Source organism: Kitasatospora sp. NPDC004272, from assembly GCF_053603035.1.
Genome location: NZ_JBSGET010000060.1, coordinates 1 through 45265, shown reverse-complemented (window position 1 = coordinate 45265; position 45265 = coordinate 1). Strand labels below are relative to the sequence as shown.

Below are 45265 nucleotides of genomic sequence, written 5' to 3'. Positions count from 1 at the left end.
CCTAGTTTGATCCGGGAGTGTCGGGAGTTGAGTGGTTTGCTATAGAGATCTCCGGCGCCGGAGCGCCGGCCCCGCACCGCCGGTCACTCGGTGAGGTCGAGGGCGGCGCCGACGATGCTGTCCGTGTCGATCCCGTGGTGGCGGTAGACCTCCTCCAGCGAGCCCGACTGCCCGAAGCGGGTGACACCCAGCCTGCGGGACGGGACGCGGTGGAGGTTGGCGAGGAAGGCGAGGGTGTGCGGATGTCCGTCCAGGACGGTGACCAGCGGCGCGGCCCGCTCGGCGGGGAAGACCTGGTCCAGGATCCAGTCGGGCGCCTCGCCGTGCCCGGCCCGCGCGTCGAGGGCCCGGTAGAGGAGTCCGGGGCTGGTCACGCACACCACGTCGGCCGGGACGCCGAGTCCCTGGAGGCGGTCCGCGGCGGCCAGCGCCTCGGTCACCACGGCGCCCATGGCGGCGATGGTGACCCGGGCGCCCGGGGGCCTGCGCAGCGGGTAGGCACCGGCGACGACCTGGCGGCGGCGGCGCTCGCGGGCCGCCGGATCGGCGGGGACCTGCGCCAGGGCCTGGTCGACGGGACGGGTGGACAGCCGCAGGTAGGCGGAGCCGCCGTCGGGCCGGCCGAGGCGGGCGAGGGCGGCCAGCAGCGTCCACTCGGTGTCCAGGGCGAACGCGGGCTCCCAGGTCGTGCAGCCGGGCTGCTCGATGCCCAGCGACGGCGTGGTGATCGACTGGTGCGCCCCGCCCTCGGGGGCCAGCGTGACGCCGGACGGGGTGCCGACCAGGATCGACTGGCCGCCCGCGTAGATGCCGAACGACCAGGGCTCCAGGGCCCGTTGGACGAAGGGGTCGTAGAGCACCCCGATGGGCAGCAGCGGTTCGCCCCAGCGGCTCCAGGTCGCGCCCAGCTCGCCGAGCAGGCCGACCAGGTTGGTCTCGGCGATGCCCAGTTCGATGTGCTGGCCGGTCGGCCGCTCGCGCCAGTGCAGGACGGTCTCGGCGTCGTCGGCGAACCAGTCCACCCGTTCCGCGGGCGACCAGACGCCGACCTTGTTGACCCATCCGCCCAGGTTGGTCGACGAGCTGACGTCGGGGCTGACCGTCACGATCCGCCGCGCGGCCCCGGGCGCGCTGCGGGTCAGGTCGAGCAGGGCCCGTCCCAGCGCGGCCTGGGTGGTCGCCGTGCCCGTCGGCGTGCGTCCGATGTCGGAGGGGACGGCCGGGGGGCGCGTGGCGGGGACGGCCTCCCGGCGCAGCCGCGCCGCGGCCCGCTCGCACAGGCGGGCGGCGGCCGAGTCCGCGGCGAAGCCCCGCCAGGGGTCCGCGGGGTCGGCGCCGATCCGGTCGGCCAGCTCCCGCATCTGGTCGTCCGTCAGCAGGGAGGAGTGGTTCTGCGGGTGGCCCTGGACCGGCAGGCCGTACCCCTTGACCGTGTAGGCGAGGATCACCGTGGGCCGGTGGTCGTCCACCTGGTGCAGCGCGGCGTCGAGGGCCGGCAGGTCGTGGCCGCCCAGGTTGCGGAGCGCCGCGAGCAGGGTGGCGTCGTCCGTCTCCGCCAGCAGTCCGGTGATCGCCGGGCCCTCGGGGCCCGCTCCGGGCAGCCGGTCGCGCAGCTCTGCCGCCGGGCAGCGCAGCAGGCGCTGGTACTCGGGGTTGGACATGGCGTCGAGGCGGGCCCGCAGGGCGTGGCCGCCGGGGCGGGCGAACAGCTCCTCCAGGAGGGCGCCGTACTTGAGGGTGAGGACCTGCCACCCGGCGGCGGCGAACATGCCGCGCAGGCGGTCGGCCGCGATGTTCGGCACGACGCGGTCCAGGGACTGCCGGTTGAGGTCGACGATCCAGACCAGCTCGCCGAGGTCGGCGACCTGCGGGTCCAGGACGGCCTCCCACACCGCCCCCTCGTCCAGCTCCGCATCGCCCACCAGCGCGTACTGCCGGCCCGCGAAGCCGCTGCCGGTGCTCCCGGTCGCGTACCGGCGGGCCAGGGCCCCCCAGATCGTCGCGGTGGCGCCGATGCCCACCGAGCCGGTGGAGTAGTCGACCGGATCGGGGTCCTTGGAGCGGCTCGGGTAGCTCTGCAGGCCGCCGAAGGCCCGCAGGGTGGGCAGGTGGGAGGCGTCCAGCTCGCCGAGCAGGTGGTTGATCGCGTGCAGGACCGGCGAGGCGTGCGGCTTGACCGAGACGCGGTCCTCGGGGCGCAGGTGCCGGAACCACAGCGTCGTCATGATCGACACCATCGAGGCGCAGGACGCCTGGTGGCCGCCGACCTTGAGCCCGGACGGGTTGGGGCGCACCCGGTTGGCGTGGTGCACGATCGCGCTGGACAGCCACAGCACGCGGTCCTCGATCTCGTGCAGCACCTCGGGGGCTGTGTCGGCGGCTGCGTCCGTGGTCCGCCGGGGGGCGGCTGGTGCGGTGGTCATGACGAAACGGTCTCCTCGCGCTCGGCACCTGCGGCGCGCGCAGGTGCGGCCGACGGTGACTGGGGCGTTCCACGGCGGCGTGCGACGCGCGCCGGGCGCTCCCCGGCGTGCCTCCGGGCCGGCCCACGGCCGCGTCACGGTCGGCGGCGCGCGGCCGGGGGCGGATCCTCTGCCGGGGGCGGTTCGCTGCGGACGAGGAGACCATCCGGCCTGGTCGCCGCACAAGAAGACGCCGCGAAATGACGCAGAATGCCCAATCCCCCGTTCCCTCACCCCCGGAAGGCGTGCACCGTGCCCAGTCCACCACCCCCTCGTCCCCGGAAGGTCCGCGCCGGAGCCGGCCCCGAACGGATCGGCCCCACCGACGCGCGCCTGCTCATCGCGCTCTCCGACCACCCCCGCGCCACCACCGTGGCGCTCGCCGAGGCGAGCGGACTGAGTCGCAACACCGTCCAGGTGCGGCTGGCGGCGCTGGAGCGCACCGGCGCCGTCGACTCCTTCGAGCGGTGCGTCGACCCGGCGGCCCTGGGGTACCCGCTGTCCGCGTTCGTGACCGTCCGGGTGGCCCAGCGCCGACTGGACGAGGTGGCGCGGGCGCTGGCGGCGATCCCCGAAGTCGTCCAGGCGCACGGGCTGTCCGGCGACACCGACCTCCTGGTGCAGGTGGTGGCCGTGGACGCCGAGGACCTGTACCGGGTGGCCGGGCAGATCCTGGAGATCCCGGGGGTGGAGCGGACGAGCACCTCGCTCGTCATGCGTCCGCTGGTCCCCTACCGGCTCGCTCCGCTGCTGCGCCGGGCCGCCGACTGAGCGCGCCGTCGGCCCTCGGCCTACGTCCGGGTCGAAGAATCCGCGGCCCGAACGCTTGCTGTTATCACATATAGCGCCTTACGGTGTCACCAGCGCGGCAGCCGACGCGGGGCCGCCGGACCACCCGGCACCGCCCGGTCGGAAGACCCGCCGTCCGCCGGTCGCAGGACGAACCGCCGGCCCGGCCGACCGCCTCGGAGCCGGGCCCACCACCGGAACACAGGAGCAGCACCGTGCGCATCGCCAACCTCTCCGGCCGCCTGGTCCTCGTCGTCGACGGCAAGGCCGTCGACGTCGAGCGGGCCAGCGGCGGCGGCTTCGCCTCCGACCCGCAGGCCGTCTACGAGCGGTGGGAGGAGTTCCGCCGGTGGGCGGCGCAGGCCCGGCTGCCCGAGGGCGACGCGTTCGACCCCGCTCTGCTCGGCGCCCCCGCGCCCGCCCCGCGGCAGGTCGTCGCCGCCGGCCTGAACTACCGCGACCACGCCGCCGAGTCCGGGTTCGCCCTGCCCGAGACGATGCCGCCGGTCTTCACCAAGTTCGCCACCAGCATCACCGGGCCGGTCACCGAGGTCGTCCTGCCGCCGGACGGCCACACCGACTGGGAGATCGAACTCGTCGCCGTCATCGGCACCCGCGCCCACCGCGTCCCCGCCGAGACCGCCTGGGGGCACGTCGCCGGGCTGACCGTGGGCCAGGACATCTCCGAGCGCATCACCCAACTGGAGGGGCCTTCCCCCCAGTTCAGCCTCGGCAAGTCCTTCCCGGGCTTCGCTCCCATCGGCCCGTGGCTGGTCTCGCCGGACGAGTTCGAGAACCCCGACGACTTGGGGCTGCGCTGCACCGTGAACGGCGAGGAGGTCCAGAAGGGCCGCACCGGCGACCTGATCTTCTCGGTGCCCGAGCTGATCTCCCGGCTGTCCGCGGTGATCCCGCTGCTGCCCGGCGACGTCGTCTTCACCGGCACCCCCGCCGGCGTCGGCCTCGGCCGCGACCCGCAGCGCTGGCTCGCCCCCGGCGACGAGCTGGTCAGCACCGTCGAGGGCATCGGCGAACTGCGCCAGACCTTCGTCGCCCGGGCCTGACGCCCCCGCCCGGCCACCGGCCCGATCACCGGCCGGTGGCAGCCGCTCCGCACGGACGCCCGCAGATTCGATGATTCGATCGAGGAGGATCGGATGACCGCCACCCCGAAGTTCGCCCACGTCGTCTTCCAGACCGGCAACCCCGCCGCCATGCGGGACTGGTACTGCGCCGTTCTCGACGGACACGTCGTGTTCCAGAACGACAGCCTGTGCTTCATCACCTACGACGAGGAGCACCACCGCGTCGCCCTGCTCACCCCGCCGGTACCAACGGAGCGGCGGAAGCCGACGACGGCCGCGGCCCACCACGTCGCGTACACCTTCGGCCACCTCGACGACCTCCTCGCGCGCTACGAGCTGCTGCGCGACCAGGGCGTCACCCCGGCGGTGTGCATCGCCCACGGCGTCACCACCTCCCTGTACTACCGGGACCCGGACGGCGGCTTCGTCGAGATGCAGATCGACAACTTCGCCGAACCGGACGACGCCACCGACTACATGCGGGGGCCCGAGTACAGCGGCGACGCGGTCGGGCCCGCCTTCGATCCCGAAGCCATGCTCGCCGCGCGCCGCGCCGGGGCCGCCGTCGAGGACCTGATCGGCCGGTCCTGGGCCCTGCGCACCCCCATGCCCGATCCGATGCTGGTCCTGACCGGGGCCGTCTGACCCCCGCGGCCGAGTGGCGGCGCACCGCCGTTGCGCCGCCGCCCGACCGGACCGCACGCACAACCTCCGCAGAGGGAGCCCCTTGAACCCGTCCCACCACCAGGCCGACTGCTCCATGTGCGGCCTGGAACAGAACGAGGACCGCGCCGTCGTCTTCCGCGACCCCCTGTGGTCGGGAGAGCGGGTGCCCGGCTACGACGTCCCCGGCTGGTTCGTCCTGCGCGTCCGGCGGCACGCCGAGCGCATCACCGGGCTCGACGAGGCCGAGCTGGCCGCGTTCGGCCGGCGCGCCCGCGACCTGGTCGCGGCGGTGACCGAGGCGACCGGCGCCCCCGCGACGTACCTCATGGTCTTCGGCGAGAACCACCCGCACTTCCACGTCCTCGTCACCCCCCGCGGCGAGGACGTCCCCGCGGACCGGCGCAGCGGGAACATCCTGCGGCTCGTCGCCGAGCGCGCCGACCCGGAGTCCGCCGCCCGGCTGGTGCCGGAGGTCCGCCGCGCCTACGAACGCCTCGCCGCCGCGGCGCTCCCGCGCCCGTCCTGACCCTGCGCCCCGGAGCACCCCCCGCCGTTGCCGTGCCCGTCCCCGCCACCCGGGGGCGGGCACTGCCGTCCTCCCCGCCGCCCCTCCACGGGGGCCGCCATGACTTGAAGCCAGCAGGGCCAGGAGGTCCTGGTTTCTGCGCATTTCTCCGGCCCGACCCTTCACAGGATCACTTCATGCGCAGCCGACGCAGTATCAGCAAATGTCCTGCACAGGCCGGTTTACCAGTTGGGGAGGGGAACCTCGGAGAAAGCGTCGGGAGATCGACTCCTCCTTGTCTGCAGATCTTGAAGTCACGGGGCGATTCGGTCCGAGTCGTTGACAACGTTGCCAAGCTCCTCTTTGCTTACCGTCACCGCCCCGAGCCGCAGCCGGTTCGGTGACACCCCGTCTGTTCCCTTCTGGAGAAGCAACGATGAAACGATGGCGCCTTCCCCTGGCCGCCTGTCTCACGGTCCTCGGGCTCGCCACGCCCGCGCCCGCCCAGGCCGCGCCCGCGGCGGCGGCCACGGTGTCCGATCCCGCCTCGCTGGTCAACCCGCTGCTCGGCACGTCGCACGAGGGCAACACCTTCCCCGGCGCCGACTCGCCGTTCGGCATGGTGCAGTGGAGCCCCGACACCCCGTCCCGGCCGCCGGGGGGCGACTACGCCTACACGGACGGCAGCATCACCGGGTTCAGCCTGAACCACCTGTCGGGGCCCGGCTGCGGGGCGATGGGGGACGTGCCCGTCCTGCCGACCACCGGCGGCGTCGACGGCCGCGCCACGGTCGGCTTCTCGCACGCGAAGGAGTCCGCGAGCGCGGGCGCCTACGCCGTCACGCTGGACAACGGCGTCACCACCGAGCTGACCACGACCGCCCGTTCCGGCATGGCGCGCTTCACCTTCCCCACCACCACCCAGGCCAACCTGCTGTTCAAGCTGAGCGCGGACAAGGCCACCGACCTGCACTTCACCAAGGTCAGCAGCACCGAGGTCAGCGGCTCGGTGGACGCCGGCCTGTTCTGCGCGTCCAGCGCCCCGTACACCGCCTACTTCGACATGGTCTTCGACCGGCCGATCACCTCCACCGGCACGTTCGACGGCGGGAACTCGGTCACCTTCGACACCACGGGCAACCGGACGGTGCAGGCGAAGGTCGGCCTGTCCTACGTCTCCATCGCCGGCGCCACCGCCAACCGGGTGGCGGAGAACCCGAACTGGGACTTCAACGCCGTCCGCACCGCCAACCACGACGCCTGGAACGCCGTCCTGGGCAGGATCGCCGTCACCGGCGGCACCCCGGACCAGCAGAAGGTGTTCTACACCGCGCTCTACCACGCGCTGCTGCACCCCAACCTGCTCAGCGACAGCGACGGCAAGTACTGGGGCTTCGACCGCCGGGTGCACACCGTCAGCGGCCGGCAGAAGGCCCAGTACGGCACCTACTCCGGCTGGGACATCTACCGCACCCAGGCGCAACTGGAGGCGCTGGTCGCCCCGCAGCAGGCCAGTGACAGCGCGCAGTCGCTGGTCAACGACTTCGCGCAGAGCGGCCAGCTGCCGAAGTGGTCGCTGAACTCGGCCGAGACCAACGTCATGAACGGCGACCCCGCACCGGCCGTCATCGCCGACTACTACGCCTTCGGCGCCCGGGACTTCGACACCGCCGCCGCCAAGGACGCGATGGTGCGGCAGGGATCGGCGGCCAACGGCATCCGGCTGGGGCTCGACTACCAGTCCAACTACGGCTACCTGCCCTCCGACGGCACGTACGCGCCCGGGTTCTACGGCTCGGTGGCCACCCAACTGGATTACGCGGCCCAGGACTTCGCGATCTCCGCGTTCGCCGGAGCGCTCGGCGACACCACCGTCCGCGACCAGTTCGCCAACCGGGCCCAGGACTGGCGCAACGTGTTCAACCCCGCCTCCGGCTTCATGCAGCCCAAGCTCAAGGACGGCACCTGGCGCGGCGGCTTCGACCCCACCAGCAGCGACCAGTTCGTCGAGGGCACCTCCTGGCAGTACACCGGCGCCGTCCCGCACAACGTCCGCGGGCTCGCCGACGCGATGGGCGGCAACGCCAAGCTCGCCGCCTACCTGGACGCCGTCCTCGCCGACTTCCACGGCTCCGGCGGCTCGCACGCCGACCTCGGCAACGAGCCCTCCGTCGAGCTGCCCTGGGAGTACGACTACATCGGCCAGCCCTGGAAGACCCAGAAGACGGTGCGCGACGTCCAGAACCAGCTGTGGCTGGGCGACCCGGCGAACTGGCGCGTCGGCAACGACGACCTCGGCACGATGAGCGCCTGGTACGTCTTCTCCGCGATGGGCTTCTACCCCCAGACGCCCGGCACCGCCGACCTCGCCCTCGGCTCGCCCCTGTTCACCAACGTCACGGTCACCCTCGCGGGCGGCGGCAGGCTCGTCGTCAACGCCCCGCAGGCGGCCACCGACGCCCCCTACGTCCAGAGCGCCACCCTCAACGGCGCCAACTGGAACAACGCCTACCTCCCCGCGAGTTCCGTCATCAACGGCGCCACCCTCGACCTCGTCCTGGGCACCAACGCCAACACCAACTGGGCCACCGCCGCCTCCTCCGCACCGCCCTCCTACGGCGGCAACGGCGACGCCCGCCCGCCCCGGGTCCAGGTCGGCCCGACCGGCCCGATCGGCTCCGGCCTCGCGGGCAAGTGCCTGGACGCCGCCGGCGGCTCCACCTCCAACGGCACCCACGCACAGTCCTACGCCTGCAACAACACCGCCGCGCAGCGCTGGACGCTCCCCGGCGACGGCACCGTCACGCAGTCCGGCAAGTGCCTGGACGTCAGCGGCGGCTCCACCGCCGACGGCGCCCTCGTCCAGCTGTGGGACTGCAACCAGAGCGACGGGCAGAAGTGGATCCCGCGCGGCAGCGCCCTGGTCAACACCGGCTCGGGCAAGTGCCTGGACATCCCCAATTCCGGCACGGCGGACGGCATCCAGCTCCAGATCTTCGACTGCAACAACACCCCCGCCCAGCAGTGGACGCTGCCGCGCGTTCGCACCGGCGCCACCCCCTCGGCGCTGGCCGGCAAGTGCCTGGACGACAACGCAGCCGCCACCGCGAACGGCAACCGCGTCCAGTCGTGGAGCTGCAACGGCTCGCCCGCCCAGTCCGTCACCGTCCCCGGCGACGGCACCCTGCGGATCTTCGGGCGCTGCGTGTCCGCGTCCGGCGGCGGCACCGGCAACAACACGCCCGTCGTGCTGTGGGACTGCAACGGCTCCACCGGCCAGCAGTGGGCCTACGACGCCACCGCCAGGGCGCTGCGCAACCCGCAGTCCGGCCGCTGCCTGGACGTACCCAACTCCGGGACGACGGACGGCGTCCAGCTCCAGCTCTTCGACTGCAACGGCACCCCGGCCCAGCAGTGGACGCTGCCCGCCGCCTGAGCCCGCACCGCCGCACACCGCCCCCACCCCACCGGGGCGCTCCCACGCCCCGCCCCCACCGCTCCCCCACCCGATCCAGGAGCCCCCATGCCTGTGTCCCGATCCCTGCGCGCCGCCCTACTGGCCACCGCCCTGGCGGCGGCCCTGCCCGGCGCCGTCCTCACCGCCACCCCGGCCGCGGCCGTCGACGCCGCGATCTGCAACAAGTACTGCGACACCCGTGACCCCGCCCTCAGCCCGCAGGACCGGCAGCCGGTGTCCGCGACGCTCTCCGGCCGCACGTTCGCGCTGCACTTCGACGACGCCGACGCGATGGGCTGGGCCTCGATCGCCGGCGGCGCGGGCGGCGACGAGGTGTGGCTGGACCGCTCGATGGACGGCGGCCGGACCTGGAGCGGTGGCGGCAAGCTCGGCGACACCAAGGTCCCGGCGGGCGGCAGCGGTTGGCGCACCCTGATGTACAACGTCGACGACTGGAACAACCGCGGCGTCGGCGCCCTGCGGGCCTGCGGCCAGGTCGGCAGCGCCATCGCCTGCACCCCCTGGGCCCGCACCACCTGGAACGCCTGGGACCGGCGCACCGCCGCCGCCACCGCGCTCATGACGTCGTTCGACCGCAGCACCAAGCTCTTCGGCGGCAACGGCTGGTGGACCGGCGCCAACGCGCTCACCGCCGTCATCGACAACGCCCGCGCCACCGGCATGAACAGCTACACCTACGCCGTCGCCGAGACCTACGACAAGAACATCAACGCCCAGGGCGGCAACTTCACCAACGAGTACCTCGACGACACCGGCTGGTGGGGCCTGGCCTGGGTGGACGCCTACGACCTCACCGGCGACAGCCGCTACCTGAACACCGCCCGCGCCGATGCCGACCACATGTACGCCAACTGGAACGGCACCTGCGGCGGCGGAGTGCGCTGGAGCACCAACGGCAACTACAAGAACGCCATCACCAACGAACTGTTCCTCCAGCTCACCGCCGCCCTGCACAACCGCATCCCCGGCGACACCGCCTACCTCCAGCGGGCCCGCGACGAGTGGAACTGGTTCCGGGGCAGCGGCATGGTCAACGCCGACCACCTGGTCAACGACGGCCTGAACGACGCCTGCGCCAACAACGGCCAACCCACCTGGACGTACAACCAGGGCGTGGTCCTCGGCGGCCTCACCGAGCTCTACCGCGCCACCGGCGACACGACCCTGCTCACCACCGCCCGCACCCTCGCCGACGCCTCCACCACCCGCCTGACCAGCGGCGGCGTCCTGCGCGAACCCGGCGAGGGCGACGACTGCACCAGCGACGGCGCCTCCTTCAAGGGCGCCTACGCCCGCGGCCTGGGCCGGCTCGACGCCCAACTGCCCGAACACCCCTACGCCCCGGCCCTCGACACCTGGGCGAACTCCGCCTACGCCAAGGACCGCAACCCGCTCGACCAGTACGGCCCGCACTGGGCCGGCGGCCCCGGCAGCACCGACTACGGCTGCCAGCAGAGCGCCCTCGACCTGCTCAACGCCGCCGGCGGCGGCACCGGCGGCGGCCTGACCGTGCTGCCGCGCACGGGCTGGACGGCGTCGGCCTCCGCCACCGGCGGCAGCGACGTGCCGGCGAACATGCTGGACGGATCGGCCGCTTCGCGCTGGTCCACGGGCACGCCGATGGCCGCGGGCCAGTCGGTGACGGTCGACACGGGTGCGGTGCGGCCGCTGGCCCGGATCACGATGGACTCCGGCGGCAGCGCGAACGACTACGCCCGCGGCTACCAGGTGTTCCTCTCGGCCGACGGCACCTCCTGGGGCTCCCCGGCAGCGACCGGCACCGGCACGGGAGCACGGGTGACGGCGGACTTCCCCGCCCGCAACGCCCGCTACGTGAAGGTCGTCCAGACCGGGACGTCCACCTCCTGGTGGTCGATCACCGAGTTCAACGCCTACGGCTGAGCCGGGCCGCCCCCGTGCGCGCCTCCGCCCGTGTCCGGTGCACCGGATGCGGGCGGAGGCGCGCGGCGTTCGATCCGGCCCGGCCGTGGCCGTCGGGTCGGCGACGCACCGCCGTCACGCACCGGAGCACCGCGGCTCCGGCGGTCCGTTGCGGCCCCCGGTCGCAGCGGACTTCCCCGTGCCTCGACGGATCGTGCCGGGGGCGTCGCTCAGAACGTGCTCTCCGCACCCTCGGGCAGCGGGATCCAGGCGTGCGACCAGGTGATGATCGCGGCGAGGACCGGTTCCAGGTCGCGCCCCTTGTCGGTGAGGCGGTACTCCACCTGGACGGGCGTCTCCGGCAGGACGTGGCGCTCGATCAGGCCGCTGTCCTGCAGCTCGCGCAGGCGCTGGGCCAGCATGGTGTCACTGATCCCCGGAATGGCCGCCTTGATCTGCGCGTAGCGGTGCTGGCCGGTGAACAGCGCGCGCAGGACGGCGCCGGTCCAGCGGGTGCCGATCATCTCGATCGCCGCGTGGAAGCGGACGCAGACCGGATGGACCTCCGCGCCCCCCGGCGTTCGCTCGGCGCTCACGGCGCGACGGGCGCGCGCAGCGGGCGCAGTGCGCCGGTCAGCCGCACCAGTTCGTCGAGCATCGCCCGGGCGGAGCTGCTCATGATCTCGTTGGGCACCAGGCGCCGGTCGTCGTCGAGGAACTGCTGGACGAAGGGAATGGACACGGCCTCGAAGACGGGCGTCATCTTCAGGGTGGTGACCACCTGCTTGATCATCTGCGCCGCGCGGGTTCCCGCCGAGACGCCTCCGTAGCTGACCATGCCGACCGGCTTGTACTGCCACTCGTTGTGGAGGTAGTCGATCGCGTTCTTCAGTTCGGCGTTGTAGCCGTAGTTGTACTCCGGCATGACGAACACGAAGGCGTCCGCCTCGGCGACCTTGGCGCTCCAGTCGCGGGTGTGCTGGTGGACGTAGCGGCCCAGCCGGGGGTGGTGCGGCTCGTTCATGAAGGGCAGGCCCACCTCGGCGAGGTCCACCGTCTCGACCTCCGTGAAGCCTGCGTGCGCCACGGCTTCCGAGTCGATCCAGCGGGCGACGCTCGGGCCCACGCGCCCGGGCCGCGTGCTCGCCACGATGATCTCCAGCTTGCTCATGGGTGGACCTCTTCCTCGTACGTCTGATCGCCGGATCAACACTAAGGAAAACTTAGTGGATAAGCAAAACTGAGTTGAGCCGCGGCCCGGCGCGCCCGCCGGGTGGTGGGAGGGGCGCGGGTCCGCGCGGCACGGGCGGGCGGCGGGTCAGTGCGCTTCGGTGGGGCTCGTGTTGTGCTCGCGGATCAGCCGGAGCGCTTCGTCGCGGTCGCGGCGGTCGAGGGCGTCGACGAGGGCGCGGTGCAGTGCGTGGCGCTGGGCGATGTACTCGGCCAGCGGCTGCTCGCCGTCGGGCAGGACCGACAGCGTGTGCCCCTCGATGAGGTCGAGGAGGCTGGTGTAGAGCGAGCCGAGCAGCACGTTCGGACTGATCGCGGCGATGGCGGCGTGCAGGCGCCAGTTGGCGTGGACGAAGGCCACCGGGTCGGCGTCGTCGACGGCGCGCTCCATGGCGGCGATGTGGTCGTACAGCGAGGCGATGTCGGCCGGCGAGGCGTGCCAGAGGGCGTCCTCGATGAGCAGCGGGTCGAGGGCGTCGCGGATGCGCACGGCGTCGGCGACGTCGTTCTGCTGGGCGTCCAGAGCCAGGACGGAGTTGCCGAGGCGGACCATCGGGGACTGCTCGGCACTGAAGAGGCCGCCGCCGGGGCCGGGCTTGACGGTGACCAGGCCGCGGGACTGCAGCAGTCGCAGCGCCTCGTTGAACGTGCCGACCGAGACCTCGCACAGCGTGCGCATCTCCTCCTTGGTGCCCAGGCGGGAGCCGGGCGGCAGGCTCTCGACCAGCTCGGTGACCCGCTGCGCCGCCCGCTCGGCCCGGCCGGAGGCCGCCCCGCGCGCTCCGGCGTCCAGGCCCTGCCCCGCCCGGGAGGCACCGGTGGGCGGCAGGGCGGCACCGCTCCGCCGCCGAGCGGGCCGGGCTCCTTCGGGGGCGGCGGCTCGTGCGGGGGCGGGGCGTTCGGGCGTGGCGGTCACGACGGCTCCCCAACATTCATATTCATCATGCTCTTTTTGCTCCGACCTCTTGACGCCCCGGATCGACGGACGCAACATCAAGGTAATCATCATGCTGAATTGCCGACGGGCGGGCAAGGACCCGTTCCGCCGGCGCCGCGCCTCCGCCTCGCGCCGGTTGATCGGGCGACCCGACCCGACCCGCCGCGGCCCGGACCGCCCCGTTCCCACCACTCCCCAGGAGTCACACCATGCGCATCGCCAACCTCTCCGGCCGACTGGTCCTGATCGTCGACGGCAAGGCCGTCGACGTCGAAACGGCCAGTGGCGGCGCCTTCTCCTCCGACCCGCAGGCCGTCTACGAGCGCTGGGAGGCGTTCCGGTCCTGGGCCGCCACCGCGATCCCGCCGGAGGGCGCGGCGTTCGATCCGGTCGAGCTGGGATCGCCCGCCCCGGCGCCGCGCCAGACCCTGGCGATCGGCCTCAACTACCGCGACCACGCCGCGGAGTCCGGGTTCGCGGTGCCCGAGGGGCTGCCGCCGGTCTTCACCAAGTTCGCCACCAGCATCAGCGGCCCGGTCACCGAGGTGAAGCTGCCGGACGGCGGCCACACCGACTGGGAGGTCGAGCTGGTCGCCGTCATCGGCCTCCGCGCCGAGAACGCCTCCGAAGCGGACGCCTGGAACCACGTCGCAGGATTGGCGGTCGGCCAGGACATCTCCGAGCGGGTGTCCCAACTGGCGGGCTCCGTGCCCCAGTTCAGCCTGGGCAAGTCCTTCCCGGGGTTCGCCCCGATCGGGCCGTGGCTGGTCTCGCCGGACGAGTTCGAGAACCCCGACGACCTCGAACTGCGCTGCTCGATCAACGGCGAGGAGGTCCAGAAGGGACGCACCCGCGATCTGATCTTCTCCGTGCCGGCCCTGATCGCCAAGCTGTCCGCCGTCCTGCCGCTGCTGCCCGGGGACGTGATCTTCACCGGCACCCCCGCCGGCGTCGGCCTCGGCCGCGACCCGCAGCGCTGGCTCGCCCCCGGCGACGAACTGGTCAGCACCATCGAGGGCATCGGCGAACTGCGCCAGACCTTCGTCGCCTGACCCGGCCGGACCCCGTCGGACCGAGAAGCCAAGGAGTTCCCCGTGGCACTGCACCGCCTGACCTCCATCACCGTGGGGGTCCCCGACGTCGCCGAAACGGCCGACTACTACACCGACTTCGGTCTCCTCCCGGACGGTGACGGCTGGTTCACGACCCGGGACGCCGGGCGCCAGCTCCGCATCGTCCACGCGCCCGCCCGCCGCCTGGTGGAGGTCCGCATCGGCGTCGACACCCCCGACGACCTCGCGTCCGCCGCCGCCCGACTGAAGCGGCTCGGCACCGACAGCACCGTCGAGGGCCGCACCCTGACCGCCTACGACCGGGCCACCGCCGTCCGCGCCGTCCTGGAGGTCGCCCCCCGCCTGGTGCAGGACCCGGTGCCGGCCACGGCCTACAACGGCCCCGGCCGCGCCGAGCGCACCGGCTCGCGCGCTCCGGGCGTCCTGCGCACCGGCCGGGTGCGGCCCCGCAAGCTCGGCCACGCCGTCGTCGGCACCACCGACTTCGACGCCACCACCGCCTTTTTCCGCGACGGGCTCGGTTTCAAGGCGTCCGACTACATCAAGGATCACGGGGCGTTCCTGCGCTGCTCCACCGACCACCACAACATCCTGGTCCTGGCCGCCCCGGTCGCCTTCCTGCACCACTCCTCCTGGCAGGTCGACGACATCGACGAGGTCGGCCGCGGCGCCGCCGCCATGCTCCGGGACCACCCCGAGCGGCACGTGTGGGGCCTGGGCCGCCACCACGCCGGCTCCAACTTCTTCTGGTACCTCAAGGACCCGGCCGGCAACTTCAGCGAGTACTACTCCGACATGGACTGCGTCGTCGACGACCAGCTGTGGACCCCGGAGGTCCTCGAAGGAGCCAAGGGCCTGTTCAACTGGGGCCCGCCGCCCCCGCCGTCGTTCCTCGCCCCCGACGACCTCGCCGCTCTGATGACCGGCGCCCACAGCCCGACGGGGTAGCGCCACCATGACAGACACCTCCACGCCGGCGCCCGACGCCGCCATCGTGGGCCTCGGCCCCGTCGGGCAGATGCCGGCCCTGCTGCTGGGCCGGCGGGGGCACGACGTCGTCGCCGTCGAACGCTGGCCCAGCCCCTACGACCTGCGCGAACAACTCCAGTGCCCCGCCGCCCCGGCGGCCGGCGCGCCCCGGCCGCTGCCGGCCACCGGGCAGCAGTAGCGCGGGCGGCACTCCCGCCCGCGCACAGCGCACCCCACGACGGCGACGCACGGACCCCGCACCGTCGTCCGTCCGCCGCCGCGCCCCCGGCCCGAACCGGGGAGCGCCCCGTCGCCCAGACCCCGAGGACCCCTCTCCCATGGACAAGACCTTCCCCCGCGCGGCCGACGCCGTGGCCGACATCGCCGACGGCGCCTCGCTGGCCGTCGGCGGCTTCGGCCTGTGCGGCATCCCCGGCACCCTCATCGACGCCCTCCACGCGCAGGGAGCGAGCTCGCTGCGCGTGGTGTCCAACAACTGCGGCACCGACCACCACGGCCTCGGCATCCTCCTCGGCGCGGGCCGCATCGCCCGCGTCACCGGCTCCTACGTCGGCGAGAACAAGGAGTTCGCCCGCCGGTACCTCACCGGCGAGGTCGAAGTGGAACTCGTCCCCCAGGGCACCCTCGCCGAACGGCTGCGCGCCGGCGGCTGCGGCATCCCCGCCTTCTACACCCCCGCCGGCGTCGGCACCCCGCTCGCCGACGGCGGCATCCCCTGGCGCCACCACGCCGACGGCAGCATCGCCCTCGCCTCGCCCGCGAAGGAGACCCGCACCTTCCACGGCCGCACCTTCGTCCTCGAAGAGGCCATCACCTGCGACTTCGCCCTGGTCAGGGCCGCGCGCGGCGACCGGCACGGCAACCTCTCCTTCGACAAGAGCGCCCGCAACTTCAACCCCCTGGCCGCCATGGCCGGCCGCATCACCATCGCCGAGGTCGAGGAACTCGTCGAACCCGGGGAGCTGGCCCCCGACGACGTCCACCTGCCCGGCGTGTTCGTCCAGCGCGTCGTGGCGCTGACCGCGCGGCAGGCGGCCGACAAGCAGATCGAGAAGAAGACGGTGAGCAGCTGATGGCCTGGACCCGCGACGAGATGGCCGCCCGGGCGGCGGCCGAACTGCGCGACGGCGACTACGTCAACCTCGGCATCGGACTGCCCACCCTGATCCCCGGCCACCTCCCCGAGGGCGTGCACGTGGTGCTCCACTCGGAGAACGGCGTCCTGGGCACCGGCCCCTACCCGGCCGAGCCGGACGTCGACCCGGACCTGATCAACGCCGGCAAGGAGACGGTCACCATCCTGCCGGGCGCGGCCTTCTTCGACTCCGCACTGTCCTTCGGCATGATCCGCGGCGGCCACATCGACACCGCCGTCCTCGGCGCCATGCAGGTCTCCGCCCGCGGCGACCTCGCCAACTGGATGATCCCCGGGAAAATGGTCAAGGGCATGGGCGGGGCCATGGACCTCGTCCACGGTGCCCGGCGCGTCGTCGTCCTCATGGAGCACACCGCCAAGGACGGCAGCCCGAAGATCCTCGACGAATGCGCCCTGCCGCTCACCGGACGGGCCTGCGTCGACCGGATCATCACCGACCTCGGTGTCCTCGACGTCACCGACACCGGTCTCGTGCTGATCGAAACGGCGCCCGGCGTCAGCCCCGAACAGGTCCTGGCCGCCACCGCCGCACCGGTGCGCCTTCCCGAGGCCGCTGCACGGGCCGCGTAGCCGCCTCCGTCGGTCCGGCGGTCCCGAACAGCCGCCGGACCGGCGCGGACGCGTTCCGCGACGACCACGGACGGCGCCGTCGTGGACAGGAGAACGCGCTCAGGCTTCGGCGACCACGAGTTCGCCGACCCGGTCCGCCAGCAGGTCGCGCACCTGGGCCGGTAGTCCGTCGTCGGTGACGTAGCAGTCGACCTCGTCGAGACGGGCGAAGCCGCTCAGCCCGACGACGCCCCACTTGCTGTGGTCGGCGACCACGGCGAACCGCGAGGCAGCGGTGATCAGCGCCCGGTTGGTCTGCGCCTCGGCCATGTTCGGCGTGGTCAGCCCGGCCCGCTCGCTCGCCCCGTGCACGCCGAGGATCAGCAGGCGCGTGGTACGACGACGCGCAGGAGCGCGTCGACTTCGGCGAGATCCACCCCTTCACCGGCCGGGAATTCGCCGTGACGGTCCGACAGGTCCAGCGCCCCGACCTCGCGGTCGTCCGGCGACGGCTCGAAGCGGAACCCGGCTTCCTGGCGATGGGCCCTGAAGCCGTCCTCACCTCGATCCTCGACGAGGTCGTCGACGGCTACGCGCCGGTGGCGACCGGACTTGAAGAGGACGTCGACGAGATCGAGAACCAGCTCTTCAACGGCACCGTCGACCCACAACTCTCCAGGCGCATATACCAGTTGCTGTCACAGGTGATCGGCTTCCAGCACGCGGTCAAACCGCTGCCCGCCATGCTGCAGGCGCTGCTCCGCGGCGTGTCGAAGTACGAGACGGACAGCGAGGTGGCGAACCGGCTCCGGAACGTCCTCGACCACACGATCCGGGTGACCGAACGCGTGACCACCATGCGCACCCTGCTGGACAGTGCGCTCACCGTGCACGCCACGCTCGTCTCGCTCGAACAGAACGACGCGATGCGCCGCATGTCCAGCGCGAGCCTCGCCCAGGGCGAGGAGAGCCGCCGGCTCGCCCGCGAGACCATCGAGCAGGGCGAGGAGGTCAAGAAGATCTCCTCCTGGGCGGCGATCCTCTTCACGCCGACGCTCGTGGCGTCCGTGTACGGGATGAACTTCGACCACATGCCCGAACTGCACTGGGCATGGGGCTACCCGTTCGCCATCGCCCTCATGTTGGGCCTCGGGGTCGGCCTGTGGGCGGTGTTCAAGTACAAGCGCCGGCTGTGACGCGCGACGCGGGAAACGCGTCCGCCGCAGTCCACGGCCAACGGGCGACACCGGATCGTCCAGGAACGGGCTCGACGTCCTCCGAGCCCGCGCGGACCGCGCGCCGGCCCCGGCGGACCGGCGGCGACAGGGCGCGGGGCCGGGGTCCGTCTCACCCTTGCCGCCACGACGTCAACTGAACGGCGGTTCGCTCCTCGACGCCGGTCGACGCGGGGAGAGTGGACCTTGCGCGACGGGGAATCCGCTGGTGAAAGCCGGGCCGTACGGGAGAGGTTCCATGGACATGAGCAGGAAGACGCCCGACCACCGGGCGAGGGCGCTGCAGCGCTTCCCGCGCCACGAGCGGCGCGGCGAGGCCCGGCTACCCGCGGTGCTCGCCACGCTGGCGGCGATCCTGCTCTACCTGGTGCTGCCGGAGCAGCTGCTGTTCGTTCCGCGCTTCGTCCTGCCCGGCCTGGAACTCCTGCTGCTGGTTCCGCTGATCGCGGTCAACCCGCGCCGGATGACCCGGCAGAACCGCTTCTCCCGGATCGTGTCGCTGACCCTGGTCGCCCTCATCGGCACCAGCAACCTCGTCTCGCTCGGCCTGCTGGTCAACGCCATGGTCACCAGCAAGGCCCAGGAGGGCGGCCCGCTGCTGCTCGCCGCGCTCCAGGTGTGGGCCACCGGCATCATCGTCTTCGGCCTGGCCTTCTGGGAACTCGACCGCGGCGGCCCGGTGATGCGCACCCAGGCGGAGCGCTCCGAACTGCCGCTCGCCGACTTCCGGTTCTCCCAGGACGAGAACGACGACGCCGTCGAGGAGGTCGCCGACGGCTCGTCCCGCACCAGCGACTGGGTGCCCACCCTGATGGACTACCTGTACGTCTCGGTGACCAACTCCACCGCCTTCAGCCCCACCGACACCATGCCGCTCTCCACCCGGGCCAAGGCCCTGATGGCCGTCGAGAGCATCGCCGCACTCATCACCTCCCTGCTCGTCATCGCCCACGCCGTCGGTGTCCTCGACCAGTAGCCCGGCGTCCCGGCGCGGGTGCCGCCCGTGTCCCCCGGGCCGACGGACGATCGGCTGCGGAGGCGGTGCACCGCGTCCCGATCCAACACGACGAGCGGTACACGACGAGCGAGAGGACTCCCCGTGGACGACTCCCGGAACACCGGCGGCGGCCCCGGCCGTGACGAGAGCGCGCAGGAGCGGGCCGACCGGCAGTGGGACGAGATGCTGCAGGAGGTGCGGGTCGCGCAGACCGGGGCGCAGATCCTGTTCGGCTTCCTGCTGAGCGTGGCCTTCACCCCGCGGTTCGCCGGGCTCGGCGGCTTCGACAAGGGCCTGTACACGGTCACCGTCGTCCTGGGCGCCTGCGCGACCGCCTCGCTGATCGCGCCGGTCTCCTTCCACCGGCTGCTGGCCGGGCACGACCTGAAACCGGTGCTGGTCCGCACCGGCTCCCGGCTGATCGGCCTGGGCCTGACGCTGCTCGCACTCACCATCGGCTGCGCCCTGTTGCTGCTGCTGCGCACCGCGACCGGAAACGCCGTGCTGGCCGCGACGGTGTCCGCCTGCACCGTCGCCTACTTCGCGGCCACCTGGCTGGTGCTGCCGTTCCTGCTGCTGCGCCACGAGGAGCGCCGCCACGGCGAGCGGTAGCGGCCGCCCGGCGCGAGAACGGCCCGGCCCCCGCGGGGGGGCCGGGCCGTTCGGCGCTCACTTCGCGGCGCTGGGCACCTTCAGCGGGTCGCGGGTGGCGGTCTCCCTGGCCGCCTCCAGGCGTTCGCCGAGTTCGAGCAGGCGGTTGCGCCCCATGGCCTTGCGGACCTCGGGGAACCAGTCCCGCTCCTCCTCCTCGACGTGGTGGCGGACGTTCTCCATCAGCACCGTCATCTTGGCGTCGAACCGCTCGTCGTGCGGATCGAGGCCCGCCAGCTCGGCCAGCATCCACACCACGACGTGGTGCTCCTCGACGCTCTCCAGGACGTGGTCGGCGGTGCCGGGGGCGGCCTCGCGGGCGGCCGGGTAGAAGACCTCCTCCTCGATGACGGCGTGGACGGTCAGCTCCTCGATCACCCGGTCGGCGATCCGGCGCTTGGTCGCGTGGGCCCGGTCGCCGGCCTTCTCGAACTCCTTGAAGAGCTTCTCGACGGTCTTGTGGTCTTCCTTCAGCAGCACGATCGCGTCCATCGGGTCTCCTCGGTCCGGTACGGGGTGGGTCGGCGGTCGGCTACCCGGAACGGGCCGGGCCACGCGGGGCCGCCGTTTGCGGCGTGGTCCGCCGGGCAGCCGCCGGAGGGTCCGGGGCCCGGGGCCCGGGGCTGGAGGAGGTCGTGATGAAGACGGCAGCGGTGGTGTACAAGCCGGTCGGTCTGGCCGTGGGGGCACTGGGCGGGGTGGTGGCCGGGGCGGTGTTCAAGCGGGTGTGGCAGTGGGTCGCCCACGAGGACGACGCGCCGGACGCGACCGACGAGGACCGGGGCTGGCGGCAGGTGCTGATCGCCGCCGCGCTCCAGGGGGCGGTGTTCGCGCTGGTGAGGGCCGCCCTGGACCGGTCGGGTGCGGCGGCCTGGAAGCGGGTGACGGGCGTGTGGCCGGGCGGGCGGGACTGAGGGCGGCCGGGGTTCACCCGGTCGGCCCGGTGTGGCCGCCCGGGTCGGGGGTAGCCGCCGGGTGTCCCCGACGGAGTGCAGGAGAGGAGCAGCCATGACCACGCAGGACGGCGAGAAGAAGGACCGGGCCGCCGAGGAGGCGCCCGGGCAGAGCGTGCGCGAGCGTTCGGCCGAGGAGCGCGAGATCACCGCGCCGACCCCGGCCGACGTGCGGGCCAAGGCCGAGGGCGGCGGCGACGAGGAGCCCGAGCCCCCGGCGGCGGACACCCAGGCCCCCTGACGTCCGGCCGCCGACGGTCGGCGGCCGGCCCCCGACCGCTGACCCCCGGCCCTGCGGGCGCCGGGGGTCAGGGCGCGTTCGGCGGCGGGGTGAGGAGGGCCGAGAGCAGTTCGGCGATGGTGGGGCCGGCGTCGGCGGGATGGCGCAGTTGGCCGTCGATGACGCGGTAGTGGTTGGTGCGGCCGACGCGCTCGTGGGAGAGGTACCCGGCGTCCTCCAGGTCGGAGATGATCCGCTGGACCGCGCGCTCGGTGAGCAGGCAGCGGGCGGCTATGTCCCGGACCCGGATACCGGGGTCGCGGTAGATCTGGATCAGCACCCTGGCGTGGTTGGTCAGGAAGGTCCACTGGCGGCTGGCTTCGGCGGTTCTCTCCACCGGTCCAGGATATGCACTGAAATTCACGACACGTCATGCATGACATAATTTTCGTGTATTCATTGACGCATGTCATGCGTGCGGGGAGAGTGGACCGTGCCGGTCCCCCGCACCAGCACTTGGAGGCGATGTTCGTGGACTTCCCCACCCGGGCCCGCCTGGAGCAGTTCACCGAGGTCCTGACCGCCGGCACCGGCGCCGTCGAAGCCCTGCCGCCGCAGTTGCGGTACGCGATCACCGGGGTGGGCGCCTACCTGGCGGCCCTGGAGGAAGGGGCGCCGGCCGCCGGCCACCTGCACGGCAACGCCGTGGCGCTGTGGGACACCCTGTGCGTGGCGGTGGGCTCCCCCGCCGGGCCCGCCCCGCTGCTGCCGCCACCCCGGGTCGCACCGGCCGGTGCCACTCGGTGACCCGGCGTCCCGGGCGGCCGGTCGTGGTGCGGACCCCGGACCTGCGGATCGAGACCCGCCGCACCGGCGGCACCGTCCGGTGCGCCCTGATCGGCGCCCTGCACCAGGACAACCAGCAGGTGTTCGCGCTGGCCCTGCGGGACGGCCTGCGGGCCCGCCCGGCCCGGCTGTCGGTGGACCTGCGGGCGGTGGACCTGTTCACCTCGTCCGCCCTGGACACCCTGCTGCGGACCGGGTACGAGGCCCGCGCCCTCGGGGTGGCGCTGGCCCTGGACTCGCCCTCGCGCTGCGTGCGCCGCTTCCTGGAGATCAGCCGGTCCGCGCCGTACCTGCCGGTCGAGGACAGCAGCCCGGCCCGGGCCCGGCGGCGCTCCCCGCGCAGACCGCCGGGAACGCCGCGGGCCGACCGGAATCCGGTCGGCCCGCGGCACGGCACCACCTTCAGGCGGCACTGGGCATGATCTCCCCGGGCTCGCGGCGCACCAGCAGGACGCGCCGCTCCTCCTCGGTCAGGCCGCCCCAGACGCCGTAGGGCTCCTGGGTGGCGAGGGCGTGCCGCCGGCACTCCAGCCGGACGGGGCAGCCGGCGCAGACCCGCTTGGCGGCCTGCTCCCGTTGCCGGGCCTCGGCCCGGCCCTCGTTCGCGGGTCGGAAGAAGACCTCGCTGCCGACGGTGCGGCAGGAGCCTTCGAGCTGCCAGTCCCAGTGGTGCGTCTGAGCGCCGGGGAGGCGGGAGACCTTGGTCACGACGGTGCCTTCCGAACGGAGTCAATCGAACAACCGCCGTCTAACCGCTCCGCCGCAGGTCATGCACGCCGGCGCCGACCGGATCAGCGGCCGGGGTCGGTGGGGGCGAACTCCGGGCCGTCCCCGGCGTCCTTGGCGTCCTCGTCGGGCGCGGGGGCGCCCTCGCCGGTCATCCGGGCCTCGGGGGTCTCCAGCGGCCGGTCCGGGTCCGGGGCCGCGCCCCGGCCGGCGCCCGAGCCGGTGTCGGCGCCCTTCAGCGCGGGCAGCACCCGGGTCCGGTACGCCTCGAAGAAGGCGTCCTGGTCGGGGCCGATCTGTCCGACGTACACCTCGTCGAAGCCGGCCCGCGGGTAGGCGCGGACCGCCTCGACGTGCGCGTCGACGTCGTCGCCGCAGACCACCGCGTCGGCGACCATCTCCCGGGTGACGAGCGTGCTGGCCTGCTCGAAGTGGGCGGGGGTGGGGAGGACCTGGGCGAGTTCGCCGGGGAGCAGTTCGGTGGGCCAGCGGCGGTGCACCTCGTCGATCGCCGCGTCCCGGTCGGCGCTCCAGCAGACCTTCAGGCCGCCGACGACCTTGCCGGTGCCGCCCGCGTCGCGGAAGGCGGCGACCAGGTCGGCGTCGGGCTGCATGGTGACGAAGCCCTCGCCGATCCGGGCGGCGGTGGCGGCGGCCTTGGGGCCGAACCCGGAGACCAGGATCGGCAGCGGGCCGCGCGGCGCGGTGTACAGGCGGGCGTTGTCGACGGTGTAGTGCGGGCCGCGGTGGCTGACCTGGCGGCCGGTGAACAGTTCGCGCATCACCCCGACGGCCTCCTCCAGCATCTCGGCGCGCTCCTCGAAGGAGGGCCAGCGGTCGCCGAGGACGTGCTCGTTGAGCGCCTCGCCGGTACCGACGCCGAGGGCGAACCGCCCGTCCAGCAGGACGCTGGAGGTGGCCGCCGCCTGGGCGGTGACCGCCGGGTGCAGCCGGACGGTGGGGCAGGTCACCAGGGTGGTGACGGGCAGGTCGACGGCCTGCGAGAGCGCGCCGATCACCGACCAGACGAAGGCGCTGTTGCCCTGCGCCTCGTTCCACGGGTGGAAGTGGTCGGAGATGGCGAGCCGGGTGAACCCGGCCTCCCGGGCCCGTTCGGCCTGGCGGATCAGTTCCTGCGGGGTGAACTCCTCGCAGGAGAGGAAGAACCCGTACTCGGTCATCACGTCTCCTCGTCTCGGTTCGTCTCGATGTCGGGGGCCGTCTCCCCCTCGGGCCACTTGCGGGTGTCGCGCGGCGGCACGTACGGCTCCTCGTCGGGCGGCAGTCCGCCCTCGACGGCCCGCTCGCGGGCGAGTTCGGCGTCGAACTCCAGGCCGAGCAGGATGGCGAGGTTGGACAGCCACAGCCACACCAGGAAGACGATCACCCCGGCGAGGGTGCCGTAGGTGCGGTTGTAGGAGCCGAAGTTGGCGACGTACGCGGCGAACCCGCCGGAGAGGGCCAGCCAGAGCAGGACGGCCAGCAGGCTGCCCGGGGAGATCCAGCGCCAGCCGCGGCCGCGCACGTTGGGGGCGGCCCAGTACAGCAGCGCGATCATGACGCAGACCAGCAGCACCAGGACCGGCCACTTGGCGACCGACCAGACCGTCACGGCGGTGGCGCCCAGCCCGAGGACGTCCCCGGCGCGCTGGGCGACCGGGCCGGTGAAGACCACGATCACGGCGCTGGCCAGCAGCAGCACCATCATCAGCAGGGTCAGGCCGACCCGCAGCGGGGTGATCTTCCACACCGGGCGGCCCTCCCGGATGTCGTAGACCGCGTTGGCGGCCCGGATGAACGCGGCCACGTAGCCGGAGGCCGACCAGAGCGCGCCCAGCAGGCCGACCACGGCCAGCACCCCGCTGGCGCCGCGCCCGCCCTGCAGCTGTTCGACCGCGGTGCGCAGGACGTCCTGGGCCGGGCCGGGGGCGAGCTGCCGCAGGTTGTCGAGGACGGTGTCGGTCGCGGAGCGCCCGAGCAGCCCGAGCCCGGAGACCAGCACCAGCAGCGCCGGGAAGACCGCCAGCACCCCGTAGTAGGTCAGCGCGGCCGCCCGGTCCGGCAGTTCGTCGTCCAGGAACTCCTTTGCGGTGCGCCGCAGCACCGCGAGCCAGCCGCGGGCCGGGACGTCCTGCGGCCCGGCCGGGGCGGCGGTGCTACCGGTCCGGCCGCGGTGCCCGTCGTGCTCCGGCGGCGACACCCGCGCCCCCTCGTGCTCGTGCTCGTGCGCGCCCATCAGGCCCGGACCGCCTCGATCACGAAGCCGCTGCGCGGCCGGGCGATCATCCGCCCGAGCGGGATGGAGAGGTCCTGGGCGGGCAGCACGTACTCCAGCCGGGCCAGCCGCACCGACAGGTCCTCCAGCAGCCCGACCACCGCGGCCTCGCCCGGGCAGCGGTGCCCGCGGCCCGGGTCGCCGCCGCCCTGCGGGACCAACCGCTCGACGTCCTCCGGCCGTTCGAGGAACCGTTCGGGGCGGAAGGCGTACGGGTCGGGCCACAGCTCCGGGTCGTGGTTCTGCCCGTACAGGTCGAGCAGCACCGTGGTGCCGGCGGCGATCGGCTCGCCCCGGTGGGTCAGGTCGGCGGCGGCCCGGCCGCCGACGAACGGGGCGAACGGGTAGAAGCGGCGGACCTCCTGGGCGAACGCCCGCGCGTAGTCCGGGTCGCCGGTGGCGAGCGCCTCGCGGGTCCGCGGCCAGCGGTACGCGGCGTGGGCGGCGAACGCGACGAACCAGCAGACCGCGACGGTGGGACGGACCAGGTTGAGCACCTCGACGGCGGCGACCCGGGGCTCCAGCAGTTCGCCGTCCGCGTCCCGGTGCAGCGCCACCCGCTCGACCGGGCAGCCGGCCGGGAGCGGCGCGCTGCCGTCCCGGACGCCCTCGACCACCCCGGCGATCCACGCCTCCCGGCGGCGGCGGGCCAGCCGTCCGCGCCAGTGCCGCGGGCCCGGGGTGGCGAAGCCGTCGACCATGGCGACCAGGTCGGCGGCGAGCGGGCCCGTGCCGTCCTCGGGCGGCGGCAGGCCGGCCCACCGGCAGGCGCCCGCGGCGAGGACCCGCGCCGCCTCGTCCAGCAGCACCACCCGGGGCCGCCCGGCCCAGTCCTGCACCGCGGCCTCCCAGGCCGCGCCGACCTCGTCGACCAGGGCCCGGACCCGGACCGGGTCGGCCAGCAGCGAGAGGAACATCGCCTTGCGCAGCCGGTGCACCGGGCCGTCCAGCGAGTGCACGGCGCCGTGCCCGAAGAGCGTGCTCCGCACCGGCTCGGGCAGCGCGCCCGCCCGCTCGACGTGCCGCTCGTCGTAGAAGAACCGGACGGCGTCCGGTCCGTGCAGGGCGACCGCGGGTCGGCCCGCCAGCCTGGTCCGCACGACCGGGCCGGGGTGGCGGCGGCGCAGGTCGGGGAGCCACGCGTAGCCGCGCGCCAGCAGCGGGAGGGTGTTGTCCCACCTGGGGTGGTGTCGTCGGTCCATGGCCGTCGGCTGCCCCGGCCGACGGATCGGAAACGGACGCAACCGTCCGAAACCGCCCGTTCCCCCGGGTGGCGGACCCCGGGGGCGGGCCGGTCCCGGTCCGGGCGGGCCGGTCGGGCCGGTCGGGCCGGTCTCAGCCCGGGCGGTCGGCGAGCAGGTACTCGGCGGTGCCGGTGAGGTGCAGCAGGCGGTCCAGGTGGGCGGGGCGGTGGTCGAGCCGCAGCCGGCGGCCGGCGGCGTCGACGTCCCGGCGGACCTGGAGCAGCGCGGACAGGCCCATCGAGTCGCACAGCGTCATCCCGGCGCAGTCCACCCGGACCACGTCGACCGGCGGGCGGGCGGCCAGGTGGAGGGTGACTTCCCGGACGAGGCCCTCGCAGCTCTCGTGGTCGAGTTCGCCCTCCACCGGGACGGTGACGGTCCGGGGCGGGGGCGCGGGGCGGGTGGTCACGCGGCCGCTCCCGTCCGCAGCGCGGTGTTCAGGACGGCGACGCTGCGCGGCAGGTCGCGCAGTTGCTCGCGCAGCACGGTCAGCGCGGCGGCCAGCAGCGCGTCCGGGACGCCGCGGGCCCGCAGGACCTCCCTGGTCCAGTCGGCGAACCCGGTGAACAGCTCCGGGTCGCCGGTGTAGAGGGCGACCGCCAGGTACTCCACGATGTGGGCCAGGTCGTCGAGGGTGTGCTCGCGCTGGAGCGGGGTGTAGGAGCGGACGGCGGGGTGCGCGCGCTCCAGGGCGGCCATCACGGCGCCCACCAGCTCCCGGGAGCTCCGGGTGACCAGGGTGTACTCCTGGTCGGCGAGGTGCGGGAGGTCGTCGACGGGCTGGTGCGGGGAGGCGGGCAGCGGCAGCCCCCGGGCCAGCCGCTCGGCCGCGGCCCGGGCGTCCGGGGCCCAGGCGTCGGCCCCGAGCAGCCGGGCGTGCCGGCCGTCCGGGCCGAACGCGGCGCCGCCGGCGATCACCGGCACGCCGGCCGCCTGGGCGGCGCTGACCGCGGCGTGCGCGGCCGGCAGCCGGGTGGACAGCGAGGCGGACAGCGCCAGCGCGTCGGGGGCGGTGCGGTGCAGGTGCGCGATCAGGTGGGGGGTGGGGCACTGGGCGCCGAGGTAGTCGACCCGCCAGCCGCGCAGCACCAGCACCTCGGCCAGCAGCCGGGCGGGGAAGGCGTGCCACTCGCCGTCCACGCAGGCCACCGCGACCCGCCCGCGCTCCGGCGGGTGGGCCGCGGCGGCGAACGCCGGGTGGCCGGTCACCAGGGCCACCACCCGCTCGTTGACGGCGGTGGCGGCGTGCTCCTGGATCACCGTGATCCGGTCGGCCGCCCACTCCCGCCCGATCCGCGCCTGGAGCGCCCCGATCACGTCGAGCAGCAGCGCCTCCGGGTGCAGTCCGGCCTCCAGCGCCCCCACCGCGAGCGCGGCCGCCCGGGCCTGGTCGCCACCGGTGACGGCCTCCCAGAGCCGCTCGGTGAGGTCGGGCCCGGGCGGGGCGGGGGCCGCCGGAGGTGCGGCCGGGGCCGGCACCCGGGCCGGAGCCGGAGCGTCCGGGGCGGGCCGGAGGGTGGTGGTCGGTGCGTCGGTGTTCATGCCGCGTGTCCCTGTCGTCCGCCGGTCACGGCCAGGTGGCCGCGCGGGGGCGCGGCGATGACCATGACCGCCATGTCGTCGTGCCGGCCGTCCCGCAGCCACTGCGCGGTGAGCATCTGGACCCGCTCCACGATCGCCTCGGCCGGCATGCCCGCGCACTGCGCGAGCGCCTGGCGCAGGCGGTGCTCGCCGAACTGCTCGCGGCCGGTGGGGCCGCCCTTGGCCTCGGTGATGCCGTCGCTGTAGAGGACGCACGCCTCGCCGGGTTCGAGGAGGACGGTGTCGGTGCGGGTGACCACCTCCGGCAGGACGCCGACGATGCTGCCGAGGGTGGTGGATTCGGTGACCCGGCCGTCCGCCCGGACCACCACCGGCGCGGGGTGCCCGGCGGCCGACAGCCGGACCCGCACCCGCTCCCCCTCGCGGCGCACCGAGGCCAGCACCAGGCTGGCGAAGCGGGTGTGGTGGGAGGTCAGCAGGGCCCGGTTGAGCAGGTTGAGGACCCGCCCGTGGTCGTCGGCCAGCGGGAGCAGCGCGTGCAGCGTGTTGCGGACCTTGCCGGTCATCACGGCGGCCTCCAGGCCCTTGCCGCTGACGTCGCCGAGCAGCGCGAGGGTCTCGCCGCCCGGGTCGGCGGCGGGGTGGACGTCGTAGAAGTCGCCGCCGATCCGGTCGCGGTCGACGGAGGCCCGGTAGCCGCCCGCGAAGTCCACCCCGTTGAGGTGTTCGAGCCGGGGCGGGAGCAGTTCGCGCATCAGCAGGTCGGTGACGGCGGCCTGCTCGGAGTACATGACGGCGGCGGACACGGCCGCGCCGGCCCGGGCCGCGAACAGCCGGGCGAAGACCTCCTCCTCGGAGGAGAACGGCCCGCCGCCCGGCGCGCGCAGCAGCACCAGCGCCCCGGCGGGGACGCCGTGCCCGGGCAGCGGGGTGACCAGGACCGGGCCGCCCCGGTCGAGACCGGCGGGCACCAGCCAGCGCGGGACGGCGTCCGGGTCGATCCAGCGCGAGGGCACCGGCGGGAAGCCCTGGAGCGCCTCGGCCAGACCGGGCACCTCCGCCGGGTCGGCCCGCAGCTGGACGTGCGCGGGGTCGCCGCCGCGCAGGCAGGTCACCAGGTGCAGGGTGCGCCCGGCGCCGGGGGCGAGCAGCACGGCGGCGTCCGCCAGGTGCAGCGCCGCCTGCCGGGCGGCCGTCTCCAGGATCCGGTCGACGTTCAGCGAGGACAGCAGCAGGCCGGACAGCCGGGTCAGCAGCTCCCAGTCACAGGGACCGCCGCCGGCCGGCCCGGGCAGCAGGCCCGCGCAGCCGTCCGGGAGGACGAACCACCACACGGTGCTGCCGTCGGGCCGGGGCGAGGGGTGCGCCTCGACGGGGCCCGCGACCGGATCGGTGTACCGGACGGTGCCCGGGCGGGCGCCCTCGGCCGGGAGGCCCAGGTGGGCGCGGCGCAGCCAGTGCGGCACCCCGGCGGGGCCACCGCCCGGACCGGTCAGCAGGCGGCGGGCGCTGTGGCTGGCGTGCAGCAGCTCGCCGTCGGGGCCGAGCACCGCCACCGGGTAGGGGGAAGCCGCGAGCGACTCCCCGCCGGTGGTCGTGGTGGGGGATGTCGAAAATGCCATCGTCCGGGCCCTGACGGGCCCTCACCTCGCAGTCCGGTTTCCACCGACCGCCCCGGGCCCGGAGGCCCACCGCGACCGGCGGGTTTGGCGCGAACTGCCGGACCGTACGGACGGATCCGGCGGGCCGCACCCGAACCGCCATGCTACCGCCGCCCGCTCGAAGCCCGAGCCCCGACCGCGCGGCGGCCCGGGAACACAGCCGGCGGACGGACCCCGGGGACGGGAACCGGGCGGGGGCCCGGGAGCGGAGCAGAGCTGCGCTGAACAGCTGCAGAGCCGCCCCGGGACGGAGCCGGCCCGGGCCGGACGAGGCGAAGCCAGGGCCGGACTGGGCCGGGCCAAGTGGAAGCAGAGCCGGGCGGAGCGAGCCAACCCGGGGCAGAGCAAGGGCCGGACCGAGCCGGGCGGGACCGGGCAGAGCCGGAGCCGGAACGAAACCCAAGGCGGGGGCCGGGACGGAGTCCGGGCGGGGACCGGCCGGGCCGGAGCGGAGACGGGCCGGAGCCGGGCGGAAGCGGACCGGAGCCGGGCGGAGGCGGACCGGAGCCGGGCGGAGCGAGCCAACCCGGGGCAGAGCAAGGGCCGGACCGGGCAGAGCCGGAGCCGGAACGAAACCCAAGGCGGGGGCCGGGCGGGGGCCGGGGTGGAGGCGGGCGGGGGCCGGAAGTGGGGGGCGACTACCATGCCGGGCATGACCGATCACACGCCCGGCGCGGCCGGGGCGGCTCCGGTGGGGGTCGGGACGGTGCGGGCCCGGGGCGAGTTGGACTGGGAGGACGCCCAGGACTTCGTGCGGCGGCTGGCCGCTGCGCTCGACCGGCCGCCCCGGCTGCTGGTGGTGGACTTCGCCGAGGTCACCTTCGCCGACTCCTCGGTGCTGCAGGGCCTGCTGGAGGCGCACCGCCGGATGGCGGAGGCCGGCGGGCGGCTCGTCCTGGCCGGGCCGCTGCGGGAGCCGGTGCGCCGGCTGCTCGACCTGGCGTCCGCCAGCGGGTACCTGCACATCGCGGCGGACGCGGACGCCGCGGCGCGCTGCGCGCCCGGCCCGTCCGCGCTGCGTCCGCCGCGCTCCCCCCGGGCGTGACCCGCCCGCCGTCCGGCCGCCGGGCGTCCCAAGCACCGTTCCCGTCCCGTCCGATTCGAGGTCGCCCGATGTCCCGCGCCGAGACCGACCCGATCCGGCGCCGCCCTCCGAGCGGTGGTCGGCCCCGTGCCGGGGCGGGCCCTGGGGTGTGCACCGCGGCCGATGCCCGGGCCGCCGTCACCGAGGCGCTCGCCGGGCACTCCGCGACCGGGGGGCGGCTGCTCGGTGACGCCTGCCTGGCCGTCACCGAGCTGGTCACCAACGCGATCCGGCACGCCGGCGGGGTGACCGGGTTCGCGGCCCGGGCGAGCGAGGGCGGCAGCGTGCTGACCGTCGACGTGGAGGACGCCAGCGACGCGCACCCGCAGGGCGACCGGGCGAACCTCCAGGACCCCACCCGGCTGGGCGGCCGGGGCTGGCCCCTGATCCAGCTGGTCGCCGCCGACTGGGAGATCCAGCCGCTGCCCGGCGGCGGCAAGCGGATCCGCGTCGTCCTGACCGGCTGAGGCCGGCCGGGCCGGTCGTCGGGGCAGGCCGTGCGGGGCCGGTCGTCCGAGGCAGAACACCCGGAGCCCGTCCTCCGGGGCCGGTCGTCCGGCGCCGTCACCCGGGGCTCGTGGTCCGAGGCAGAGCACCCGAAACCCGTCACCCGAGTCAAGTCCTGCGGCGCCTGTCGTCCGAAGCAGAGCACCCGGAGCAAAGCGCCCGAAGCCCGTCATCCGGGCCCGGTCGTCCGGCGCCCGTCGTCCGTCGTCCGAAGCAGAGCACCCGAAACCCGTCACCCGAGTCAGGTCCTGCGGGATCCCCCGGAACCGGCCGTGCCGGGCCGCCGGGGTCGGTCGTGCCGGGCCGCCGGGGTCGGTCGGGCTCAGGCCAGCAGGCGGGCGAGGCCGGGGTCGAGGTCGAGGTGGGCGGACTCGGTGCCGGGGGGCACCTCGGCGAAGGTGTCGGCGAGGAACTCGGCGACCGGCTCGGCGGGGACGCTGATCACGGCGCGGTCGGTGCGGCTGCCGAGGGTGACCAGGACCCGGCCGCCCACGCCGGGGGCGACCAGGACGTCCCCCTCGCCGACCGGGGCGCGGCGGCCCTCGGCGAGCAGGTCGCGGCCGAACCACCAGACGAGTTCGTCGTCGCCGGGCCGGCGCGGCGGGAAGGCCAGTCCGACGCCGTAGGGCAGGGCGGAGTCGAAGCGCAGCTCCCCGGTGACCGGGATGTGGGGGTAGGGGCTCTCCGGGAGGGTGACGGAGATCGGCCTGGACACGGCGACGGGCATGCTGGTCCCCATTCCTGTTCGTGGTGGTGCCGACGGCGTGCTGCGGGAGCGGCCCGGGCGACCGGTGGCGGCGCCGACGCGGTTACCCGGGCCGGCAAGATCCACGCGAACGATGCGAAACCGTTATCCGCGGCCCGGAGGGGGTTTCCGTTCGGCCCCGGCGGGCAGCCGAGGTGGCGGCCGGCGTTCGCCGGCCGACCCCGACCCGGAGAGGACAGACGATGGACATCGCCACCGGCAGCCCGCTGGCCGAGCACGACCGCGACACGGCCGGGGAGGCGCTCCAGGGCGCCCTGGTCGATCTCGTGGACCTGTCGTTGATCGGCAAGCAGGCCCACTGGAACCTGTACGGCCCCCGGTTCCGCTCGGTCCACCTGCAGTTGGACGAGGTGGTGACCACCGCCCGCGACTTCGCCGACCAGGTGGCGGAGCGGGCGGCGGCGATCGGGGTCAGCCCGGACGGGCGGGCCGCCACCGTCGCGGCCGGCGGCCTGCCCGCGATGCCGGCCGGCTGGCAGGCGGACACCGCCGTCGTGGAACGGCTGGTGGAGGCGCTCGCGGCCATGACCGCCCGGATGCGCGAGCGGATCGCGAAGACCGGCGAGGCCGACCCCGTCACCCAGGACCTGCTGATCACGGTGTCCGCGGCGCTGGAGAAGCACGCCTGGATGTTCCGGGCCGAGCACTCCGACCCGCGCTGACCTGCGGCGGAACCCCTGAGGAAAAAAGATCGGAGATTTTTCGGCCGCCGCTGCATACCTCGCGGCGACCGGGGCAGACGGCGCGCGGCGACCCGACCGACCGGTCCGGGCTGCCGCGCGCCGTCGTGTGACGGCCGGGTCCCCCCGACCACGGGGGCCTATGGAGCGAGGAGAACGCCTGATGGCGGTGGAGCGTGCGTCCGAACGGCTCGTTGAGCTGCTGACCCGGGACGATGCGGTGCAGGAGCAGTGGGTGGCGGCCGTGGCGGCGACCCTCGGCGGCCGGATCAGCCGGGCTGAGCTGGAGCGCGAGCTCTCGGAGCTGTACCAGGCCCTGGTGCAGGCCCTGGGCAAGGAGGGGCTGGACTGGCAGGGCGAGGCGTACTCGGAGGTGCGCGCCCTGCTGGTGGAGCTCTCCCGGAGCCGGGCCCGGCTCGGCTTCACGCCGACCGAGACCGCCGTCAGCGTCTTCGCCTGCAAGGACGTGCTGGAGCCCACCACGGAGAGCACGGGCGAGGACGTGACGGCCTACCTCCAGCTGACCCGGCTGCTGGACGCGCTGGGCATGTTCACCATCGAGACGTACGCCCGCACCCGGGAGGAGATCATCAGCGCCCAGGCCGAGCAGCTGCTCGAACTGTCCACGCCGGTGGTCAAGCTGTGGGAGGGCGTGGTCGCGGTGCCGCTGGTCGGCACGCTGGACTCGGCGCGCACCCAGGTGGTGATGGAGAAGCTGCTGCAGAGCCTGGTGGACACCGAGTCCGAGCACGCCATCATCGACATCACCGGCGTCCCCGCCGTGGACACCGAGGTCGCCCAGCACCTGCTGAAGACCGTGGTCGCGGCCCGGCTGATGGGCGCGGAGTGCACCATCTCCGGCATCCGTCCGCAGATCGCGCAGACCCTGGTCGCGCTCGGCGTGCAGTTCGGCGACATCGTCACCAAGGCGACCCTGCAGGACGCGCTGCGCCACGTGCTGCACCTCAGCGGCGCCCAGGCCCCCGCGGGCGGCGCCCGGTGAGCGAGCGCGTCCCCGTCCTGAAGCTCGGCCAGGTCCTGCTGGTGTCCATCCAGGTCGACCTGGAGGACCAGATCGTCCTGGACCTGCAGGACGACCTGGCCGAGCGGATCGTCGCCACCGGCGCGACCGGCGTGGTCATCGACATCACGGCCCTGGAGATCGTCGACTCCTTCGTCGGCCGGATGCTCGCCAACACCGCCGCGATCTCGCGCATGCTGGACGCCGAGACCGTGGTCGTCGGCATGCGCCCGGCGGTGGCGATCACCCTGGTCGAACTGGGCCTCTCGCTCGGCGGGGTGCGCACCGCGCTCACCCTGGAGAAGGGCCTGGCGCTACTGGAACGGGACCGTACCGCGCGTACGGGCCGCCCGTGACCGGCCCCAGGGCGGTCGAGGACGAGCAGACCGTGCCGATCGGCTCCAACGACGACGTGGTGCGGGCCAGACAGACCGTCCGGACGTACGCCCAGCAGTGCGGGCTGTCGCTGGTCGACCAGACGAAGCTGGTGACCGCGGCCAGCGAACTGGCCCGCAACACGCTGGTGTACGGCGGCGGCGGGCGGATGCGCTGCGCCACCGTCCGCAACGGCGCCCGGGTGGGCGTGCACGCCGTGTTCGAGGACAACGGCCCCGGCATCCCCGACCTGGACCTGGCCCTGACCGACGGCTGGACCTCCGGCGGCGGCCTGGGCCTGGGCCTGAGCGGGGCCCGCCGGCTGGTGGACGAGTTCGCCCTGGACAGCGAGCCCGGTTCCGGGACGAAGGTCTCGGTGACCAAGTGGGCCCGGTGACCCCCGACCGGTCGGGCCCGGCGGTCCCCGCCCTGACCGAGTGCGAGGACACCGCGTGGTTCCGGCACTCCGACTCGCTGCCCGCCGCCGCCCGCAGCGCGGCCCGGCAGCTCGCCCACCGGATCGGGCTGCTGCCCGAGCGGGCCGCCGAGGTGGCGCTCGCCGTCAGCGAGGCCGCCACCAACCTGCGCCGGCACGCCGTCGACGGGGCGATGGTGCTGCGCGTGGTGCGCACCGACACCGAGGCGGCGCTGGAGTTCCTCACCGTCGACAGCGGGCCGGGGATGGCGGACGTCCCCGCCGCGCTCGCCGACGGCTACTCCTCCGGCCCGACCCTGGGCATCGGCCTGGGCGCGATCGCCCGTCTCGCCGACGCCTTCGACCTGCACTCGCTGCCCGGCCGGGGCACCGTGCTGGCCGCCCGGTTCTGGAACCGCACCCCGGCCGGCCGGGCGGCCGCCGCGGCGGGCGAGCCGGTCGCGGCCGGGCTGACCCGGCCGATGAGCGGGCAGGAGCTGTGCGGCGACGCCTGGGCGGTGCGCCCGGTCGGGCCGCGGTCGGCCCCCGCCCCGTCCGCGCCCCGGGCGTCCGGGGCCCGGCTGGACTGGTCGGTGCTGACCAACCGCTCGGTACTGACCGACCGCCCGGCACCGACCGACCGCGCGCCCCGGACGCCCGCCGCCCCCGGGCCGGAGCCCGGCGGGACGGCCGGCGCCTTCCTGCTGATGTTCTGCGACGGCCTGGGCCACGGCCCGCTCGCCGCCCGGGCCGCCTCGGACGCCGTCGCCGCCTTCCACCGCACTCCCGGGCAGCGGCCCGAGGAGGTGCTGGCCGACCTGCACCGGGCGCTGCGCACCGGGCGCGGCGGGGCGGTCGCCGTCGCCCTGGTCGAGCCCGCCGCCGCCCGGCTGACCTTCTGCGGGGTCGGCAACGTCAGCGCCTTCGTGGTGGACACCGCCACCGGGGTCCGGCGTTCGCTGCCCTCCTCCCCCGGCATCGTCGGCCACCAGCTGCCCGCGCCGCACCCCGTGCGGCAGGAGCTGCCGCCCGGCAGCGCGGTGGTGCTGCACTCGGACGGGCTGACCGACCGCTGGCGGGCCTCCGACGTGCCCGGCCTGTTCTCCCACCTGCCGGTGACCGCTGCCGCGCTGCTGCTGCGCGAGGCGGGGGTGCGCCGGGACGACGCCGGCGTGGTGATCGCGAAGGGGGCCTGGTGAACGCGCCGACCGGGCCCGGGCCCGACTCCCCGGCCGTGCACCTGGGCACCACCGCCGTGGTCACCGTCCAGGACACCTTCGCGCTGCGCCGCAGCGCCCGCGCCGTCGCCGACCTGCTCGGCGCGGACGGGCAGGACGCCGTCCGGCTGGCCACCGCGCTGAGCGAGCTGGGCCGCGGCCTGCTCGGGGCGGACCGGCTCACCGCCGCGTTCGACCTGCTGCCGGGGCGGCCGGCCGGCCTGCGGGTGACCCTGGCCTGGCGGGGCGGCCACCGGCTGCCCGCCGAGGCGCTGGAGGCGTCCGCCCGGCTGCTGTCCACCCACCACGAGCACGGCGGCGGGGACGGCCTGGTCCGGGTCGAGCAGCGGCTCGGCCACGGCCCCGACCCCGATCCCGAGCTGGTCGGGCGGGCCTGCGACCTGCTCGGCGCGCACACCGACGGCAGCGCCCTGGAGGACTCCCGGGCGCAGACCCGCGACCTGATCGCCGCGCTGGAGCACACCCGCGCCCAGCGCGAGGAGCTGCGCCGTCTGAACAGCGAGCTGGAGGAGACCAACCGGGGCGTCCTGGCGCTGTACTCGGAGCTGTCGGAGGAGCTGGAGGAGACCAACCGGGGCGTGGTCGCGCTGTACGCCGAGCTCGACGAGAAGTCGCAGCAGCTGCGCGAGGCCAGCGAGGCCAAGAGCCGGTTCTGGGCGAACGTCAGCCACGAGCTGCGCACCCCCGTCAACGCGGTGGTGGGCCTGGCCGAGCTGCTGCGTGCCGACGCCGACGCCCCGCCGGAGGAGCGCTGCCGGCAGCTGTCCCTGATCGCGGACTCCGGCCGCACCCTGCTGGCCCTGGTGGACGAGCTGCTGGACGTCGCCAAGGCGGAGTCCGGCACCCTCGACCCGCTGTGGGCGCCGCTGGACCTGCGCGCCGTCCTCGCCCACCTGGACGGCACCCTGCGCGGCCTGGCCCGCCCCGGCGTCGCGCTGCGGATCGGCCCGGCGCCCGAGCTGCCGGAGCCGCTGATCGGCGACGAGACGATGCTGGTGCGGATCCTGCGCAACCTGCTGTCCAACGCGCTGAAGTTCACCGAGCACGGGTCGGTGGAGCTGACCGCCGCGATCGAGGCGGACCGGGACGGCGGCCCGTTCCTGGTGCTGACCGTCACCGACACCGGCGTGGGCATACCGGCCGACCAGCACGAACGGGTCTTCGAGGAGTTCTACCAGGTGAAGGGCGCGCACCAGCGGGGCCGCCGCGGCACCGGCCTGGGCCTGCCGTACGCCCGCCGGCTGACCGAGATCCTCGGCGGCACGCTGCGCCTGGACAGCGCCCCCGGGCGGGGCAGCGCGCTCACCGTCCGGCTGCCCGCCCGCCCGGCCCCGGCGGCCGGCGCCCGGCTGGGCGTGCTGGTCGCGGTCGACGACGACCCGGTGTTCCGGGACGTGCTGCGCCCGCTGCTGCACGAGATCGCCGAGCGGGTGGTGGAGGTCCACGACGGCGCGGCCGCGCTGGCCGCCGTCCGCGACATCCGGCCGGACGGGATCGTCCTCGACCTGCACCTGGGGGACGTGGACGGCTACCGGATCCTCGCCGACCTGCGGGCCGACCCGGCGCTGCGGCAGATCCCGGTCGTCATCCTCACCTCCGCCTCGCTGACCGCCGCCGACCGGACCCGCCTGTCGCACGCCCGCGCCGTGCTGCCCAAGTCCGGCCTGAGCGGCGGCCGGATCGCCGCCGCCCTGTCCGCCCCCCGCCCCGCCGCGCCGCGGCGGCCGCCGTCCCCCGAGGAGGGGTCATGAACGGCCCCGACGCCGGGCCCGCCACCGTCCTGGTGCTCGACGACAACGACGCCACCCGGTACGTGGTGGGCAGCTGGCTGCGCCGCTCGGGGCACACCGTCGTCGAGGCGGTCGACGGCACCCAGGCCCTCGCCCTGCTGGAGCGCACCCCCGCCGCCGAACTGCCCGAGCTCGCCGTGGTGGACATCAGCCTGCCCGACATGACCGGCTTCGAGGTGTGCGAGCGGATCAAGGAGGAGCCGCGCACCGCCGCCCTGCCGGTGGTCCACATCTCCGCCACCGCGATCGGGGCCAGCGACCGCACCCAGGGCCTGCACCGGGGCGCCGACGCCTACCTGACCGAGCCGATCGACCCGGCGGAGCTCCAGGCCACCGTCACCGCGGTGCTGCGCTACACCCGGGCCCGCCGGCGCGCGGAACGGCTGGCCGCCCGGGTCGCCGCCCTGCACCGCAGCACGCTCGACCTGTACGGCGCCGCCGACACCGACGCCCTGGTCACCTCGGCCGTGCTCGGCGCGGTCCGGCTCGGCGCCGCCCGGGCCACCGCGATCGCCCTCGGCCCGGACCGCGACGCCCTGCACCTGGCGCACCACGACCCGGACTCGCCGGACGGCCCGGCGGTGCGGCTGCTCCAGGCCCCGCCCGTGCTGCTCGACGTCATCGCCCACCACACCCTGGGCGACGCCACCGGCACCGACACCACCCTGCTGGAGGCCGGGGAGTGGCAGGACGTCCTGGCCGGCCACGGACTGGACGGCGCGGGCCTGCCGGCCGGGCCGGTCGCCCTGGTGGCGGCCCGCACCAAGCCGGGCCGGCCGCTGCTCGCCGTGGTCGTCGACCGGGACGCGGTCGCCGCCCCCGACGAGCGCGGCCTGCTCCCCCAGCTCACCCAGGCCGGCGCGCTCGCCCTGGAGGCCCAGCGCAGCCAGGCCGAGGAGCACGCCCTCGCGCTCACCCTGCAGCGCAGCTTCCTGCCCAGCCGGCTGCCCGCCGTCCCCGGCGTCGACCTCGCCGTCCGCTACGAGCCGGCCTCCGCCCGCAGCGAGATCGGCGGCGACTTCTACGAGGCCATCGACACTCCCGCCGGACTGCTGCTGGCCATCGGCGACGTGGCCGGGCACTCCCTGGAGGCCGCGATGGCGATGGGCGAGCTGCGCCACGCGCTGCGCGCCTACGCCATCGAGGGCCACGACCCGCAGACCCTGCTGCACCGGCTGGACGCGCTGCTGACCCGGCTGCGCCCCGGTCTGACCGTGACGGTCTGCCTGGTGCTGATCGCCCCCGACCGCCGCAGCGTCCGGGTCGCCAACGCCGGCCACCTGCCGCCGCTGCTGCGGCTGCCGGACGGTTCGGCCCACTACCTGACCGAGCACGGCATCCTGCTCGGCCTGAACGTGCCGCAGCCACCGCCGGTCGACCACGCCGTGGCGCCGGGCAGCACCCTGCTGCTGGTCACCGACGGCCTGATCGAGGTGCCCGGCGAGCACCTGCAGAGCGGCCTGAACGCGCTGCGGGACGCCTTCGCCGGGGCCCCGCCGGAGCTGGACCCGGCGGCCGACCTGCTGCTCTCCTCGTTCGCCCGGGCGCAGACCGACGACGTCGCGCTGCTGCTCGCCCGGCTCCACTGACCCCCGCCGCACCCCGCCCCGCGCGGACCCGCACAGACCCGCCCGCAGTCCCACCCGCCCCGCACCGTACGGAGCCCCGTGCCCGATTACGCCCTGACCATCGAGGTCCGCACCCATCCCGTGGGGGCGACCGTCGTCGTGCTCGCGGGCGAACTCGACTACCACACCGCGCCACGCCTGCACCGCGCCGTGGAACGCACCGCCGAGGCACTGCCGCTGGTGCTGGACCTCGCGCTGCTGAGCTTCTGCGACTCGCTCGGCGTGGCCGAACTGCTCTTCGCCTTCCGCCGCACCCAGGGCGCCGGCACCGCGCTGGCCCTGGTCGCCCCCACCCCCGACGTCGGCCGGCTGCTCGCCATGACCGGCGTGGACCGGCTGCTGCCCTGCCACGACACCGTGGACGCCGCGGTCAGCGCGCTGCACCGGCCCTGACCCGCCCGAAAGGCGCCTCACCCCTCGGGCCGGGGCGGGCCGTCCGGGGCGAGTTCGGGCTCCAGGCCCTCGGCCAGCGGCGGCGGGACGGGCCGGCCGGTCTCCCGCCGCCAGCCCTCGAACGCCCAGGCGGTGGCGGCGACCAGGGCCAGGCCGAGCAGCCACCCGCCCAGCACGTCGCTGGCCCAGTGCACGCCGAGCGCGACCCGGGTGAACCCCACCCCCAGCACGCTCAGCACGGCCAGCGCCCGGGCCGCCCGGCGCCACGGCGGGCGCAGCACCGGGGAGAACACCAGCAGCAGCACGGTGCAGCAGGTCGCCGCCGTCATCGCGTGCCCGGACGGGAACGAGAACCCGGGGGCGTGCGCCACCGGATCGGGCAGCGCGGGCCGGGCCCGGGCCACGGCGGCCTTGACCGCCCAGCCGATCAGCCCGGAGGCGGTCACGGTCGCGGCCGCCCACACCGCCAGCCGCCGGGCCCGCCGCAGCAGCAGCCAGCCGACGGCCGCCGCGACCAGCAGCCGCATCGTCAGCGGGTCCCACACCCCGTTGCTGAGGGTGCGCAGCGCCGAGAGGACGGCGGGGTGCTCGCGCACGGCGGCGTGCAGGCGGTTGGCCGCCCCCGCGTCGAGCCGGTGCAGCGGCGGCCAGTTGGCCTCGATCAGCACCAGCAGCAGCGCGGCGGGCACCGCGGCCACCGCGAACGCGGCGACGGCGGCCAGCAGCCGCTCGCCCAGGTGCAGGTCGGCGGTGCGCAGGCGGGCGGTGCGCGGCGAGGGGCGGCGCGGGGCGGGGCGGCGGATCACGGCTCCGTCCTTCCTGGGGCCGGCACGCGGGGCGACGGTTCGCGCCCGGGCACCGGCCCGGAGTCGATGGCGGGCAGGTCGGTGTCTGACGGCTGGTCGGTGCCGGACGGCTGGTCGGCCGCGGGCCAGCCGGTTCCGGTCTCCTCGGTGGCCAGCGGGTCGGGCAGCACCGGGCCGGGGCGCCCGGCCCGGTCGGCCTCCAGCTGGGCGGCGAAGGACAGGCCGAGGAAGAGCGAGATCGCCGTCAGGTACGCCCACACCAGCAGCGAGAAGACCGCGCTGAGCGGGCCGTAGACGGCGTCGAAGGAGCCGCTCAGCCGCAGGTAGAGGGTGAGCAGCCAGGTCGAGGCCAGCCAGAGCACCAGGTGGACGCCCGCGCCGAAGGCCAGCCAGCCGTAGCCGGGCTGGTGCCGGCGGGGGGCCCGGCGGAAGATCACGGCGACCGAGGTGACGGTGAGCAGCACGCCGACCGGCCAGCGCAGCAGCGTCCAGGCGGCGGCGGTGACCGGGCCCAGCCCGAACACCTCGTCGGCGGCCGCGGTGACCTGCGGCCCGGCCACCAGCACCAGGAAGCCGATCCCCAGCGGCAGGCCCGCGGCGACCGCCATCAGCAGGCTGCGGCCGTACTTGCGGTCGAAGGGGCGGTCCCGTTCGATCCCGTAGATCCGGTTGGCGCCGCGCTCGATCTGGGACATCGCGGTGACCAGGTTGGAGAGCGCGAACAGCGCGCCGAACCAGAGCGCGAGGGTGCCGCCGCTGTGCTGGCTGCGGTCGAGGACGTCGTGCACCAGGTCGGTGCTGGAGGCCGGGACCATCCGTTCGATGCTGCCCGCGACCAGCCGTCCGAGCGGACCGCCGTGCAGCGAGGAGGCGAGGCCGACCGCGGCGATCGCGAACGGGACGAGGGCCAGCACCGTCTGGAAGGCCAGGGCGCGGGCGTGGCTGAACCCGTCGGCGTAGCGGAAGCGCACGAAGGCGTCCCGCACCAGCGGCCACCAGTCGCCCCGCCGCAGGGTGTGCACGGCCTCGTCGGCGGCGAGGTGCTCACGGCCGGGCCTGACCCGGCTGGCGGTCCCCATCAGGCCGCCTCCCGTCCGGCCCCGGCGGTCGCGTCCTGCGCGACGGCGGGCGCGTCCTGCGCGGCGGCGGGCCCGGCGGGCGCCGCGGGTGCGTCCTGCGCGGTGGCGGGGACCCGGACCAGCAGGGCGTTCGGGCGGGCGGTCAGGGTCAGCGTCCGGCCGTCGCCGACCGGGTCGCCGTCGCACTCGCGCGGGCGGGGGTGGTCCGCGGTCAGTTGGATCCGGCGGCCCCGGAAGTGTTCCAGCGGGGCGGCCGGGCCCCGGTGGCGGGTGCCGGTGAGGAGGGACAGCAGGGCGCGGCTCCAGCCGCGCGGGCCGTGCGGCTGGACCAGGACGAGGTCGAGCAGGCCGTCGTCGGGGGCGGCGTCGGGCAGCAGTCGCACACCGCCCTGGAGGGTGCCGACGTTGCCGACCACGGCCGTCCGCACCTGGCGGCGCACCGGCGGGGCGTCGTCCACGGTGACGGTGAGCGGGAACCGCCGGTCGCGCAGGTGCCGGGTGGCGGCGATCACGTACGCGGGCCAGCCGAGGCGGCGTTTGAGGGCGCGGCCGGTGTCGGCCATCACGGCGGCGTCCAGCCCGATGCCGGCCATCACGGCGGCGGCCCGGACGGGCAGGCCGTCGCCCTCGGCGCGCATCAGGTCGATCCGGCGGGTGCGGCCGGTCAGGGCGGCGGTCAGGGCGGCCGCGGGGTCGGTGGGGAGGCCGAGGTTGCGGGCCAGCAGGTTGCCGGTGCCGCAGGGGACGACGGCCAGGACGGCGTCGGTGCCGGCCAGTGCTTCGGCGCAGGCGGTGACCGTGCCGTCGCCGCCGCAGGCCGCCACCAGGCGGGCGCCGCCGGCGAGGGCCCGGCCGGCGGCGGCCCGGCCGCAGTCGTCCGGGTCGCCGGGCAGGTGCTGGACCGGCCCGTAGCCGTGGGCGGCCAGGACGGCGGAGAGTTCTTCCAGCCGGGCGGGGTCGACCGCCACCGGGTTGTGGACCAGGGCGGCGGGCAGCCGCGGCGAGGTGCCGGGGGCGGCCGGGGCGGGGCGTTCCCGGGCGGGCAGCGCGTGCGCGACCACCCACAGCGCGGCCGCGCCGTTGAGGACGCCGAACAGCACGTCGGTGGGGTGGTGCATGCCCCGGTAGAGCCGACTGGCGGCGACCAGCACCGGTACCGTCCAGGCCAGCGCACAGAGTGCGACCCGCCACCGGCCGCGCACCCCGCGCAGGGCGAGCAGGCCCAGGCCGCCGTACAGCGCGGTGGCCGCGCCGACGTGCCCGGACGGGAAGCTGGAGGTAGGCAGCGCGCCGTCCAGCCGGACGACGTCGGGCCGGGCCCGGTCCACCAGGTGGGCGGCGGTCACGAACAGCGCCGCCTGGAGGGCGACCGCGCCGGCGAGCCACCCGGCCGCCCGCCACCGGTGCCGGATCAGCAGCAGGGCGGCGACGGCGGCCGTCACCGCCACGACGGCCGGGGTGAAGGCGAGCGTCGAGAGCCACTCGCTGACCGTGGTCAGGGCGGGGGTGCGGTGCGCGGCGAGCCAACCGACCAGGCCCCGCTCGTCCGGGTCCCACCAGCCCGCCGGTGGGTGGGTGACCAGTAGTCCCGCCGCGACCAGCGCGGTCCCCTGCGCGAGCACCGCCACCACCACTGCGACGTACGGCGGCACGCGCCCCTGAGTCCTCGTCATGGCACCCGTGTCCCCCGGAGCGGCGTTTTCATCCCCCGGCCGGTCCGCGGCCCCCGCCCCCGGCCCGCGCACGGGCCCCCGCGTGCCGCCGCGCCGTTCCGGCCGGTCGGCAGGCGTCGATCCCGGCGAACGGGGTAGCCGAGGCGCACCACAGCCGCCCGCCCCGTCCGGAGGAGCCCCGTGACCACCGAGATCGCGCCCGAACCCGCCCCGATCGCCGCCGCCGCCGCGCCATCGGAGGGCGCCCGGCTGCTGCGCCGCCGACTGGAAGGACTGCTCGGCATCGCCGCGACCGAGGGGAACCTGCTGACGCCGCTGCGCAACGGGGACGAGATCTTCCCGGCCATGCTGGAGGCCGTCGACGGGGCGCGGCGGACGGTCGACCTGATGACCTTCGTCTACTGGCGCGGGGAGATCGCCCGGGTCTTCGCCCGCGCGCTGGCCCGCAAGGCGGCGCAGGGCGTGCGGGTGCGGCTGCTGCTGGACGGGTTCGGCAGCCGGCTGATCGAGCCGGAGCTGACCGACCTGATGGAGCGGGCCGGCGTGCAGATCTCCTGGTTCCGCCGGCCGGTGCGGCTGTCCCCGTTCAAGCAGAACCACCGCTGCCACCGCAAGGTCCTGGTGGTGGACGGCCGGGTCGCGTTCACCGGCGGCGTGGGCATCGCCGAGGAGTGGTGCGGCGACGCCCGGCACCCGGGCGAGTGGCGCGACACCCACGTGCGGGTGGTCGGGCCGGCCGTCGACGGCATCGCGGCGGCCTTCGCGCAGAACTGGGCCGAGTGCGCCCCCGGCACGCTGTACGACGCGGCGGACCGGTTCGAGGAGCACGAGCAGCCGGGCGGCGCGGTGGTGCAGGTGGTGCGGGGTTCGGCGGCCGTCGGCTGGCAGGACCTGCAGACCCTGATGCGGGTGGTGATCTCCTCGGCGGAGCGGCGGCTGCGCCTGGCGACGGCGTACTTCGCGCCCGACGAGTACTTCGTCGACCTGCTGTGCGCGGTGGCCCGCCGGGGGGTGGCCGTCGAGCTGCTGGTGCCGGGCGAGCACACCGACAAGCGGGTGTGCCAGCTGGCGGGCGAGCGGTACTTCGGGCGGCTGACCGCCGCCGGGGCCACGGTGTGGCGGTACGGGCCGACGATGATGCACGCCAAGGTGCTGACCGTCGACGGGACGGCGGCGGTGGTCGGTTCGGCGAACTTCAACCGCCGCTCGCTCGACCACGACGAGGAGGTGGTGCTCGCCGTGGTCGACGAGGGGTTCACCGCCGTCCTGGACCGGCACTTCGACGAGGACCTGGCCCGCAGTGAGGCCATCGTCCCGGAGCGCTGGCACCGCCGCGGCCCGGCCCGCCGCGCCCTGGAGGTGGCCACCGCGCCGATCCGGCACTTCCTCTGAGCGGGCTGCCCCGGATCCGGCATTTTCGCCGAACTCCCTTGCCAGACAAGGGGTTTGGGGTGGTCACGACGGGCAAGGCGGCAGCCATGAGACAGACGACTTCAGTGATATCGGTACTGGCCCACGTACTCGCCGGGATCCTGGTGGTCTGGATCCTGCTGGACCTCTTCGGCGCCAATCAGGGCAACGGCCTGGTCAGCTGGTTCCACACCGCGGCGGACTGGCTCTCGGGCTGGTCGCGCGGCCTGTTCACGGTGTCCAACCACACCGGGCAGGTCCTCCTGGACTACGGCATCCCCGCCGTGGTCTACGTGGTCATCGGCAACCTCGTCACCCGCGGCCGGGCTCTCGACTGACCGGCCGGAACCCTAGGAACGAGCGGAGGAGGACGTCGATGGACACGCAGACGCGGGAGGACGCCCGGCTGGGCCGGGTGACGGAGGTCGCGGGCCGGTCCGGCTTCGTGGCCCGGGGCGTGGTGTACGCCCTGGTCGGGGTGCTGGCCCTGCGGATCGCCTTCGGGGCGGGCGGCGAGGAGGCCGACCGGCAGGGGGCGCTGCACCAGGTGGCGGAGCAGCCGTTCGGCACGGTGCTGTTGTGGGTGCTGGCGGTCGGCTTCGTCGGGATGGCGCTGTGGCGGGCCTCGACGGCGGTGTTCGGCGAGGCCGGACGGAAGAAGACCGGCTCGCGGGTGCTGTCGGCCGGGCGGGCGGTGTTCTACGGCTTCGTGGCGTGGGGGACGGCCGCGTACGCGGCGGGCTCGGGCGGCGGGTCGGACAGCGACTCCACCTCCAAGGACTGGACGGCCACCACGCTGGGCCTGCCCGGCGGCCGCTGGCTGGTGGGCACGGCCGGGCTGGTGCTGGCGGGCGTCGGTGCGGCGATCGCGGTGCGCGCCGTGCAGCGGCGGTTCCTGCGCAAGCTCGACACCGGGTCGATGCGGCCGCGCACCCGGAGCGCGGTGACCGGGACGGGTGTCTCCGGCAACGTGGCCCGCGGCGCCGTGTACGCGGCCGCGGGGGCGTTCGTGGTGGTGGCGGCCGTCCGGTTCGACCCGGACCGGGCCCGGGGCATGGACGACACCCTGCGCTCCTTCGCCGGCAGCGCGGCCGGCCCGTGGCTGCTGGTCGTGGTGGCCGCCGGGCTGGTGCTGTACGGCGTGTTCTCCTTCGCCTCGGCGCGCTGGCGCCGGTTCTGACCTCAGGCGTCCCCGGACCGGAGCAGGTCCAGACGGCGGCGCGCCGGGCCCAGTGAACGGGCCCGGCGC

The 45265-nt window shown here is 74.9% G+C and carries 45 protein-coding genes and 5 pseudogenes; 32 read left to right on the top strand and 18 right to left on the bottom strand.

The features are described 5' to 3' along the window. Nucleotides 1-83: 83 nt before the first annotated feature. Nucleotides 84-2423 carry a transketolase-like TK C-terminal-containing protein gene (locus ACWEO5_RS19800; RefSeq protein WP_452163590.1) on the bottom strand — a complete coding sequence of 780 codons (2340 nt, stop codon included), beginning with the start codon at nt 2421-2423 and terminating at the stop codon, nt 84-86. A gap of 291 nt (nt 2424-2714) precedes the next feature. Here ACWEO5_RS19800 and ACWEO5_RS19795 point away from each other — a divergent pair, with 291 nt between their 5' ends. The 7 genes and pseudogenes from ACWEO5_RS19795 to ACWEO5_RS19765 all read left to right on the top strand — a co-directional run bounded on the left by ACWEO5_RS19795 (nt 2715) and on the right by ACWEO5_RS19765 (nt 10887). Beyond that, complete coding sequence (locus tag ACWEO5_RS19795) at nt 2715-3233, top strand: Lrp/AsnC family transcriptional regulator (protein WP_452163589.1); 519 nt, start codon at nt 2715-2717, stop codon at nt 3231-3233. 233 nt (nt 3234-3466) lie between these two features. Continuing rightward, nucleotides 3467-4315 (top strand): fumarylacetoacetate hydrolase family protein, encoded by an 849-nt coding sequence (locus ACWEO5_RS19790; protein ID WP_452163588.1) that lies wholly within the window; start codon nt 3467-3469, stop codon nt 4313-4315. A 93-nt stretch (nt 4316-4408) separates the two neighbouring features. After that, on the top strand, nt 4409-4981 hold the full coding sequence (locus ACWEO5_RS19785) for a VOC family protein (protein ID WP_452163587.1): 573 nt from the start codon (nt 4409-4411) through the stop codon (nt 4979-4981). Nucleotides 4982-5063: 82 nt separating this feature from the next. Beyond that, on the top strand, nt 5064-5528 hold the full coding sequence (locus ACWEO5_RS19780) for a hypothetical protein (protein ID WP_452163586.1): 465 nt from the start codon (nt 5064-5066) through the stop codon (nt 5526-5528). A 415-nt stretch (nt 5529-5943) separates the two neighbouring features. After that, nucleotides 5944-8943 (top strand): lectin, encoded by a 3000-nt coding sequence (locus ACWEO5_RS19775; protein ID WP_452163585.1) that lies wholly within the window; start codon nt 5944-5946, stop codon nt 8941-8943. Nucleotides 8944-9030: 87 nt separating this feature from the next. After that, a pseudogene (locus ACWEO5_RS19770) lies at nt 9031-10470 on the top strand (glycoside hydrolase family 76 protein); the annotation flags it as partial. A gap of 24 nt (nt 10471-10494) precedes the next feature. After that, nucleotides 10495-10887: a discoidin domain-containing protein gene (locus ACWEO5_RS19765; protein ID WP_452163591.1), complete on the top strand. Its 393-nt coding sequence runs from the start codon at nt 10495-10497 to the stop codon at nt 10885-10887. Between the two features lie 209 nt (nt 10888-11096). Here ACWEO5_RS19765 and ACWEO5_RS19760 read toward each other — a convergent pair whose 3' ends face one another. From ACWEO5_RS19760 to ACWEO5_RS19750, 3 genes are all read right to left on the bottom strand, one after another. Continuing rightward, the gene (locus ACWEO5_RS19760; protein ID WP_452163584.1) at nt 11097-11462 is read right to left on the bottom strand and encodes a winged helix-turn-helix transcriptional regulator; all 366 of its coding nucleotides are present in this window, start codon (nt 11460-11462) and stop codon (nt 11097-11099) included. After that, complete coding sequence (locus ACWEO5_RS19755) at nt 11459-12037, bottom strand: NADPH-dependent FMN reductase (protein ID WP_452163583.1); 579 nt, start codon at nt 12035-12037, stop codon at nt 11459-11461. Before ACWEO5_RS19755 ends, ACWEO5_RS19760 begins: the two co-directional genes overlap by 4 nt. Nucleotides 12038-12184: 147 nt before the next feature. Next, complete coding sequence (locus tag ACWEO5_RS19750; RefSeq protein ID WP_452163582.1) at nt 12185-13012, bottom strand: FadR/GntR family transcriptional regulator; 828 nt, start codon at nt 13010-13012, stop codon at nt 12185-12187. 230 nt (nt 13013-13242) lie between these two features. On the opposite strand from ACWEO5_RS19750, the gene ACWEO5_RS19745 reads away from it, so the two are divergent. The 5 genes from ACWEO5_RS19745 (at nt 13243) to ACWEO5_RS19725 (ending at nt 16822) form a co-directional block, all read left to right on the top strand. Continuing rightward, nucleotides 13243-14085, top strand: a complete 843-nt coding sequence (locus ACWEO5_RS19745) for a fumarylacetoacetate hydrolase family protein (RefSeq protein WP_452163581.1) — start codon at nt 13243-13245, stop codon at nt 14083-14085. A gap of 42 nt (nt 14086-14127) precedes the next feature. Then, on the top strand, nt 14128-15054 hold the full coding sequence (locus ACWEO5_RS19740; protein ID WP_452163580.1) for a VOC family protein: 927 nt from the start codon (nt 14128-14130) through the stop codon (nt 15052-15054). 7 nt (nt 15055-15061) lie between these two features. Continuing rightward, entirely contained in the window at nt 15062-15274 is a 213-nt protein-coding gene (locus ACWEO5_RS19735) for an FAD-dependent monooxygenase (RefSeq protein WP_452163579.1), read from the top strand. 139 nt (nt 15275-15413) lie between these two features. Beyond that, entirely contained in the window at nt 15414-16169 is a 756-nt protein-coding gene (locus ACWEO5_RS19730; protein WP_452163578.1) for a CoA transferase subunit A, read from the top strand. Further along, the gene (locus ACWEO5_RS19725; protein WP_452163577.1) at nt 16169-16822 is read left to right on the top strand and encodes a CoA transferase subunit B; all 654 of its coding nucleotides are present in this window, start codon (nt 16169-16171) and stop codon (nt 16820-16822) included. Before ACWEO5_RS19730 ends, ACWEO5_RS19725 begins: the two co-directional genes overlap by 1 nt. A gap of 99 nt (nt 16823-16921) precedes the next feature. On the opposite strand, the pseudogene ACWEO5_RS19720 reads toward ACWEO5_RS19725, so the two are convergent. Then, nucleotides 16922-17188: pseudogene (locus ACWEO5_RS19720) on the bottom strand (DeoR family transcriptional regulator); the annotation flags it as partial. Between the two features lie 23 nt (nt 17189-17211). Here ACWEO5_RS19720 and ACWEO5_RS19715 point away from each other — a divergent pair. The 3 genes and pseudogenes from ACWEO5_RS19715 to ACWEO5_RS19705 form a co-directional block, all read left to right on the top strand. Further along, nucleotides 17212-17997 (top strand): annotated as a pseudogene (locus tag ACWEO5_RS19715) (magnesium and cobalt transport protein CorA); the annotation flags it as partial. A 283-nt stretch (nt 17998-18280) separates the two neighbouring features. Beyond that, on the top strand, nt 18281-19012 hold the full coding sequence (locus tag ACWEO5_RS19710; protein ID WP_452163576.1) for a hypothetical protein: 732 nt from the start codon (nt 18281-18283) through the stop codon (nt 19010-19012). A 123-nt stretch (nt 19013-19135) separates the two neighbouring features. Further along, a complete protein-coding gene (locus ACWEO5_RS19705) occupies nt 19136-19645 on the top strand; it encodes a DUF6328 family protein (protein ID WP_452163575.1) in 510 nt (169 codons plus the stop codon). A 57-nt stretch (nt 19646-19702) separates the two neighbouring features. On the opposite strand, the gene ACWEO5_RS19700 is transcribed toward ACWEO5_RS19705, so the two are convergent. Beyond that, nucleotides 19703-20176 (bottom strand): hemerythrin domain-containing protein, encoded by a 474-nt coding sequence (locus ACWEO5_RS19700; RefSeq protein WP_452163574.1) that lies wholly within the window; start codon nt 20174-20176, stop codon nt 19703-19705. Between the two features lie 146 nt (nt 20177-20322). Here ACWEO5_RS19700 and ACWEO5_RS19695 point away from each other — a divergent pair, with 146 nt between their 5' ends. Continuing rightward, a complete protein-coding gene (locus ACWEO5_RS19695; RefSeq protein ID WP_452163573.1) occupies nt 20323-20598 on the top strand; it encodes a DUF4235 domain-containing protein in 276 nt (91 codons plus the stop codon). Nucleotides 20599-20692: 94 nt separating this feature from the next. Continuing rightward, complete coding sequence (locus ACWEO5_RS19690) at nt 20693-20878, top strand: hypothetical protein (protein WP_452163572.1); 186 nt, start codon at nt 20693-20695, stop codon at nt 20876-20878. Between the two features lie 67 nt (nt 20879-20945). Here the strand turns inward: ACWEO5_RS19690 and ACWEO5_RS19685 are convergent, their stop codons facing one another. Beyond that, the gene (locus ACWEO5_RS19685; protein WP_452163571.1) at nt 20946-21254 is read right to left on the bottom strand and encodes a helix-turn-helix transcriptional regulator; all 309 of its coding nucleotides are present in this window, start codon (nt 21252-21254) and stop codon (nt 20946-20948) included. 89 nt (nt 21255-21343) lie between these two features. On the opposite strand from ACWEO5_RS19685, the gene ACWEO5_RS19680 reads away from it, so the two are divergent. After that, on the top strand, nt 21344-21664 hold the full coding sequence (locus tag ACWEO5_RS19680; protein ID WP_452163570.1) for a hypothetical protein: 321 nt from the start codon (nt 21344-21346) through the stop codon (nt 21662-21664). After that, nucleotides 21661-22125, top strand: coding sequence for an STAS domain-containing protein (locus tag ACWEO5_RS19675; protein WP_452163569.1), 465 nt, complete (start codon nt 21661-21663; stop codon nt 22123-22125). Before ACWEO5_RS19680 ends, ACWEO5_RS19675 begins: the two co-directional genes overlap by 4 nt. On the opposite strand, the gene ACWEO5_RS19670 is transcribed toward ACWEO5_RS19675, so the two are convergent. The 7 genes and pseudogenes from ACWEO5_RS19670 to ACWEO5_RS19640 all read right to left on the bottom strand — a co-directional run bounded on the left by ACWEO5_RS19670 (nt 22106) and on the right by ACWEO5_RS19640 (nt 29112). Then, nucleotides 22106-22411 carry a WhiB family transcriptional regulator gene (locus ACWEO5_RS19670; RefSeq protein ID WP_344550475.1) on the bottom strand — a complete coding sequence of 102 codons (306 nt, stop codon included), beginning with the start codon at nt 22409-22411 and terminating at the stop codon, nt 22106-22108. The genes ACWEO5_RS19675 and ACWEO5_RS19670 overlap by 20 nt on opposite strands. A 254-nt stretch (nt 22412-22665) precedes the next feature. Then, a pseudogene (locus ACWEO5_RS19665) lies at nt 22666-23610 on the bottom strand (TIGR03557 family F420-dependent LLM class oxidoreductase); the annotation flags it as partial. Further along, on the bottom strand, nt 23610-24665 hold the full coding sequence (locus ACWEO5_RS19660; protein WP_452163568.1) for a YihY/virulence factor BrkB family protein: 1056 nt from the start codon (nt 24663-24665) through the stop codon (nt 23610-23612). The pseudogene ACWEO5_RS19665 and the gene ACWEO5_RS19660, both read right to left, overlap by 1 nt. Further along, on the bottom strand, nt 24665-25906 hold the full coding sequence (locus tag ACWEO5_RS19655; protein WP_452163567.1) for a cytochrome P450: 1242 nt from the start codon (nt 25904-25906) through the stop codon (nt 24665-24667). The genes ACWEO5_RS19660 and ACWEO5_RS19655 overlap by 1 nt, the downstream gene beginning before the upstream one ends. A 133-nt stretch (nt 25907-26039) precedes the next feature. Next, on the bottom strand, nt 26040-26357 hold the full coding sequence (locus ACWEO5_RS19650) for an STAS domain-containing protein (RefSeq protein ID WP_452163566.1): 318 nt from the start codon (nt 26355-26357) through the stop codon (nt 26040-26042). Beyond that, complete coding sequence (locus ACWEO5_RS19645) at nt 26354-27490, bottom strand: cobalamin B12-binding domain-containing protein (protein ID WP_452163565.1); 1137 nt, start codon at nt 27488-27490, stop codon at nt 26354-26356. Before ACWEO5_RS19645 ends, ACWEO5_RS19650 begins: the two co-directional genes overlap by 4 nt. After that, nucleotides 27487-29112, bottom strand: coding sequence for a PP2C family protein-serine/threonine phosphatase (locus ACWEO5_RS19640; RefSeq protein ID WP_452163564.1), 1626 nt, complete (start codon nt 29110-29112; stop codon nt 27487-27489). The genes ACWEO5_RS19645 and ACWEO5_RS19640 overlap by 4 nt, the downstream gene beginning before the upstream one ends. 691 nt (nt 29113-29803) lie before the next feature. Between ACWEO5_RS19640 and ACWEO5_RS19635 the strand changes: the two genes are divergently transcribed. Both ACWEO5_RS19635 and ACWEO5_RS19630 read left to right on the top strand, forming a co-directional pair. Next, nucleotides 29804-30196, top strand: a complete 393-nt coding sequence (locus ACWEO5_RS19635) for an STAS domain-containing protein (protein WP_452163563.1) — start codon at nt 29804-29806, stop codon at nt 30194-30196. 146 nt (nt 30197-30342) lie between these two features. Next, the gene (locus ACWEO5_RS19630) at nt 30343-30702 is read left to right on the top strand and encodes an ATP-binding protein (RefSeq protein WP_452163562.1); all 360 of its coding nucleotides are present in this window, start codon (nt 30343-30345) and stop codon (nt 30700-30702) included. A gap of 362 nt (nt 30703-31064) precedes the next feature. On the opposite strand, the gene ACWEO5_RS19625 is transcribed toward ACWEO5_RS19630, so the two are convergent. After that, nucleotides 31065-31469, bottom strand: a complete 405-nt coding sequence (locus ACWEO5_RS19625; protein WP_452163561.1) for an SsgA family sporulation/cell division regulator — start codon at nt 31467-31469, stop codon at nt 31065-31067. Nucleotides 31470-31690: 221 nt separating this feature from the next. Here ACWEO5_RS19625 and ACWEO5_RS19620 point away from each other — a divergent pair, with 221 nt between their 5' ends. From ACWEO5_RS19620 to ACWEO5_RS19585, 8 genes are all read left to right on the top strand, one after another. Next, nucleotides 31691-32170, top strand: coding sequence for a Dps family protein (locus ACWEO5_RS19620; protein WP_452163560.1), 480 nt, complete (start codon nt 31691-31693; stop codon nt 32168-32170). A 181-nt stretch (nt 32171-32351) separates the two neighbouring features. After that, entirely contained in the window at nt 32352-33191 is an 840-nt protein-coding gene (locus ACWEO5_RS19615) for an STAS domain-containing protein (protein ID WP_452163559.1), read from the top strand. Continuing rightward, a complete protein-coding gene (locus tag ACWEO5_RS19610; RefSeq protein ID WP_452163558.1) occupies nt 33188-33565 on the top strand; it encodes an STAS domain-containing protein in 378 nt (125 codons plus the stop codon). Before ACWEO5_RS19615 ends, ACWEO5_RS19610 begins: the two co-directional genes overlap by 4 nt. Continuing rightward, a complete protein-coding gene (locus ACWEO5_RS19605; protein WP_452163557.1) occupies nt 33562-33981 on the top strand; it encodes an anti-sigma regulatory factor in 420 nt (139 codons plus the stop codon). Before ACWEO5_RS19610 ends, ACWEO5_RS19605 begins: the two co-directional genes overlap by 4 nt. Continuing rightward, nucleotides 33978-35198, top strand: coding sequence for an ATP-binding protein (locus ACWEO5_RS19600; protein WP_452163556.1), 1221 nt, complete (start codon nt 33978-33980; stop codon nt 35196-35198). The genes ACWEO5_RS19605 and ACWEO5_RS19600 overlap by 4 nt, the downstream gene beginning before the upstream one ends. Continuing rightward, nucleotides 35195-36988 (top strand): hybrid sensor histidine kinase/response regulator, encoded by a 1794-nt coding sequence (locus tag ACWEO5_RS19595; protein ID WP_452163555.1) that lies wholly within the window; start codon nt 35195-35197, stop codon nt 36986-36988. Before ACWEO5_RS19600 ends, ACWEO5_RS19595 begins: the two co-directional genes overlap by 4 nt. Then, entirely contained in the window at nt 36985-38616 is a 1632-nt protein-coding gene (locus ACWEO5_RS19590) for a SpoIIE family protein phosphatase (protein WP_452163554.1), read from the top strand. The genes ACWEO5_RS19595 and ACWEO5_RS19590 overlap by 4 nt, the downstream gene beginning before the upstream one ends. Nucleotides 38617-38694: 78 nt before the next feature. Then, entirely contained in the window at nt 38695-39048 is a 354-nt protein-coding gene (locus ACWEO5_RS19585; protein WP_452163553.1) for an anti-sigma factor antagonist, read from the top strand. Nucleotides 39049-39065: 17 nt separating this feature from the next. Here ACWEO5_RS19585 and ACWEO5_RS19580 read toward each other — a convergent pair whose 3' ends face one another. The 3 genes and pseudogenes from ACWEO5_RS19580 to ACWEO5_RS19570 all read right to left on the bottom strand — a co-directional run bounded on the left by ACWEO5_RS19580 (nt 39066) and on the right by ACWEO5_RS19570 (nt 42606). After that, the gene (locus ACWEO5_RS19580; RefSeq protein WP_452163552.1) at nt 39066-39854 is read right to left on the bottom strand and encodes a phosphatase PAP2 family protein; all 789 of its coding nucleotides are present in this window, start codon (nt 39852-39854) and stop codon (nt 39066-39068) included. A gap of 155 nt (nt 39855-40009) precedes the next feature. Further along, nucleotides 40010-40933: pseudogene (locus ACWEO5_RS19575) on the bottom strand (YihY/virulence factor BrkB family protein); the annotation flags it as partial. After that, nucleotides 40933-42606, bottom strand: a complete 1674-nt coding sequence (locus tag ACWEO5_RS19570; protein WP_452163551.1) for a diacylglycerol kinase family protein — start codon at nt 42604-42606, stop codon at nt 40933-40935. The pseudogene ACWEO5_RS19575 and the gene ACWEO5_RS19570, both read right to left, overlap by 1 nt. Before the next feature lie 180 nt (nt 42607-42786). Between ACWEO5_RS19570 and ACWEO5_RS19565 the strand changes: the two genes are divergently transcribed. The 3 genes from ACWEO5_RS19565 to ACWEO5_RS19555 all read left to right on the top strand — a co-directional run bounded on the left by ACWEO5_RS19565 (nt 42787) and on the right by ACWEO5_RS19555 (nt 45196). Next, nucleotides 42787-43998 (top strand): phospholipase D-like domain-containing protein, encoded by a 1212-nt coding sequence (locus ACWEO5_RS19565; protein ID WP_452163550.1) that lies wholly within the window; start codon nt 42787-42789, stop codon nt 43996-43998. 86 nt (nt 43999-44084) lie between these two features. Continuing rightward, nucleotides 44085-44354: a hypothetical protein gene (locus tag ACWEO5_RS19560; RefSeq protein WP_452163549.1), complete on the top strand. Its 270-nt coding sequence runs from the start codon at nt 44085-44087 to the stop codon at nt 44352-44354. Nucleotides 44355-44392: 38 nt separating this feature from the next. Further along, nucleotides 44393-45196, top strand: a complete 804-nt coding sequence (locus tag ACWEO5_RS19555) for a DUF1206 domain-containing protein (RefSeq protein ID WP_452163548.1) — start codon at nt 44393-44395, stop codon at nt 45194-45196. The last annotated feature ends 69 nt before the right edge of the window (nt 45197-45265 follow it).

Excerpts from the sequence above, each read along its gene's own strand:
- ACWEO5_RS19800 (WP_452163590.1), bottom strand. The coding sequence starts at position 2,423 with ATGACCACCGCACCAGCCGCCCCCCGGCGGACCACGGACGCAGCCGCC.
- ACWEO5_RS19785 (WP_452163587.1), top strand. The coding sequence starts at position 4,409 with ATGACCGCCACCCCGAAGTTCGCCCACGTCGTCTTCCAGACCGGCAAC.
- ACWEO5_RS19775 (WP_452163585.1), top strand. The coding sequence starts at position 5,944 with ATGAAACGATGGCGCCTTCCCCTGGCCGCCTGTCTCACGGTCCTCGGG.
- ACWEO5_RS19755 (WP_452163583.1), bottom strand. The coding sequence starts at position 12,037 with ATGAGCAAGCTGGAGATCATCGTGGCGAGCACGCGGCCCGGGCGCGTG.
- ACWEO5_RS19745 (WP_452163581.1), top strand. The coding sequence starts at position 13,243 with ATGCGCATCGCCAACCTCTCCGGCCGACTGGTCCTGATCGTCGACGGC.
- ACWEO5_RS19735 (WP_452163579.1), top strand. The coding sequence starts at position 15,062 with ATGACAGACACCTCCACGCCGGCGCCCGACGCCGCCATCGTGGGCCTC.
- ACWEO5_RS19730 (WP_452163578.1), top strand. The coding sequence starts at position 15,414 with ATGGACAAGACCTTCCCCCGCGCGGCCGACGCCGTGGCCGACATCGCC.
- ACWEO5_RS19725 (WP_452163577.1), top strand. The coding sequence starts at position 16,169 with ATGGCCTGGACCCGCGACGAGATGGCCGCCCGGGCGGCGGCCGAACTG.
- ACWEO5_RS19710 (WP_452163576.1), top strand. The coding sequence starts at position 18,281 with ATGAGCAGGAAGACGCCCGACCACCGGGCGAGGGCGCTGCAGCGCTTC.
- ACWEO5_RS19700 (WP_452163574.1), bottom strand. The coding sequence starts at position 20,176 with ATGGACGCGATCGTGCTGCTGAAGGAAGACCACAAGACCGTCGAGAAG.
- ACWEO5_RS19695 (WP_452163573.1), top strand. The coding sequence starts at position 20,323 with ATGAAGACGGCAGCGGTGGTGTACAAGCCGGTCGGTCTGGCCGTGGGG.
- ACWEO5_RS19690 (WP_452163572.1), top strand. The coding sequence starts at position 20,693 with ATGACCACGCAGGACGGCGAGAAGAAGGACCGGGCCGCCGAGGAGGCG.
- ACWEO5_RS19660 (WP_452163568.1), bottom strand. The coding sequence starts at position 24,665 with ATGGGCGCGCACGAGCACGAGCACGAGGGGGCGCGGGTGTCGCCGCCG.
- ACWEO5_RS19655 (WP_452163567.1), bottom strand. The coding sequence starts at position 25,906 with ATGGACCGACGACACCACCCCAGGTGGGACAACACCCTCCCGCTGCTG.
- ACWEO5_RS19645 (WP_452163565.1), bottom strand. The coding sequence starts at position 27,490 with ATGAACACCGACGCACCGACCACCACCCTCCGGCCCGCCCCGGACGCT.
- ACWEO5_RS19640 (WP_452163564.1), bottom strand. The coding sequence starts at position 29,112 with ATGGCATTTTCGACATCCCCCACCACGACCACCGGCGGGGAGTCGCTC.
- ACWEO5_RS19635 (WP_452163563.1), top strand. The coding sequence starts at position 29,804 with ATGACCGATCACACGCCCGGCGCGGCCGGGGCGGCTCCGGTGGGGGTC.
- ACWEO5_RS19625 (WP_452163561.1), bottom strand. The coding sequence starts at position 31,469 with ATGCCCGTCGCCGTGTCCAGGCCGATCTCCGTCACCCTCCCGGAGAGC.
- ACWEO5_RS19620 (WP_452163560.1), top strand. The coding sequence starts at position 31,691 with ATGGACATCGCCACCGGCAGCCCGCTGGCCGAGCACGACCGCGACACG.
- ACWEO5_RS19615 (WP_452163559.1), top strand. The coding sequence starts at position 32,352 with ATGGCGGTGGAGCGTGCGTCCGAACGGCTCGTTGAGCTGCTGACCCGG.
- ACWEO5_RS19590 (WP_452163554.1), top strand. The coding sequence starts at position 36,985 with ATGAACGGCCCCGACGCCGGGCCCGCCACCGTCCTGGTGCTCGACGAC.
- ACWEO5_RS19570 (WP_452163551.1), bottom strand. The coding sequence starts at position 42,606 with ATGACGAGGACTCAGGGGCGCGTGCCGCCGTACGTCGCAGTGGTGGTG.
- ACWEO5_RS19560 (WP_452163549.1), top strand. The coding sequence starts at position 44,085 with ATGAGACAGACGACTTCAGTGATATCGGTACTGGCCCACGTACTCGCC.
- ACWEO5_RS19555 (WP_452163548.1), top strand. The coding sequence starts at position 44,393 with ATGGACACGCAGACGCGGGAGGACGCCCGGCTGGGCCGGGTGACGGAG.